This window comes from Phycisphaerae bacterium (genome assembly GCA_041652575.1).
Taxonomy (GTDB): domain Bacteria; phylum Planctomycetota; class Phycisphaerae; order Sedimentisphaerales; family UBA12454; genus UBA12454.
The window spans coordinates 1-48,559 of the sequence record JBAZHC010000021.1 but is presented as its reverse complement, the minus strand read 5'-3'; the positions used below and the strand labels follow the sequence as shown (position 1 = coordinate 48,559).

Annotated in this window: 52 protein-coding genes, 1 tRNA gene and 1 pseudogene; 23 read left to right on the top strand and 31 right to left on the bottom strand. The window is 43.9% G+C overall.

The window, feature by feature from the left end:
- The 8 genes from WC496_12395 to rpmE all read right to left on the bottom strand — a co-directional run.
- A partial coding sequence (locus tag WC496_12395; GenBank protein MFA5293814.1) for an SMC-Scp complex subunit ScpB occupies positions 1–522 on the bottom strand: 522 nt, incomplete at its 3' end.
- On the bottom strand, positions 507–1,610 hold the full coding sequence (locus tag WC496_12390) for a Nif3-like dinuclear metal center hexameric protein (GenBank protein ID MFA5293813.1): 1,104 nt from the start codon (positions 1,608–1,610) through the stop codon (positions 507–509). The genes WC496_12390 and WC496_12395, both read right to left, overlap by 16 nt.
- Positions 1,597–2,454 (bottom strand): aminotransferase class IV, encoded by an 858-nt coding sequence (locus tag WC496_12385; GenBank protein ID MFA5293812.1) that lies wholly within the window; start codon positions 2,452–2,454, stop codon positions 1,597–1,599. The genes WC496_12390 and WC496_12385 overlap by 14 nt, the downstream gene beginning before the upstream one ends.
- A gap of 81 nt (positions 2,455–2,535) precedes the next feature.
- Entirely contained in the window at positions 2,536–3,021 is a 486-nt protein-coding gene (locus WC496_12380; GenBank protein ID MFA5293811.1) for a hypothetical protein, read from the bottom strand.
- Positions 3,022–3,141: 120 nt separating this feature from the next.
- The gene (locus WC496_12375) at positions 3,142–4,554 is read right to left on the bottom strand and encodes an anthranilate synthase component I family protein (GenBank protein MFA5293810.1); all 1,413 of its coding nucleotides are present in this window, start codon (positions 4,552–4,554) and stop codon (positions 3,142–3,144) included.
- Positions 4,554–5,642, bottom strand: coding sequence for a peptide chain release factor 1 (gene prfA, locus WC496_12370; protein MFA5293809.1), 1,089 nt, complete (start codon positions 5,640–5,642; stop codon positions 4,554–4,556). The genes WC496_12375 and prfA overlap by 1 nt, the downstream gene beginning before the upstream one ends.
- 17 nt (positions 5,643–5,659) lie before the next feature.
- Entirely contained in the window at positions 5,660–6,412 is a 753-nt protein-coding gene (locus WC496_12365; GenBank protein MFA5293808.1) for a class I SAM-dependent methyltransferase, read from the bottom strand.
- 136 nt (positions 6,413–6,548) lie between these two features.
- Positions 6,549–6,800 (bottom strand): 50S ribosomal protein L31, encoded by a 252-nt coding sequence (gene rpmE, locus WC496_12360; protein MFA5293807.1) that lies wholly within the window; start codon positions 6,798–6,800, stop codon positions 6,549–6,551.
- A 136-nt stretch (positions 6,801–6,936) separates the two neighbouring features.
- On the opposite strand from rpmE, the gene WC496_12355 reads away from it, so the two are divergent.
- Positions 6,937–9,153 carry an alpha-glucuronidase family glycosyl hydrolase gene (locus WC496_12355; GenBank protein MFA5293806.1) on the top strand — a complete coding sequence of 739 codons (2,217 nt, stop codon included), beginning with the start codon at positions 6,937–6,939 and terminating at the stop codon, positions 9,151–9,153.
- A gap of 6 nt (positions 9,154–9,159) precedes the next feature.
- Here the strand turns inward: WC496_12355 and WC496_12350 are convergent, their stop codons facing one another.
- From WC496_12350 to WC496_12325, 6 genes are all read right to left on the bottom strand, one after another.
- Entirely contained in the window at positions 9,160–9,525 is a 366-nt protein-coding gene (locus WC496_12350; GenBank protein ID MFA5293805.1) for a hypothetical protein, read from the bottom strand.
- On the bottom strand, positions 9,522–10,019 hold the full coding sequence (locus WC496_12345; GenBank protein ID MFA5293804.1) for a prepilin-type N-terminal cleavage/methylation domain-containing protein: 498 nt from the start codon (positions 10,017–10,019) through the stop codon (positions 9,522–9,524). Before WC496_12345 ends, WC496_12350 begins: the two co-directional genes overlap by 4 nt.
- Positions 10,016–10,396, bottom strand: a complete 381-nt coding sequence (locus tag WC496_12340; GenBank protein MFA5293803.1) for a type II secretion system protein — start codon at positions 10,394–10,396, stop codon at positions 10,016–10,018. The genes WC496_12345 and WC496_12340 overlap by 4 nt, the downstream gene beginning before the upstream one ends.
- Positions 10,393–11,640 carry a type II secretion system F family protein gene (locus WC496_12335; protein MFA5293802.1) on the bottom strand — a complete coding sequence of 416 codons (1,248 nt, stop codon included), beginning with the start codon at positions 11,638–11,640 and terminating at the stop codon, positions 10,393–10,395. Before WC496_12335 ends, WC496_12340 begins: the two co-directional genes overlap by 4 nt.
- Before the next feature lie 199 nt (positions 11,641–11,839).
- Entirely contained in the window at positions 11,840–13,033 is a 1,194-nt protein-coding gene (locus tag WC496_12330; protein MFA5293801.1) for a type II secretion system F family protein, read from the bottom strand.
- Positions 13,034–13,139: 106 nt separating this feature from the next.
- The gene (locus tag WC496_12325) at positions 13,140–14,309 is read right to left on the bottom strand and encodes a GspE/PulE family protein (protein MFA5293800.1); all 1,170 of its coding nucleotides are present in this window, start codon (positions 14,307–14,309) and stop codon (positions 13,140–13,142) included.
- Between the two features lie 163 nt (positions 14,310–14,472).
- Here WC496_12325 and WC496_12320 point away from each other — a divergent pair, with 163 nt between their 5' ends.
- Together WC496_12320 and WC496_12315 are read left to right on the top strand one after the other, a co-directional pair.
- Positions 14,473–15,030, top strand: coding sequence for a sigma-70 family RNA polymerase sigma factor (locus WC496_12320; GenBank protein ID MFA5293799.1), 558 nt, complete (start codon positions 14,473–14,475; stop codon positions 15,028–15,030).
- A 4-nt stretch (positions 15,031–15,034) separates the two neighbouring features.
- Positions 15,035–15,523: a hypothetical protein gene (locus WC496_12315; protein ID MFA5293798.1), complete on the top strand. Its 489-nt coding sequence runs from the start codon at positions 15,035–15,037 to the stop codon at positions 15,521–15,523.
- Positions 15,524–15,594: 71 nt separating this feature from the next.
- Here WC496_12315 and WC496_12310 read toward each other — a convergent pair whose 3' ends face one another.
- The 3 genes from WC496_12310 to WC496_12300 form a co-directional block, all read right to left on the bottom strand.
- A complete protein-coding gene (locus WC496_12310; GenBank protein MFA5293797.1) occupies positions 15,595–16,290 on the bottom strand; it encodes a SagB/ThcOx family dehydrogenase in 696 nt (231 codons plus the stop codon).
- 33 nt (positions 16,291–16,323) lie between these two features.
- Positions 16,324–16,794, bottom strand: coding sequence for a hypothetical protein (locus WC496_12305; protein MFA5293796.1), 471 nt, complete (start codon positions 16,792–16,794; stop codon positions 16,324–16,326).
- Positions 16,795–16,990: 196 nt separating this feature from the next.
- On the bottom strand, positions 16,991–17,629 hold the full coding sequence (locus WC496_12300; GenBank protein ID MFA5293795.1) for a hypothetical protein: 639 nt from the start codon (positions 17,627–17,629) through the stop codon (positions 16,991–16,993).
- Between the two features lie 209 nt (positions 17,630–17,838).
- On the opposite strand from WC496_12300, the gene WC496_12295 reads away from it, so the two are divergent.
- The 15 genes from WC496_12295 (at position 17,839) to WC496_12225 (ending at position 27,931) form a co-directional block, all read left to right on the top strand.
- Positions 17,839–18,135, top strand: coding sequence for a DUF5320 domain-containing protein (locus tag WC496_12295; GenBank protein MFA5293794.1), 297 nt, complete (start codon positions 17,839–17,841; stop codon positions 18,133–18,135).
- A 17-nt stretch (positions 18,136–18,152) separates the two neighbouring features.
- A complete protein-coding gene (locus tag WC496_12290; protein ID MFA5293793.1) occupies positions 18,153–18,473 on the top strand; it encodes a NifB/NifX family molybdenum-iron cluster-binding protein in 321 nt (106 codons plus the stop codon).
- Between the two features lie 79 nt (positions 18,474–18,552).
- Entirely contained in the window at positions 18,553–19,413 is an 861-nt protein-coding gene (locus WC496_12285) for an ARMT1-like domain-containing protein (GenBank protein MFA5293792.1), read from the top strand.
- A gap of 38 nt (positions 19,414–19,451) precedes the next feature.
- On the top strand, positions 19,452–19,826 hold the full coding sequence (locus WC496_12280) for a pyridoxamine 5'-phosphate oxidase family protein (protein MFA5293791.1): 375 nt from the start codon (positions 19,452–19,454) through the stop codon (positions 19,824–19,826).
- A gap of 96 nt (positions 19,827–19,922) precedes the next feature.
- Positions 19,923–20,483, top strand: coding sequence for an arginine decarboxylase, pyruvoyl-dependent (locus WC496_12275; protein MFA5293790.1), 561 nt, complete (start codon positions 19,923–19,925; stop codon positions 20,481–20,483).
- 15 nt (positions 20,484–20,498) lie between these two features.
- A complete protein-coding gene (locus tag WC496_12270) occupies positions 20,499–22,196 on the top strand; it encodes a CoA-disulfide reductase (GenBank protein MFA5293789.1) in 1,698 nt (565 codons plus the stop codon).
- A gap of 28 nt (positions 22,197–22,224) precedes the next feature.
- Positions 22,225–22,533: a ferritin family protein gene (locus WC496_12265; protein MFA5293788.1), complete on the top strand. Its 309-nt coding sequence runs from the start codon at positions 22,225–22,227 to the stop codon at positions 22,531–22,533.
- Between the two features lie 148 nt (positions 22,534–22,681).
- Positions 22,682–22,918 carry a hypothetical protein gene (locus WC496_12260; GenBank protein MFA5293787.1) on the top strand — a complete coding sequence of 79 codons (237 nt, stop codon included), beginning with the start codon at positions 22,682–22,684 and terminating at the stop codon, positions 22,916–22,918.
- The gene (def, locus tag WC496_12255; GenBank protein ID MFA5293786.1) at positions 22,915–23,403 is read left to right on the top strand and encodes a peptide deformylase; all 489 of its coding nucleotides are present in this window, start codon (positions 22,915–22,917) and stop codon (positions 23,401–23,403) included. Before WC496_12260 ends, def begins: the two co-directional genes overlap by 4 nt.
- A 14-nt stretch (positions 23,404–23,417) precedes the next feature.
- Positions 23,418–24,443: a putative manganese transporter gene (locus WC496_12250; GenBank protein MFA5293785.1), complete on the top strand. Its 1,026-nt coding sequence runs from the start codon at positions 23,418–23,420 to the stop codon at positions 24,441–24,443.
- A 43-nt stretch (positions 24,444–24,486) separates the two neighbouring features.
- On the top strand, positions 24,487–25,362 hold the full coding sequence (locus tag WC496_12245; GenBank protein ID MFA5293784.1) for an ATP-binding protein: 876 nt from the start codon (positions 24,487–24,489) through the stop codon (positions 25,360–25,362).
- Positions 25,334–26,332, top strand: a complete 999-nt coding sequence (locus tag WC496_12240) for a 4Fe-4S binding protein (GenBank protein MFA5293783.1) — start codon at positions 25,334–25,336, stop codon at positions 26,330–26,332. The genes WC496_12245 and WC496_12240 overlap by 29 nt, the downstream gene beginning before the upstream one ends.
- A 31-nt stretch (positions 26,333–26,363) precedes the next feature.
- Positions 26,364–27,182, top strand: coding sequence for an Mrp/NBP35 family ATP-binding protein (locus WC496_12235; GenBank protein MFA5293782.1), 819 nt, complete (start codon positions 26,364–26,366; stop codon positions 27,180–27,182).
- A 38-nt stretch (positions 27,183–27,220) separates the two neighbouring features.
- Positions 27,221–27,559, top strand: a complete 339-nt coding sequence (locus WC496_12230) for a NifB/NifX family molybdenum-iron cluster-binding protein (GenBank protein ID MFA5293781.1) — start codon at positions 27,221–27,223, stop codon at positions 27,557–27,559.
- A 12-nt stretch (positions 27,560–27,571) separates the two neighbouring features.
- A complete protein-coding gene (locus WC496_12225; protein ID MFA5293780.1) occupies positions 27,572–27,931 on the top strand; it encodes a DUF134 domain-containing protein in 360 nt (119 codons plus the stop codon).
- 34 nt (positions 27,932–27,965) lie between these two features.
- On the opposite strand, the gene WC496_12220 is transcribed toward WC496_12225, so the two are convergent.
- The 7 genes and pseudogenes from WC496_12220 to WC496_12190 form a co-directional block, all read right to left on the bottom strand.
- On the bottom strand, positions 27,966–29,204 hold the full coding sequence (locus tag WC496_12220) for a dicarboxylate/amino acid:cation symporter (protein ID MFA5293779.1): 1,239 nt from the start codon (positions 29,202–29,204) through the stop codon (positions 27,966–27,968).
- A gap of 11 nt (positions 29,205–29,215) precedes the next feature.
- On the bottom strand, positions 29,216–30,205 hold the full coding sequence (locus WC496_12215) for a hypothetical protein (protein MFA5293778.1): 990 nt from the start codon (positions 30,203–30,205) through the stop codon (positions 29,216–29,218).
- A 105-nt stretch (positions 30,206–30,310) separates the two neighbouring features.
- Complete coding sequence (locus WC496_12210) at positions 30,311–32,887, bottom strand: SMP-30/gluconolactonase/LRE family protein (GenBank protein ID MFA5293777.1); 2,577 nt, start codon at positions 32,885–32,887, stop codon at positions 30,311–30,313.
- Between the two features lie 265 nt (positions 32,888–33,152).
- On the bottom strand, positions 33,153–33,593 hold the full coding sequence (gene bcp, locus WC496_12205; GenBank protein ID MFA5293776.1) for a thioredoxin-dependent thiol peroxidase: 441 nt from the start codon (positions 33,591–33,593) through the stop codon (positions 33,153–33,155).
- Positions 33,594–34,145: 552 nt separating this feature from the next.
- Positions 34,146–34,835, bottom strand: a pseudogene (locus WC496_12200) (pectinesterase family protein).
- A 96-nt stretch (positions 34,836–34,931) separates the two neighbouring features.
- Positions 34,932–37,235, bottom strand: a complete 2,304-nt coding sequence (locus tag WC496_12195) for a tetratricopeptide repeat protein (GenBank protein ID MFA5293775.1) — start codon at positions 37,233–37,235, stop codon at positions 34,932–34,934.
- Positions 37,232–37,846, bottom strand: coding sequence for a sigma-70 family RNA polymerase sigma factor (locus WC496_12190; protein ID MFA5293774.1), 615 nt, complete (start codon positions 37,844–37,846; stop codon positions 37,232–37,234). The genes WC496_12195 and WC496_12190 overlap by 4 nt, the downstream gene beginning before the upstream one ends.
- Before the next feature lie 159 nt (positions 37,847–38,005).
- On the opposite strand from WC496_12190, the gene WC496_12185 reads away from it, so the two are divergent.
- The gene (locus tag WC496_12185) at positions 38,006–38,338 is read left to right on the top strand and encodes a GIY-YIG nuclease family protein (GenBank protein MFA5293773.1); all 333 of its coding nucleotides are present in this window, start codon (positions 38,006–38,008) and stop codon (positions 38,336–38,338) included.
- 69 nt (positions 38,339–38,407) lie between these two features.
- The gene (locus tag WC496_12180; GenBank protein MFA5293772.1) at positions 38,408–38,737 is read left to right on the top strand and encodes a hypothetical protein; all 330 of its coding nucleotides are present in this window, start codon (positions 38,408–38,410) and stop codon (positions 38,735–38,737) included.
- A 223-nt stretch (positions 38,738–38,960) separates the two neighbouring features.
- Here WC496_12180 and WC496_12175 read toward each other — a convergent pair whose 3' ends face one another.
- From WC496_12175 to WC496_12155, 5 genes are all read right to left on the bottom strand, one after another.
- Positions 38,961–39,590, bottom strand: coding sequence for an ATP-dependent Clp protease proteolytic subunit (locus WC496_12175; GenBank protein MFA5293771.1), 630 nt, complete (start codon positions 39,588–39,590; stop codon positions 38,961–38,963).
- 105 nt (positions 39,591–39,695) lie between these two features.
- Positions 39,696–40,361 (bottom strand): ATP-dependent Clp protease proteolytic subunit, encoded by a 666-nt coding sequence (locus WC496_12170; GenBank protein ID MFA5293770.1) that lies wholly within the window; start codon positions 40,359–40,361, stop codon positions 39,696–39,698.
- A 342-nt stretch (positions 40,362–40,703) separates the two neighbouring features.
- A complete protein-coding gene (gene tig, locus WC496_12165; protein MFA5293769.1) occupies positions 40,704–42,248 on the bottom strand; it encodes a trigger factor in 1,545 nt (514 codons plus the stop codon).
- 266 nt (positions 42,249–42,514) lie between these two features.
- Positions 42,515–42,586 (bottom strand) — tRNA-Gly (locus WC496_12160).
- 120 nt (positions 42,587–42,706) lie between these two features.
- A complete protein-coding gene (locus WC496_12155) occupies positions 42,707–43,339 on the bottom strand; it encodes an AP2 domain-containing protein (protein MFA5293768.1) in 633 nt (210 codons plus the stop codon).
- Positions 43,340–43,916: 577 nt separating this feature from the next.
- On the opposite strand from WC496_12155, the gene WC496_12150 reads away from it, so the two are divergent.
- A complete protein-coding gene (locus WC496_12150; GenBank protein MFA5293767.1) occupies positions 43,917–44,723 on the top strand; it encodes a DUF2971 domain-containing protein in 807 nt (268 codons plus the stop codon).
- Positions 44,724–44,896: 173 nt separating this feature from the next.
- Here WC496_12150 and WC496_12145 read toward each other — a convergent pair whose 3' ends face one another.
- Positions 44,897–45,208, bottom strand: coding sequence for a nucleotidyltransferase domain-containing protein (locus WC496_12145; GenBank protein ID MFA5293766.1), 312 nt, complete (start codon positions 45,206–45,208; stop codon positions 44,897–44,899).
- The gene (locus WC496_12140) at positions 45,184–45,579 is read right to left on the bottom strand and encodes a HEPN domain-containing protein (protein MFA5293765.1); all 396 of its coding nucleotides are present in this window, start codon (positions 45,577–45,579) and stop codon (positions 45,184–45,186) included. Before WC496_12140 ends, WC496_12145 begins: the two co-directional genes overlap by 25 nt.
- A 112-nt stretch (positions 45,580–45,691) precedes the next feature.
- Here WC496_12140 and WC496_12135 point away from each other — a divergent pair, with 112 nt between their 5' ends.
- Positions 45,692–46,663 carry a DNA methyltransferase gene (locus WC496_12135; GenBank protein MFA5293764.1) on the top strand — a complete coding sequence of 324 codons (972 nt, stop codon included), beginning with the start codon at positions 45,692–45,694 and terminating at the stop codon, positions 46,661–46,663.
- A gap of 20 nt (positions 46,664–46,683) precedes the next feature.
- Positions 46,684–48,345, top strand: a complete 1,662-nt coding sequence (gene lnt, locus WC496_12130) for an apolipoprotein N-acyltransferase (GenBank protein ID MFA5293763.1) — start codon at positions 46,684–46,686, stop codon at positions 48,343–48,345.
- Positions 48,346–48,559 lie beyond the last annotated feature (214 nt).

Below are 48,559 nucleotides of genomic sequence, written 5' to 3'. Positions count from 1 at the left end.
GCCTTTATACATCAGGGAGCGAACCATCTCGCCGCAGGCGACGCCTCGAATCGATTCTATATCGGCGCGTATAATCGGCTGCTTATATGCGATAATGGCAAGCGTCTCAAGTGCCGCAGGACTTAGCTTATTATCCCCCCGCTGGCGAAGCAGGTTTTTGAGCCAGTTATTATATTCAGGCAGCGTCATCATCTGAAAACCGCCGGCAATCTCCTCTATCCTGAACGCCCTGCCGGTTTCGATATATTGCTGATTGAGGGTCTCGATACATTTCTTAACCTGTTTTACGCCGCCGTTGAACTGGGCGATATTAACAAGCCTCTCGGCCGAGAGCGGCTCATCGGAAGCGAAAAGTATCGCCTCTATTACCGATTCGGTGGTTATTTGTGTATTTACATCCTGTGCCGTCGCAGGGGCTTTATTGTCCAGCTCCGGCTGTTGCTCATCCTGCTCATCGGCCGCAGCGGAAATATCTGTTAAATCAGTTTCTTCCTGAAATTCTTCGCTCATATCCTTGTCCATTCAAAGGGGTCCTTATCCTTTTTACTGACGGAGATTTTAACAGGTTTTAAACTTTTTTGTAGCTCTTTTGCAACTTTTTTAAGCATAAATCTTTCCGAAACCGTATGGCTCAGACATACAACTGTAACGCCCGCTTCCTGGGCCGCGATAGCCTGATGATGCTTTATCTCGCCGGTTAAATAAAGGTCGCACTTTTCAGCGATTACATTCATTATCAGTTTGCCGCACGAGCCGGCACAAACCGCCGCTTTTTTGACTATCCGTTTTTTAGGCCCGACCATTCCGGCGACTTTGGCGCTGGTAGCAGACTTTATCCTTTTAAGTATCGCACTTAACTGCACGGGCTTTTCGAGAAGCCCTATCCTGCCAAGCCCGATTTTGTCATTGGTCTCATATAATTTTATAACATCGAACGCGGGCATCTCATACGGATGCGCAGCCTTCATCGCTTTTACAACATCTTCTATTTTTTCAGCAGGAACTATCGACTCGAATTTAATTTCTTTTACATTTGCAAATTTTCCTTTTTTCCCGATTGCAGGCTTTGCGCTATCGAGCGGGAAAAATGTTCCAAGACCCGCCGTGCTGAAACTGCAATGACTGTAATTTCCTATCGCACCGGCCCCGGCATTAAAAACAGCATCAGCAACTTTCTGAAGCGATTCGACAGGAACAAAAACTATAAGCTTGTAATTATTCTTACCGTTTTCGACAAAATCGCCGACAGGCTCAGGATTTTTTATCCCGACAATTTCCGCAAGTCCGTCATTTACTCCGCCGACAACTGCGTCAAGAGCTGTATGTATCGAATAAACGCTGATGCCGCTTTTCACAAGCTCATAAACAACAGAATCCTTTTCAACAGTCTTCAGGCCGTCCCAGATTACAGGATGATAACTGATTATGAAATTACAGTCTGCCTGTTTCGCTTCTTTGACAACGTCTTTTGTTATATCAATCGTCAGCAGAATTTTTTTTACCGCCGCGTTGCTGCCGCCGACAAGCAAACCCGTATTATCCCAGCTTTGCGCCAGCCCCGGTGGAGCAATCTTCTCGATTTTGTCTATGCAATCCTTAACCTTTAACATTCTGCACCTCTTTATTGAAATTTTCGGAGAAAAGTGCCGTTATTTTTTTCGTAATCGCTCCCGGCTTTGAATTTCCGACATTATGCGATTCAATCGCTATCACTGGCAAGACCTGCATTATAACATTCGTAATAAAAACTTCATCGGCGCCGAGTAAATCATCGATGGTAAGTTCTGCTTCCTCCGCTTTTATCGAATTTTCTCCGGCAAGAGTCAGAACCGTCTTTCTCACAATGCCCGGCAATATTCCGCTTTTCAATGAAGGCGTATAAAGAACCGAATTCTTTACGATAAATACATTACTTACACATCCTTCGGCAAGCCTGCCGTCAACTGTAAACCACAGCGCCTCTGCCGCACGCCTCTGGTGAGCTGTGGCCAAAGCGGATATTCTTGAAAAATAACTCGTCGTCTTATGTCCGCTCAAAACATCTGCGGGATTTTGACGGTATGAGTTCAAAACAACCATTATGCCCTTATCGTAATATTCCTTCGGATAAGGGGTGAAATTAGACGCCGTAACAAGCAATGTCGGCTCCGGCTGATCGGCATTTATCGCACCGCTCGTCGCGGTCAGCCGGATTCGAGCATCTTTAAGCTCATTAGCGTTTAATGTCTGGTAAATCGCGTCAGCGATAAATTCCCGGTCGCCGCGCAGATTGATTTTTAATTTCTCCGCGCTTGTAAAAAGTCTGTCCAAATGACCATCGAGAGCAAATACGACTCCGTTCGAAGCCCGCATTGTTTCGAATAAACCTGCTCCATATAAAAACCCGCCGTCAGAACAGCTTATTTTTGCCTCGGAGCTTTCTATTATTTCATTATTTAAAAAGACTTTATTCATATTTTTCCTGCCACAGAGATTTCTTTTTATTATAGCCACAGAGATTTCTTTTTATTATAGCCACAGAGAACACAGAGAAATTTATTTTAAAAAACTATCTATTATTTTATCTATCTCTTTTGCACTTTTAATACTATTAAAATCTATCTCAAACGTAGACTCATTAACAATCTTTTGTTTTGTGGTTGTTATCTTCTTGGTAATTTTTATTTTTGTCGCACCCTTTTTCTTAAAAGCACTTATAGAAGATAGCAATAACCATTTGACAAAGTCGTATACAGATGTTGCGGCCAAAGAAATTAAGAAAGCGATCAATTCTGGTCCGCTTTCGTGTTGTTCCAATATTACTTGCTCATTCTGTATATTCAATATAGCCGAACCTTCATGTTCTATTGGCCCTTGTGGGGAAATTTTGTCATTTATTGTATCCCAAAATTCTCGCAGACAACCTGAACAACAGCAAAAACTGTATCCTGATTCTGTGATTGGGCTAACTTTAAATGAAACAATATCACCATTTTTATGATTACTTTTCACAAACTCTGATATATTAATATGTTTTTTCATATTTTTCCTCTGTGACCCCTGTAAGCTCTGTGGCTAAAATAGGAAAACCCGCCGTGAAACGGCGGGCTAAATATTTTGAAATTCGTGTATATTCGTGTTAATTCGTGGTTCATTTTTTCTCTATCGCATATTAACTGCTTTTATTCCTGCCAATAATGCTTTTGCTTTAATCAGCGTCTCATTCCATTCTGCCTGCGGGTCGGAGTCTGCGACGATTCCGCCGCCGGCCTGGGCGTAGGCGACATTGTCCTTTATGATAATTGTTCTTATCGCGATATTCAAGCACGCATTGCCTTTTAAGTCTATCCAGCCGATAGAGCCGGTATAAAGTCCCCTCGCCATCGGCTCAAGGGCATTTATTATATTCATCGCGCTGATTTTCGGAGCGCCGGTAATCGAACCGCCGGGGAAAATAGCTTTGAGGCAATCGGCAAAATCAATTTCTTCCCGAATTTGTCCCTTTATCGTCGAAACCGCGTGAAAAACCGTCGCAAAAGATTCTATATCCCGTCTTTTGGTAACCCTGATTGTGCCGGGGCTGCAAATCCTGCCTAAGTCGTTCCGCTCAAGATCGATTATCATATCGAGTTCCGCTTTTTCTTTTTCGTTATCGATAAGTTCATTGTAATTTTTCTCATCGACCGCCTTCTCGCCTGTCCTCGGCCTTGTGCCTTTAATCGGACAGGTTATAATTGTGCCATTATTTATATTTATAAATAATTCAGGCGATGCGCTTACTATCTGGTAATCTCCTGCGTCAATATATGCCGAGTACGGGCTGGGATTGAATTTATTCTGCCACAGAAAAAGTTTATAAGGCTCTGATTTGAAATCGGCACTGAATCGCTGCGAGAAATTTATCTGGTAAACATCGCCATCGTAAATATGCCTTTTTGTTTTTACGATTGCGTCAAGATAAAATTCTTTCGTCATATTAGACTTGAACGTGCCATCCATTCGGTTAGCCCCGACCCCTGTGGTCGGGGTTATAACCCCCAGGACAGGCCTGGGGGCTAAACAAGTTTCAAGTTCTGCAATTTTTTCTTCACCGCTTGTTTTATCGTTTGGCAGTTCTATCGCGAAAAGATGGAAACAATTCTTCAGATGGTCGAAGCATATAACCTTGTCATAGAAACATAGTCTGATTAAAGGCAGGTTCAAATCGTCTGCCGGTGAAGATACGTTCTCGATATACCTGTTAAGGTCGTAACTGAAAAACCCAATCCATCCGCCCGTAAAAACATCCTCCGGCCCTGTTATATCGTCATCGAGACGATACTTGTTCACAGTGGTTTTTAACTTTTCAAATGGATTATCCTCTGATGCGGAAAAATCGAAAATCTCTACAGGCTCCGCGGCAAAATAGCTGTAGCGGCTCCTGTCTGAATTCAGATTAACTCCTCCGAGAATTGCGGGGCTATTAAGAGCTGCGAAATGCCGCACCAGCTTTTGTAATTCGATTTGAGTCGATACTTTCTTACAAACCAGCCGGCATCGCTTTGCACAAACAGCCTCAGCCGTGGAAACAATCATTACAAACTTTCAAGTCTGAGTTTTTTATCGTATTCAATCATTCCCTCGATTAGGTCGTCCATTGCGCCGTCCATAATCTTGTCGAGATTATACAGCGACAGATTAATCCGGTGGTCGGTAACTCGGTTTTGCGGATAATTATATGTCCTTATTTTTTCCGAGCGGTCGCCGGAGCCTATCATTGTCTTTCGGGTCTTCTCGCGTTTTGCATTTTCAATACTTCGGTAATGTTCGAAAACTCTGCTCCGCAGCAAACGGTACGCCTTTGCCCTGTTCTTATGCTGGCTCCTGTCCTCTCGCATATTTACAGTAATGCCGGTTGGAATATGTTCGAGTCTTACGGCACTATTTAATTTATTAACGGCCTGACCGCCGGGGCCGCCCGCTCTGCTGACAAATTCATTGATATCGGCCGGATTTAGCTGGATGTCAACTTCTTCCGGCTCGGGCAGAACCGCGACAGTAACCGCTGATGTATGTACTCTGCCCTGCGTTTCGGTTTCAGGCACTCGCTGAACGCGGTGCCCGCCGCCTTCGTAGCCCAGATGCGCCCATACGCCGGGGCCTTTCACATTAAATACGACCTCGCGGAAACCGCCCAGTTCACTTGTGCTGAAATCCATAAGCTCGATTTTCCATTTTTGCTTATCCACATAGTGAGCATACATATTATATAAATCACGCGCGAACAGCGCCGCCTCATCGCCGCCGGTGCCGGCCCGTATTTCCACTATGACCGAGCCTACCGCCGCATCGTCGGACATAACAAGGGAATCTTTTATCTGCTCGAAAATCGCCTCTTTCTTTTCCTTCAGCCTAGCCAAATCTTCCGTGGCAAGCTGTTTGAATTCCTCGTCCGCCCCGGCATCGTTCAAAATCGTCTCTGTCTGTTCGGTTTCGGAGAGCAGTTTCCTGTATTCACGGTATTTCGTTACGAGGGACCTGAGTTTGCCCTGCTCTTTGGAAATAGCGATAACCTTATTCGAATCCATATTCACAGCGGGGTCGTGAAGCTGCTTTTCAAGTTCGGAGTATCGCCCGTCAAGCTCTTCGAGTTTTTTTATTACTGCACTATTTGTTTCGCTCATAAGATTAAAACCTTATTTTATTTTTTGATTGCCCCATAAACAGCATCGCAGTCACATCGCCAGAAACAATCAATATCTTCAAAGCCGCACTGTTCGAGCTTTTGAAAATGCCGCTGCAAAGGCATTCCATTTTCCGTCCCCTGCCATTGGCCGATAGCCTCCTGGCGTTCGATTCGGGCGTCATCGCCTAACTCGGAAAATAACTGCTGCCAAAAACTATCCCAGTCCTCCGCCGATTGCGTTTGTTCCTGCGACCGCATTTGTTCTCTATTAAACTCCCAGCCCTGCTGAATCAGGTTATTAGAACTGCCTGCATGGTCAGCGTTTAAAAAGATGCCGCCATTACGCAAAATTCTATGAATCTGACAATAAACCGTCTCAAGGTCCTTGGGGCTGAGCCAGTGCAGGGCCGTCGCCGAAACTACGGTATCAGCGCCCATGCATTGATTCCAGTCCATTTTGGTCATATCCGACCGCACAATCTGAACTCTATTCTTAAAATTCTTCAACCTGTGTTCAGCCAGAAGCAAAACGGCCGGGTCCAAATCGACCGCAAAAATTTTTGCCGAATCGAATTCTTCGAGCAGCCTGATGGTCAGGCTTCCGGTTCCGCAGCCCAGGTCAACTATGAGTTTGGGCTTTGGACATACTGCTTTTATTAATCCTGCGATTACGTCGAATCTTTCGCTGCGTTTAACAAGATACCTTCGCTGCATTCTGTCGTAGCGTTCAATCCAATTTCGCCAGTCTATATGCTGAGCCTTGTTCATATCCTTCAGTTTCAGGTACGTTTAATTTTTAAACTTATCTTGAACAATTTTATTTCAGCAAGTACAAAAAAATTACGCTGCCGGAACATAATCTGTTTGATTAAGTCCAACAGCGTAAGTTGTCAACAAAAATAAGCTACTTTTCCTTGTTCTGCGGTGCTTTGTCGTCTTTCTGCGCCTTGTCCATATAGCTTTGGCCGTATTTCTTCTGGAAACGTTCGATTCTGCCGGCTGTATCGAGAAACTTCTGCTTGCCGGTATAGAACGGATGGCACATCGAGCAAATGTCGGCGTGGATTTCCTTGGCCGTACTGCGGGTCTCGAACGTATTGCCGCAGCCGCATTTGACCTTTGCAGTTTGATATTTCGGATGTATGTCTTTCTTCATCTTTTTCACCTTAAAATCTAAAGCACGGTATTATATAGCTTTTTTCAAACAATGCAAGCCTAATTCCGCTAAATAAAACTTGTCAAAACTCTATTCCTGTCCTATATTTACGTTAAATGCGAGAAAGAACATAAAAATGAGGTTAAACAAGCTGAATACACAGACAATTAGGATTGCATCCGGATGGATTTGTTTATGCCTGTTTATGGGGCAATTTATCGTTCTTGACGTATCTGCCGCAGGAAATGACAATAACTGCCCGGCCGCATTGAAACCATACGACCGGAACCATAGCAAAGAAAAGAAAGAGACTATGACAAATAAACATAATGATGGATACGACTTGTGGCTGCAATACCGCAAAGTGGACGACCCGAATCTATTATCGCAATACCGTCAGGCAATCGGCGGCGCGGCAATCCTCGGCAAAGGCCCTACATTTGACATTATCGAAAGCGAGCTAAAGCGTGCCCTGCCGACGATGCTCGACCGTGAAATCCCAATTGAATCGAATAAACCCGCAGGCAATGCGGTAGTATTGGGAACTGTCGGCAATCTCAAAACAATAAATATAAATATATCGGAAGCCGACCGCAAAAATCTTGGCGACGAAGGATTCCTGGTTCGCCTTCATCAGTCCGGCGAAAATAAATATATCTTAATCGCTGCCAACAAAGACACTGCCGTTCTGACCGGTATATTCCACTTTCTCAGAATACTTCAGACTCATCAGGACATTTCAAATCTCGATATTCTGAGTTGTCCGCGGATTAAACATCGGCTGCTCAGTCACTGGGACAACGTCGACGGCTCCATAGAACGCGGTTATGCGGGACGGTCGCTCTGGAAATGGGATAGCCTGCCGGCGAAAATCGACCCGCGATATCACGACTATGCACGTGCCTGCGCATCGATTGGCATCAACGGCACTATCCTGAACAACGTCAATGCCCAGGCTAAAAGTCTGACTGCCGAATACATTGCCAAGACAGCGACGCTGGCCGATATATTCCGGCCGTATGGCATTCGTGTATATCTGACACCTTTATTTAGTGCCCCTATACAGCTCGACGGCCTGAAAACAAGCGACCCGCGCGACCCGAAAGTGGCCCAGTGGTGGAAGAAAAAGACGGATGAAATTTACAGTATGATACCGGATTTCGGCGGATTCCAGGTTAAGGCAAGTTCCGAAGGACAGCCCGGCCCGCAGGACTACGGCGCAAGCCACGAGGATGGCGCCGATATGCTCGCCGAGGTCTTAAAACCCCACGGCGGAACGGTACTTTGGCGGGCTTTCGTCTATGACACGACGATTGACGCCGACAGGTTCAAATGCGCCTATAAGGAATTTGTGCCTCTTGACGGCAACTTTAGTCCCAATGTTTTCGTGGAAGTCAAAAACGGTCCTATCGACTTTCAGCCGCGGGAACCGTTCCATCCTCTTTTCGGCGCGATGCCGAAAACGCCGCTGGCTCTCGAACTGCAAATCACACAGGAATATCTCGGCCAGTCCGTTCATCTGGTTTATCTGGCTCCTATGTGGAAGGAGATACTAAACTCGGATACTTACGCCAAAGGAGCAGGCTCAACCGTCGCTAAGGTTATCGATGGTTCGTTGGACGGCCATACATCTTCAGTTATAATAGGCATAACCAATACCGGCTCGGACCGCAACTGGTGCGGCCATCAATTTGCACAGGCAAACTGGTATGCCTTTGGACGCCTCGCGTGGGATTACCAGTTAAGTTCCGAATCAATTTGCGATGAATGGGCCGAGATGACATGGTCCAATGACCCGGCCGTTATTGACGCGATTAAAACTATAATGCTCGGCTCATGGCAGGCCTGTATCGATTATATGACGCCGCTGGGTCTGCATCATATTATGAAGGAAGGTCATCACTACGGACCTGAACCTTCCTTCAGCAAGGCAAAACGGCCGGACTGGAATTCCGTTTATTATCACCGTGCCGATGTCAACGGCATAGGTTTCGACCGCAGCAGCACAGGCAGTGATGCCGTCAGCCAGTATCACAGCCCCCTTCGAGAACAGTTTGATAAAATAGAAACCTGCCCTGAAGACTTTCTGCTTTGGTTCCATCACGTCCCCTGGGACTACCGTATGCAGTCCGGCCGAACGTTATGGGATGAAATGCAGTATCGCTATGATACAGGCGTTGAATATGTAACTAAAATGCGGAATATCTGGAAGACTTTGGAAGGCAAAATCGACCCGCGGCGATACGAAGACGTCAGTAAACGCCTCAAAGAGCAACAGGAAAACGGCGAGCTTTGGCGTGATGTATGTATTAAATATTTCCGGCAGTTCGCCGAGCCGAAAACGCGGAAATAGACCCGTTTATTTTTTGTCCGGCACGACGAAATATTTTTTATTATCGTCCAGCCTCTGACTGCCGAAGCCGCAGGATGTATTTATATCGACATTGGCCTGTTTATTTGTGATCTTTCCCATTGTGACGATTAATTGCGCATTTGTCGCACCCAAACCGGCAGTATCAAGCTCGATGTTTTTTATATTTTCTTTTTCGATATTATATTTTGCGAAAGACAATCCGCTTGAAATCATATTCTGCCTGACCGCCTCAAGGTATGCCCGATTGGTCTGAAACGTAATTTTATTCGATACGCCGGTCAGGACGAACAGCATCGTGCCAATGAAAAAGAGCATCATAATAACAGTCAGCATAACAAAACCTTTTTTCAATTTACCGCCTCCGAATAAGCATCTGCGAAATACAGATAAGAGTTTTCCATTTTCTTTTCTATATGATTATAGCTTTTTAATTCGGTATATTTTTTGATTTCCACCGCGTAACCGGCATTATTTTTTCGCCATACCTGCCATTCGATTTTGCCGTCCGGAATCCGCCAGGTGATTTCCACTTCTTTACCAATTATAATCCTTGATACTTCCTCCTGTTCTACAAGATAACAAATAACTTTTTTCTGCTGCTCGATCAAAAGACATCTCTCGCTCGCCGTATATTTGTCGAATGACTCCGGAAAGCCGGCCGCTGAATTGATATCTTTTTTCATATACGTCAGAATATTAAGCATACTCGTATTACACTCAACCAGTTTCAGGGATTTCGGCACATCATACAGAATAACCTTCGATAACCTGGAAAGCGGCAGGGCTATAGCCGCCATAACCGCTATAACTGTAAGCATTTCAATTAATGAATAACCTTTTCTCATTGCCGGATTTCTCCCTGCGGCGAAAGGTATCTGGCCAGTTCAACGGAAATATCCTTACGCATATCTTTCGCTGTGGCCTTTACTCTGATTAGTTTCAGTCCTTCCCATTGGCCGGAGCCGTCTGTTCGCCGGATTTCTGTTTTCATTTTAGGCCATAATCTTTTGATATTCTCTTCGCCTATCGGTTTTCCTGTAACGGCGATACTGTCGAGCTGTGCCTGTGCCGCCGCGATGCACTTCTGCCTGACTAATTGATATTGGTTGAAGTCTTTAAAAGTCTTCATCGCCAATGCCATACAGGCCAGGATAATCCCCAAAACAGCCAACGTAACTATCATTTCCGTCAGTAGAATACCGTTATGTCTTTTCCTGCTCATACTAAACTCGCACATTGATAAATAATTGCCACTATCGCCGAAAAAATTGAGTAAGTAACAAATCCAACCATCGCTCCCAGGCATATTGTCGTGCACGGCAACAATATAAATCTGGCAAGATTTACCCTGTAGCTGTAATTGGAACGATAGACGCTTTCGAGCATTTCCAGTACCGGCAGCGTATTTTCAGGATTTTTCTGCTGCTCAAACGTCCAGCTTAGCGAATTTGCAAACCCACATTCTCTCGCAGAGTCAGCTATATTCTCACCTGCCTCGACCTTTTCAAGCCATTTCTTCAGCCGTTTCCTAAAATAGTAGTTCACATCGAGGTCAATTGTATTTCTTATCGCCTCATTTACAGCAGCTCCTGAATTAAGCGATATTTTCAAAACCTCAACAAGCTGCAGGGTTGAATAATTATTTTCAAACCAGTGAAGAATGGGCAGATGCCATTTTATAAAATCTCCAATTCGTGAAAACAGCAGCGGCTTTTCAGGCCGGCGTGAGCTAAACCTCGCTTTAATATGAATAATGGCAATAAAAAATATGATTCCAATGACTATTAACCAGCCATACCTGAAACAAATATAATTGGAAATAGCAATAAGAATTCTTGTGGATTTGGGCAACTCGCCGCCCATCATATCCTTAATAACGGTACTGAATTTTGGTATCACCCCTATCATAAGCCCGAGTGTAACTAACGACAGCGCAATTAATACTGTAATAAAATAAGACGCCGGATACACCGGCCTTATCCTTGTGTTGTCTGTCGCCTTTTCCAGCAGGTCTGCTTCTATCGACTGCAACACCTGAGGTACCTGTCCCGTCTTTTCTCCTGCCGCTATCAGGGCGGTAATTCTGGCAGGACATTTTATAAATCCCCGCTTGATTGATTCACTTAGAGGATAACCCTGAACAAGCCATTTGGAAATCTGCCGTAACACCTGAGAATGCTGATATTTAATATCTGCCGCTGCCGATTGCAGTGCCATTGGCAGCGGCAGATTCTGTCTGATACTCGAACCGATTGTGGATATTACGACAGCAATAGTGGCATTCTTCTGCGTCAGGGCCAGACCAAACATATAACCAAATAAAAGCCCCAGAAAGCCAAGGTATGCAACTCCCAGAAAAGAAGCTATCGACATGAATACTATCAATAAGAATACCGCCGAAAGAGTTACAAGGGCTGTCCTTGCCGCTCGCTTGGGCCAGGGAACAACGTCTTGTTCGTGCTTCATAAAGAGTATGGTTATCAGCGTGACCGGAAAGATACATATTGATATTATTGAAGGTGCAAATAATTCTTTACTTATAGACAATATAATAAAAGTGGTTGTAATAACTGGCAAAGTAATAATGGCGAATCGGGGTGTTTTGAACCCCAGAAAAATATATAAAACCAGAACAAATATTGTTATCGCTAATAACATTTTAATCTCACATCAAAGACGTAATAATCTTTATCATAGGCAGAAAAAGCGCCAGCACTGTCATACCTATGAATCCGCCGACAAAAACCAGCATCATAGGCAATAGTGCCGCCTGCAGTCTCACCTGGCTGCATTTGACCTGTTCGACATACATCTGACTGAGACTGTGCAGATTGTCTTCCAACTCGTTTCGCTGTGAACCCAATTGAATCGAGTAAAGAAAAAGTTTCGGTATCATCCTGCAGAACTGCCCTGCCTGCATTATATTAGTCCCGTTTTCTACCTGTTCTGCTAAAAATTCGGTCTCGTGAATAAGTTTTTCGCTCCCCGATGCCTCTGCGCTTAATCTCAGGCAGTTTGGCATATCCACTCCAGCCGAAATCATTATCGCCATCGACTCGGCCATTTTCGCCATAACACTGCTGTGGTGCAGTCTGCCTATTATCGGAAAACTCAGCAACAGCGATTCCTTAAATCTTCTTCCCGCTGATATCGATGACAGCAGTATATTCAGAATTATCATACCACCGGCCAGAACACCGACACCAAGCCAGAAAGGTGCAACATTTTTTGATATCCGAAGAATAAGCCGCGTCAGGGCCGGCAATTCGCCTCCCGTCATATCCGCAAGAACAGTGGCAAATTTCGGAATAATCATTATATAGATAAAATTGATTATTATGACAGCTATTGTCAACACGACAAACGGATAGGACATAGCCTCGAAAACTATTTTTCTGGTCTGGTTCGACATTTCGATATGCCTGTTGAGATTTGTAAGCATCTGGCTTAGTCTGCCGGTCTCAACGCCTGCCTTTAATATCCTGCTATACAAAGGCGGAAAATATTTTTGTCTTTTCTCGAATGCCTTTTCAATACTTTCCCCGCTTTCAAGTTCACCTGCGATATCGTTAACAAGTTTTCGCATCTTTTTTGAGCCGATATCCGCAGAAAGTTCTCTCAGTCCCCGTTCCAGAGGCACGCCCGCTTTCGTAATTGAAGCAAGCTGCTGATTGAACAGCAGAAATTCATCTCTGCCGATAGCCGTTTTGGGTCCTTCATATTTGGCCTTTTCAAGGAAATTGACATTAAGCTTCATCTCCGCCAGCAGCTTGGCCGCTTCCTGCGGTGAAGAGGCCTCGATGGCCCCCTTCATCAATCTGTCCGTCGCGGTCAGCGCGTTATATTCGAATATCGCCATTTTTTATCTCCCAACTATTTTCTGCTGCCAGGGCACTAAGGCATTAAGTTTTTTATTTATATTTTATATTATATCTTTTCGTGTCTTTGTGCCTTTGTGGCTATTTTTATTCAATTATTCCGCAGACTCTGTTCAGCTCATCAACCGTAGTAATACCCTGGCCGACTAATCTTTTGCCGTCGGTCAGCATATTCGTATGTCCCCTGCCTTTCAGTATCGCTTCGAGTTTTTCGATGTCGGTCTTTTCTGCGATTGCTTTTCTAAGTTCGCTGTCAAGTTCGACAATCTCTGAAATCAGCGCCCTGCCTTTGTAACCTGTATTCAGACAGCTTTCACAGCCGATTGCTTCATAAAAAGTTTTTTGATTTTGTTTTTTGCATTTATCGCACAGTTTGCGAACGAGTCTCTGGTTTAAGATTGCCGTTACGCTTGAAGTTATCTGGTAGGATTCGATTCCCATTTCGAGCAGCCGCAGAAACCCTGCCGCCGGCGTCCCGCTGTGCATTGTACTCATCAGGAAATGCCCTGTAAGAGCCGCTTCGATTGCGATTTTCGCGGTTTCTGCGTCTCGTATTTCGCCAATCATCAACACCTGCGGGTCCTGCCTGAGCAGCGACCGCAAAGCTGTCGGGAAGGTCATTTCGCCGTAAGGCGTAATCTGAACCTGGGTAACTCCTTCGACTCGCATTTCCACAGGGTCTTCCAGTGCCACAATGCTTTTACCCGCAAAGTTTTTCAGGATAAATCGTAATAGCGCCGCCAGTGTCGTGCTTTTTCCGCTTCCCGCCGGCCCGGTCAGAAGAAGGAGGCCCTGATTTTTGAAAGCTATTTTTTTAAGTGTTTCCAGCACGGCCTTTGAAAAACCAAGATGTTCTAATTCTGTCAGGTTCTTATACTGGTAAAAAATTCTTACTACCGCTCTTTGTCCGTGTATCGTCGGAAATATGGCGAGTCTCTCGTCGATTACGCCCTCGTTATGTCCGTCTATTTCTATTCTGCCTTCCTGTGGTATATCGTTTCGGTATGTCAGGAGATTGCCCAGTACTTTTAATCTTGCGATGACATTTTCGGAAAGAATTCTGGGTAATGTTTCGACCTGTTTAAGAACTCCGTCAAGCCGGTATTTGACAACTAATTCTTTTTCAGTCGGCTCAAAATGAACATCGCTTGCCCCTGAATCGACTGCCCCTTTTAGAAACCCGTCAACCAGCGACACAACGTCCTGTGCTTTGTTTTCCCGACCTTTCGACTCTTTATTTGTGCTTTTTGGGCTCATATTATTGTCATTACGAGGCCTCCGGAGGCGGCCGAAGCAATCTTTCTACAAAAAAGACGCATTTGAACGATAAACGTTATCAAAAAAATCGAGCTTTTTTGAATTTTTCGAAAATTTTGTTAACATAGCATTATAAACAGCGTCTTACTTCATGAGAATATCGATGTTAAGCAAAGCTCAAAGCTACAGGCTGTTATGGGATTTCGCGATCCCTGAATCGCTGAGTACATCTCAGAAGTGGGTGCTCTCTGCGATGCACTCGTTCGGCGGCCAGCTTGTAACGATGTTATGGCGAATCCTCGGCAACGAGCAGGACGTCTGCGATGCGTATCAGGACACATTTTTACATCTGGCTCACTACGCAAACGGCATCAAGCCCCGCAACGTCAAGGCCTACATTTTCCGTTCAGCTTCCAACACGGCAATCTCGATTTTGAGACGCCGGCTCATTGAAAAAAAGAATCTTCCCGGAATCGCCGCTAATCAGACAACTGAAACATCGGCAAACGATTTGGATTCGAATTATTTACAGCAGCAGCTTAGAGACAACATTACTAAATTGCCCCAGCAGTTGCAGGATGTCGTGACTTTACACGACCTGGCCGAACTTCCTTATGCGCAGGTCGCTAAAATACTCGGACTAACAGAAGGTACCGCCAGGGTATACAGGCACAGGGCGATACAATTATTGGCAGTATGGATGAATAAAAAAGAAGAATAAAAATATGAAAAATAAAAATACAACAAATTGCAGAGACGTCAGGGGTCGGCTGAACAAAATCATCGGCAGCTATTTAAGCTTCGACGCAGCCTGGGTCCAGAATCATATTGTCAAATGTCCTAAATGCCAGAAGCGGTTCGCTTCTGTCGGCAAAGTATATCTTGCGATGTCGCTTCTCAAGTCCTGTCCGCATAATCTCGATTTACTGAAGAATGCGAATATGCAGACCATAGACACTCTCGCTCATTCTGTCCGCGGGACAGCCAAAGCCGACAAACTAAGAATCGCCCGGCCGGAACCGAGACTTCTGGAAAGATTAGCGCCTTTGAAAGGTTCGCTCGCCAATACAGCCGCCTGTATAGCGATTCTCTTCTTCGCAAAAACAGGAATTTTTAATTCAATGGAAAAATTCCAGACCGACGGCAAAAAGGCCATAGAGAATTATTGTCAGAAACAGATAGGCCAGGACCTTTCAGACGAAATCTTCTCCTGAGATTTAATATATAATCTCTGTGTCCTCTGTGAACTCTGTGGCTGTAAAGTAAAATCGTCTCTGTGGCTAATTTATTTTTTCGGATAGCCGACAGTCTGCGCAACGATAATTTTCTGGTCGCTTCGCAGTTTCATAGCCGCCTGGCAGGCAGGCTTGTCAAGATATCCCCGCACAACAGTTGCCAATCCTTCCGATGCGCAATACAGATAAACATTCTGGCTGATATACCCCGTATCGATGGCCGCGTAGAAATCTTTCTGCTCGGCGGGCCCATCGCCCATCTTTGCGTAATCCGCTACAAAAATAAGATTAATCGGTGCCTCTTTTACAAAAGGCTGTTTGCCTGTCACGGCGCGGATATCCTCTGCAAGAATGCAGATTAGTTTATTTGCTTTTGCGTCATACAAATAAAGACCTTCTTCCATAGCAACGTAAACATCTATTTCCTGTTTATTCATTGCGGTAGGCGCCGTCCGTTTTCCGTCCGGCCGGTTGATTCCGTCTGCCGCCCAGAGCATATTCGAAATAACCTGCAAAGGCAGCCACTCGCTGCTGAACGCACGTGAAGTTTTTCTTTCCTTTAGAGCCGTCATTAACGGCTTACCGCCGTCCATCTGCGGCTTGGGAAGCTCGATATTCTTAATTTCCGCCGGCGAATTTGTATCTTTTGCTGCGACCATGTTCGAATCTGCCGCCCAAATTTGAGCCGGATAAATGAGCAGAACAACTGCTGATAAAATGACAACTGAAAACAATTTAGCATTCATCCTGTTTCTCCTTTGATTTTGATATTTTCAGCCTTAATTTAAAATGCCTTCAAAAAACAGGGGAATATTCCCCTTCTCTATAATCGCATCATTATAATCCCCGTAAGATGCAGCCGGAACCGTTGTCGGCAGTGCCGTATTTGTTATTGCGGCATCGCCATAATTATCAGGCTGCCAAATAATACTATCGATTTCTGCCGCGATGGAAAACCGGACAAGTTCTGTATTATTGATATCGTCGGAAGAAACTAACTCGTCAACATCCAATGTCGCCCCGCACTTAACACTATAGCTGGAATATGCACCTATAAACGATACAGATGTCTCCGGCGTAAACAGGTCGTTATAGCAAAATCGGCTTTCGGACAGCTTGTACCAGCCGTCTTCGCTATTCGCTAAGGCTTCAATGCCGATTGTGATTATCGTAGCGGATGAAATATCTGCTATACCGACAATACACAAAACCATAATTATAAAAATTACCCTGAAACTCTTCTTTCTCACGACTTTTTTCTCTTCCTTTTTATGAAATCCACCGGCTATTTCACTCGATTTATAGCCTTTTATAATATCTTTAAATCATACCTAAAATCAAGTTAAAAATGCCCTGCTTTCACTGAATCGCGGAAGAATTGGAATTGTATATAGTTTCATAGTTAACATTTACCGTTGACGAGCAGCACAACCGCTTTATGTAATTTTATTTATTATTTACCACTCTTTGCGCTTTTAAAATTTTTCCTGTCAGGTAGTCTGTAAACTGCGCCTTTAGCGTAAGTTCTTTTTCGTTTTTATTGCCGGTTAAAACCGAATTTACATCGAATTGCAGTTTATAATAGCTTGTCAGCAGTGAGCCTGACCAGTTTTTCTTAAGTTCTTTCGGCTCAATTTCCCATTTACTTAAAAGCGCTTCGTTGGGTTCTGCGTTCAGGTTCCAAAGTTGTATCTCCACCGCGCCGGCCGCTTTTACGCAGTCGCCCATATCGTCGATGGGTTTAAGATAAACAACCAGTGTTTCTTTTTTATTGTCTTTATTTTTTTTGTCGTACAGCCCGCATCGGCTGGTAAGTTCGATTGCCGATATCGTTGACAGCGCTTCGATTCTCGCCTGCTTATCGATTCCTGTCAGGGTCTCAATTTGTTCCTTGAGTTGTTTGATTTCAGCCGACAGCTTCTTCGGCGAGTTGTTGTCTTCAGGAGCTTTTTGACCTAAAATCCCTGGCTTCTCATTGGCTGTCTTTATCTGTTTCTTTTCTTCGCATCCGGCAAAAAGCAGAACACAGAATACAGAAATCAGAATACAGAATAAATAGTTTTGAGTCGTTGTTTTTATTGTCATTTTATATTCCTTACTATCGTGCCCGTCCGTGTTTAAGTCAGTGTCAGTCCGTATCTAAATGTATAAGTCAGTGTAAGTCTGTATTTCTGAATTGTCAACTTTTATGTTGAGCAGGCGTGCGGCTATGTTAGTAAAAAATTTTCCTTGACATATTATGGGCTTATGCTCATAATGTATAAGTAACAAGGTTTTTTTTAAGGAGTATAGAAATGCCAGGTGGAAATGGAACAGGACCAATGGGAGCAGGACCAATGACAGGTCGTGGTTTAGGACGTTGTGCGGGATTCGCAGGCGGCGGATTCGGCAGAGGCCGTGGAATGGGACGCGGCTTTGGCCGCGGAAATCGCTTTTGGGCAAGAGGTTATGGCAATTTTGCCCAGTTTCAGCCCGCAGCGGTTATAACAAAAGAGCAGCAAATACAATCCCTGCAGCAGGATGCTGAAAGTCTCGAAGCAGACCTTAAAGAAGTAAAATCTCAAATAGCGCAACTGCAAACAGAAAAATAGAAAGGTAATTTTATAAAATGAAAATTTTAATTACTGCCACTGCGCCTGTATTGTCGGCCAAAGTTGATGAACGTTTCGGAAGAGCGGCATATTTTATAGTTACCGATACCGATAAAGATGGATTTGAAGCTGTAGAAAATGAAAGCGTAAATGCTGCAACCGGGGCGGGAATAGCCGCTGCACAAAAAGTCGCCGAGTTAAATCCCGATGTCGTACTCACAGGTAATTGCGGTCCAAAGGCTGAACAAATTTTGACCGCGGCGAACATAAAGATTCGCACCGGCATTAGCGGTACTGTCGAAGACGCAATAAAATCAGCCAAAGAAAACTCTTTGTAAAGAATGTGCATTTGGCGATAATAGCGGCGTATATTCAAACCATTCAGGAATGGGATAACATTTGGTTTAAGAAGTGAAAATGCGAACATATTTGGATTGTATTCCGTGTTTTGTCCGCCAATCACTTGACGCTGTCAGGCTGGCAACTGATGACCAGAAAATGCACGAGCAAATTTTACGCCAGGTTCTCGATTTGGTCGGCAATATGGATTTAAGTACAAGCCCTCCTGTAATGGCACAAAAAATACATCGAAAAATCAGGCAAATTATTAAAACAGATGACCCGTACAAACAGAAGAAACAGTATTTTAATGAATTTGCTCTGAATTTCTTCCCAAAGTTTAATGATTTGCTCGCCCATTCAACAAAACCTTTTGAAATGGCAATACGTCTGGCAATTGCGGGAAATATAATAGACCTTGGGGTTAAATCTTCTTTGGAATCGTCGGAAGTTGAAAATATAATTAATAATGCTATATTACATCCTTTTGATCTCTCGAATGTGAATATTTTCAAAAATGCAGTAGATAATGCAAATGATATTTTATACCTTGCTGATAACGCCGGTGAAATAGTATTTGACAGATTCCTCATAGAGCAAATAGGTACTGATAAGATAACGCTCGTGGTAAAAGGTTCACCTGTCATCAATGATGCTACTATCGATGATGCAAAGGCAGCAGGATTAACAGACATAGTCGATGTTATTGACAATGGCGACGATGCTCCGGGAACGATTCTGGAAAATTGTTCGAAAGAGTTTCAGGAGCGTTTTAAAAAGGCTGATTTGATTATAGCCAAAGGACAAGGCAATTACGAAACACTGAGCGGCATAGATAAAAATATTTTTTTCATACTTAAAGCCAAATGTCCGGTTATCGCAAGAGACATTGGCTGTAAAATCGGCCATATGATTTTACAAAAAAACAAAAGCATTTAAAAGAAACAATAAAAATCACTTTTTGAAAGGAAAGCAAAATGGCCAAATTGCCTGATGCGGTTAAAAAAGCGATATCTAAACAGGAGCTGTTTTGTTTGGCAACCAGCACATCTAAGGGAATCCCTAACGTAGTCTATGTTAAATATCTAAAGGTTGTTGATGATCAAACAATTCTAATTGCAGATAATTATTTTAATAAGACACGAGACAACATTTTAAACAATGGGAAAATTGCCTTTGCTGTTCTCGATGATGAAAAAGGTTCTTTTCAAATTAAAGGCACAGCCCAAAGACTCATAGAAGGAACTATGTTTGATGAAGTTCAAAAATGGGTACCTGAAAAACTACCGAAGGCCGCTGCTGTCGTAATGCATGTAGAAGAAATATACAACGGAGCAGAAATTATTCACTGAAGCAAATCAGATAATCTATGAATATCTGCCCGGAAACGATACAACTGTACCAAACAGTCAAAATAGCAATGCCTATAAAATACGAAGGAATCGCTAATGAGTGAAAATTCCAACCTTGTTCCCAGAAAGGTCTTTCTGACCAAGGGAGTCGGCCGTCACAGATACCAGTTAAAATCCTTTGAGAACGCTCTGCGTCAGGCGGGAGTAGCACATCAAAATCTTGTACAGGTATCTTCGATTCTTCCCCCCAAATGCAAAATTATCAGCAGGGAAAAAGGATTGAGAATGCTCATGCCGGGAAGTATTTGTTACTGTGTTATGGCAAGAGCGGATACAAATGAATATGGCAGAATTGTAGCCACTTCGATTGGCGTCGCCCTGCCTAAAGATGACAATAACTGGGGCTATTTGAGTGAAGTACATGGTCACGGCATGAACGAAAAACAAGCCGGTGATATGTCTGAAGATTTAGCTGCCGAGATGCTTGGCACAACGCTTGGGTTTGAAGTTGACCCCAACAAGGCCTGGTCGGAAAAAGAACAGGCTTATAAATCAAGCGGGCTGATAATAAAAACCACAAATGTAACTCAGACTGCAATGGGCAAAAAAAACGAATGGACAACCACACTTGCCATAGCAGTATTTTTGTTTGACTGATAAGGAGAATAATACATGAGTAAAAAAATTGTAATCATAGGCGGTGTAGCAGGTGGAGCATCGGCAGCGGCAAGATTGCGCCGGTTGGATGAGAATGCCGAGATAGTTCTTTTTGAAAGAGGAAAGTATATCTCATTTGCCAATTGCGGTTTGCCTTATTACGTGGGCCAGGTCATAAAAAACCGCGATGATTTACTTGTTCAGACGCCAAAGAAATTTAAGGATAGATTCAACATTGATGTAAGAGTCAACAGTGAAGTGATGGGTATTGACCGCAAACGTAAAGAAGTAAATGTAAAAGATATATCTTCCGAAATTACCCATACTGAAAAATATGACAAGTTAATTCTTTCGCCCGGGGCGGAACCGACAAGACCGCCTATACCCGGAATCAATTCCCCAAGGATATTCACACTGCGAAGTATACCGAATGCAGATGCAATTAGTGATTTCATCTCAGAGCATAATCCTAAACGGGCTGTAGTTATCGGCGGCGGATACATCGGCCTTGAGATGGCCGAGAATCTTCATAAACGCGGTATGCTCGTAGCAGTAGTCGAGATGCTCGACCAGGTAATGCCCACACTGGATAAAGAGATGGCCAATCTTCTGCATGAGCACCTGCACGAGCAGAGTATCGCACTTTGGCTCAGTGACGCAGTTACAGGTTTTCGAGAAAGTGATTCTAAATTGTTCGTTGCTCTAAAATCAGGTATGGAACTTCGCTGCGATATGGCAGTACTTGCTATTGGGGTAAAGCCGGAAGTCAAATTGGCTAAAGAGTCGGATTTAGAGCTTGGCAGCACAGGAGGAATAAAAGTAAATAATAATCTGCAGACGAGCGACCCTGATATTTTTGCCATTGGTGACGCAATTGAGGTTCAGCACTTTGTGTTGAAAAAGCCGGTTTTGATTCCCCTGGCCGGACCGGCAAACAGACAGGGCAGAATTGTAGCGGATAATATATGCGGCAGAGATGTTAAATATAAAGGCACTCAGGGAACAGCGATACTTAAAGTATTTGAACTTACAGTAGCAATGACAGGTGCAACTGAAAAGGATTTGAAAAAAACTGATATGGATTATGAAAAAGTTTACATACATCCTGCCAATCATGTCGGTTATTATCCGGGAGCCAAGCAGATGCATATAAAGGTACTTTTCAGTAAACCGGAAGGAAGGATTCTTGGGGTTCAGATTGTCGGTCAGGACGGTGTGGACAGAAGAATAGATGTATTTGCTACTGCCATTTATTTCGGTAAGACCGTTTTTGACCTGCAGGAACTTGAACTCGCTTATGCCCCGCCATACGGCAGTGGAAAAGACCCTGTAAATATGGCCGGCTTCGCAGCCGCCAATATATTGGAGGGCACTGCAGATATAGAGCATTTTGAAAAATTAGAAAAATCTTCATTCATAGTTGACGTCCGCTCAGATTCGGAATTTTCGGGCGGTAACGTACCAGGGGCAATACATATACCGGTCGACCAAATGCGAAACAGATTGAATGAATTACCAAAAGATAAAACTATTAACTTATATTGCTCCGTAGGCATTCGAAGTTATATCGCGTCAAGACTTTTAAGGCAAAAAGGTCTTGATGCCAAAAGCATATCAGGCGGTTACTCAACTTATGTGGCAAGAATCAGTGAAAAACTTCTTGAAGGCAAAACTGCCCGGCAGTTGAGAGATGAATTTTGTACAGGGCTCTAAAGAAAAAAATATGAAAGGAAAGTAAACTATGCCGGAATTTGGAAATCCTTTTAGCGGAATGGCAAAAGACCGTAAGCTGACAGATGCCGAATTAATTCGGGCGATTCGTTTTATGGTTTCTGCCGAGTACGAGGCAATCCAGTTGTATATGCAGTTGGCAGAATCCACGGACAACAAGTTGGCTAAAGATGTGCTCGTAGATATAGCGAACGAAGAGCGCGTTCACGCCGGCGAATTTTTACGGCTTCTGCACGAACTGGCTCCTGACGAGCAAAAACTATATGACAAAGGCACCGAAGAAGTTCAGGAAATGATAGACAAGCTGAAAAAAAGATAACTGCCCGACCTTTGCTGGTACACAGTTTATTTAAAAACAGGTTTCTGTTTATGGAGTTCATTCGACAAGTATTTCCCAACAAGTTACGTAAAGAAGAATTTATAAAAGAGTCAGCAGATAACTTATACAAATATGCCTGGAGGTGATTATGGATATTACATTTCGACCTGATGAAATTGATGTCGGTTTTCATCCTAATGGTTACCGAATAGATAAAACTGCTTCGCCGATAAATCGTTATACCAAATGGCAGTTTTCTCCCGGAAAAAGATGGTGCAATCCCAGGCCGGTTTGTTTCGATTCTTTGCCGCAAAGCGGCTGGATTAAAATAGATAAATTTGATTGGGATAACATCAATACAGATAAGGAGTTGTCTTTGATATGAAAGCAGTAATTGACGACGGCAAAAATGACATAGGCAAAATAATCAAAAAACCTTTGCGGTTGGAAATATATCCGGACAGCCGGGTGCTGCGTCAAGTGGCATGCCCCGTAGAGGTATTTGACAATGATATACAACTTCTTGCCGGTATGATGTTAGACTTTATGCGACAGAATAACGGCATCGGTCTGGCCGCACCACAAATCGGGCTTTCACGACGAATAATTGTGATTGAACTGGATAACCAGAGTTATTGTATGGTTAACCCAAAAATAAGTCTTGCTTCTGATTGTGATGTTATGGAGGAAGGCTGTCTGAGTTTGCCGGGAAAAACGGTTAAAGTTAAACGGCATAAGATTGCTCAAATACAGGGGCAGGATGTAACTGGAAAAATCCAAAGCATTGTTGCTGTCGGATTATTGGCAAGAGCTTTTCAGCATGAGACAGATCATCTCAATGGTGTTTTAATTTGTGATTACGAAAGTTAAGCTTTAAGAACGTTATGACTAAATTGTTAGAAATAATTCAGACTACCTGCATCATAACAACTTTTGTTTTTGTAATGATGCTGCTGATTGAATATCTTAACGCAGTAGCCGGCAGTCTGTGGCAAAAAATACTGCTTGGCAGCCGGTGGAAGCAGTATCTCGTTGCAACATTGCTGGGAGCATCGCCGGGATGCCTGGGAACTTTTGTTGTATTTACAATGTATTCGCACGGCATGGTAAGCCTGGGGGCAATGATTGCGGCGGCTATTGCAACTTTTGGCGATGAGCAATTTGTGCTTTTGGCTTTGGCTCCCAAAACAGCATTGTTCATGGGGATTGGCATGAGTATCTGCGGCATCTTGACTGGTGTAATCGTAGATTTCTTTTATAAGCCGAAGAATAAATCCATGAATTGCTTAAAAGGTATCGACATTCATCCCGACCAGCAATGCAGCAAATTTTCATTTAATCAGTTTAAACAACAATGGCGAAACTGCTCAATGGCTCGTTTCTTATTAGTATCGATACTGGTTATTATCATAATCTTAATACTAAGCGGAATTTTAGGCGGAGATATGCCTGCATGGCTTCGCTATACATTGATAATGACAATTGCGGCCTCGCTGGTCATAACGGCTACTACAAATGACCATTTTTTGGAAGATCACTTATGGCGTCATATAGCTCTGCGTCATGTGCCAAAGATATTCATGTGGACTCTGGGAGCGCTTATAATTATGTATTTTCTCACTGAGCGGTTAGACCTTGGCCCGATGATACAGAAAGGCAAGTGGATTGTGCTGGTTATAGCGTGCCTTGTTGGGATTATCCCTGAATCAGGGCCGCATCTTTTATTTGTAACGCTTTATGTTCAAGGCACAGTGCCTCTGAGCGTGCTTGTCAGCAGTTCCATTGTACAGGATGGGCATGGCCTGCTCCCGATGCTGGCACATTCACGGAAGGATTTCCTGATTGTAAAAAGTATTGCATTTATTGCAGGCCTGATAGTTGGTGCCGCAATGATGATTTTAGGATTTTAAGAAATGATGTTCTTATAGCCGGAAAGGGGCTTATTTAAAACCTATGATTATTTCAGTCGCAAGCGGAAAAGGCGGTACCGGCAAGACAACAATATCAACCAATCTGGCAATGTCACTATCAAGTGCCGGCCAACAGGTTCAATATATTGACTGTGATGTGGAAGAACCCAACGGACATATTTTCTTAAAACCGGTTATCGAGATTGCAGAGGATGTTACCGTAGGAGTGCCTGAAGTTGATTTAAGCAAATGCATAGGCTGCGGAAAATGCGGTCAGCTTTGTCAATACAGCGCAATCCTTAGCTTAAAAGGCTCTGTTCTTGTTTTTGAAAACCTGTGCCATTCGTGCGGCGGGTGCATGGCAATCTGCCCGGCAGGAGCTATTACTGAAAAGCAGCGTAAAATAGGAATAGCTGAATTCGGCAAGTCAAATGGTGTATATTTCGGCCACGGAAGACTCGATATAGGCGCTATTCAGACACCTGCATTGATTAGACATATTAAAAAAAGAATACAAAAAGATGTGATTAACATCATAGATGTTCCGCCGGGAACATCCTGCCCTGTCATAGCAGCGGTAAAGGACAGTGATTTTGTTTTGCTTGTTACCGAACCGACTCCTTTCGGCCTGAATGATTTGATACTGGCCCTTGATATGCTGCGCCAGTTAAAAATACCATTTGCAGTTACAATAAACAGAAGTGATATCGGAGATGATGCAGTAGTTAAATACTGCCGGCAGGAAAATATTGATGTGCTTCTCCAAATACCAAATGACAGAAAAATTGCCGAAAGCTATTCACGAGGCGTGATGCTCGTAGAAGCAATTCCTGATTATAAACAAAAGTTTTTGAAATTATACGAAGACATAATAAAGCTCGAAGGAAGTTATGAAGGAATTAGTCGTAATAAGCGGTAAAGGCGGCACAGGCAAAACAAGCATAACTGCCGCGTTTGCATCATTGGCTCAAAATGCCGTGATTGCGGATTGTGATGTCGATGCTGCTGACCTGCATCTTGTTTTAGAACCAAAGATAAAACAAAAATTTGATTTTTCCGGCGGCAAAAAAGCGTCTATTCGTACGAATGAATGTATTGGCTGTGGTGCGTGTCTGGCTCATTGTCGGTTTGGAGCGGTACTGCAGGATGATAGCACCGATGAATCGGCCTCATCCGGGCTGAAAGATTGTGAAAACTGCGACCATTGCAGGCGTTCATGCTCGATCCGAAACCATGCCCTTATCAGGGAAATGCAGCAATCGATGGGACTGGCCGGACCGACAATCTTCCGCATAGACCCGCTCGCTTGCCAAGGTTGTAAGGTCTGCGTTGAGTTCTGCCCGGTAAAAGCCATTGATTTTAAGGAAGTAATTAACGGCCAATGGTTTATTTCTGATACACGTTTCGGCCCGATGGTACACGCAAAATTGGGAATTGCCGAAGAAAACAGCGGCAAACTCGTAACTTTGATTCGCAGGGAAGCAAAAAAAATAGCTCAGGAACAAAATAAAGATTTATTAATTAGCGACGGCTCTCCCGGTATCGGATGTCCGGTTATCGCATCAATTACGGGAGCGGATTTGGTTCTTGTTGTAACTGAGCCGACATTGTCCGGCAAACACGATTTGGAGCGAGTCGCACAGCTTACAGCAAACTTTGGAATTAAAACTCTGGTTTGTATTAACAAAGCAGACATCAATCCAGAGATGACAGAAAGAATAGAAAAAGATGCAAATGAAAAAGGGTTGAAAGTTATCGGCAAAATACCTTATGATGAAGCTTTTACAAAAGCGCAGATAATGAAAACTACGCTAATAGAATACACCGGCGGCGATATAGCGGAAAAAATAAAAACAATGTGGCGAGAAATTATTTGCAAACTCGGCTAAAGATATTTATCAACATTTTGGAATTATAACTATGACACAGAAAAATCAGATGGAACCGGAACAGGAACAAATTAATAATCGAATGAGCCGGATTAAACATAAAATACTTGTTTTGTCAGGCAAAGGCGGCGTTGGTAAAAGTACCGTTGCGGCAAATCTTGCCGTTTCTTTATCTCTTGCCGGCAAAAGTGTCGGATTACTGGATATAGATATTCATGGACCGAGCATACCGAAAATTCTTAAACTTGAAGATAAAAGATTGGCGGTAATCGGCAATTCACTGATGCCAGTGCCGCTTTCAGAGAATCTTTGTGTTATGTCTATCGGATTTATGCTTGCGAATAAAGATGATCCTGTCATCTGGCGCGGGCCTATGAAATACCAGATAATAAAGCAGTTTCTTAAGGATGTTGAATGGGGGCAATTGGATTATCTGATTATCGATTCTCCGCCCGGCACCGGGGATGAGCCGTTATCCGTAATACAGCTTCTTGAAAAACCCGATGGCGCTGTGATTGTTACCACGCCGCAGCAGGTTGCTTTATCAGATGTGAGAAAGGGAATCTCCTTTTGCAGAACTTTGAATTTGCCTGTTATCGGTGTCATTGAAAATATGAGTGGTTTTGTATGCCCAAAATGCGGAGAGAAAACAGACATCTTCAAATCAGGCGGCGGCGAGACAATGGCAGCTGAAATGAAAGTTCCTTTTTTGGGCAGGATACCAATCGACCCGCAAATAGTAAATGCCTGTGACTCCGGAGAACCATACATCCGGCAATACAGCCAGAGTCAGGCAACCGCATCTTTTAGTGAAGCAATCAAAACCATATTAGAAATTGACAGGAAATAATCTGATAAAAAACTCTTTTAAGAAAGGAAGTTATTAAAATGAAAATAGCAATGCCTCTTATCGCAAACAAAGTATCGCAGCATTTCGGACACAGTGAAAATTTTCTAATCGCTAATGTTGACAAGGATGCAAAAACAGTTCTCGGCAAACAATTGGTTGTTCCGCCTCCGCACGAACCCGGCGTTCTGCCTAAATGGCTCAAAGAACTTGGTGTAAATTGCCTGATTACCTGTGGAATCGGACAAAGAGCAGTTGAACTTTTTAATCAGAGTGGTGTAAACGTAATAGCAGGAATAGAACCGCAGGACGCCGATACCGTTATCGATCTATTCCTGAATGACAAGCTCGAATCCGGTAAAAACGCCTGCGACCATTAATAAAGGACAAATATGCCAAGACCGATAAATCAAAGAATTGTTGCGCAAATGCCTTCGGTAGTTTATTTCAAGCCCAGAGGCGTGCCAATGTCCTGCCTTGAGCAGACTGTTTTAACCGTGGATGAGCTCGAAGCAATAAGGCTGGCTTATCTCGAAGGGCTTTACCAAGCTGACGCCGCCGCGAAAATGTCAGTTTCAAGACAAACTTTCGGCAGGATAATCGACTCGGCAAACAAAAAAATAGCAGATGCTCTGGTGAACGGTAAAGCCATCAAAATCGAAGGAGGCCATATCGATATACTTCAAAGACAAAATGGAACATCCTGCCGGTGGCAAAATAAAGGAGCAGTTCCCCGACCGCGGAATCCTTAATTAATACAAATCCGCGTTTCTGAATTGCCGACTTTTATGTTGGGGTTTTATTAAGCCCACCGGCCTTTTTGCCTGTCAGCAGGCGGTTTACCATCATCGCCGCCGCGGTATCGCCGCACGAGTTAATCATCGTCGCCGGCGAATCAACGACAGTGCCGATCATTGAGATTATAGGCAGCGCCTCCGGCCCGAATCCGTAGAGCGACACAATCAGCGTCTCGCCGAGAAAACCTCCGCCCGGTATGCCGCTCATTACGACCCCGCAAAGAATCGCGACCCCGACGGCACCGGCCAAAGTTTCCACTGACGAAAAATCCCGGCCGTAAAGTGAAAACAGCACCGCAATTTTCACAATTGCTGCCAAACACGTTCCGTCCATATGAATCGTCGCACCCAGCGGCAGTACGATTTCGCGCACATCTTCCGGCACACCAATACGCTCGGCCGCTTCAAGATTTACCGGCAGCGCAGCAAGACTGCTTCCGGTTCCGAACGCCGTCAGCGCAGGCCCCCATATATACGCCCAGAAATCCCTGACGCCTTTACCGCCCCCGCCGATAAAAGCATAGATGGAAAATCCGAATACGAAATACAAAATTGCCAATGGATAATACAGCCCGACCACCCGTGCGTATGAACCAAGGATTTGTGAACCGAATGTTCCCACAAGATATGCAAAATATGCGCCAAGACCAATCGGAGCATAGAGCATTATCAATTTTATAAGCTGTCCCATCACTTCAGAACCGCTTACGAGGAATTCCCGAAACCTTTTGCCCTTCTCGCCCGCCGCCTGCGATGCAAGGCCGGTCAGCACTGAAAAAACTATGAGAGCGAGAATGTTTCTACGATTCAGCAGGCCGGAGAAATCGCTTACAGAAATGGTATTGACTACTTTTTCCGCAAAGCCGCTGCTTTCCTGCATCGCCGGCTGGGTAAACTGCACTGTCAACCCCTTTGCCGGATTAAAAACTTTCACCGCAAAAACCATCAGGCACGATGAGATTATGCCGGTGATTATAAACACCGCCAGCATCAAACCTGCTATTCGGCCGAGGCGTTTGAGATTAGTGTTAGCAGCGATTGCCGAAGAAAGCGAAAAGAATATTAACGGCACAACAGCCGTGAAAAGCAGATTTAAAAACACATCTCCAAATGGTTTTAATATCTCGGCTTTCGGCCCGAGAAAATAGCCCAGCCCGGCGCCTCCCGCCACTGCCGCCAGCAGTATCAATGTAAATCGCCATCTCTTTATAAATTTCTTTGCGTCCATGCTTCAATCACTTATTTCGCCTCAGGAGGTGTATTACCATCATCCTGCCCGGAATCATTGGCATCGGCCGTACTGTTCGGGTCTTTGGCTCTCGGATTCTTAAAGAATATTTTTGACCTCGCGGCCATTCTGCTGCCTATTTCCGCGTATATCGGGTTGTTATGGTCGGCGTTCGGAACCATTCTAAGATGCCACTTCAATGGCAGTTGGCGTTTTAGAAATTCGTTTTTGACCGTTTGATAAAAAATCCTCGCTTTCCATACCCTGTCGTATTGATGAAACTGACCTTCTTTCGGCATCGTTTTGGACATCAGGTCTTTGACGCCCATAAGCAGTATCATTTCTTTATCGAATGATTTCCTAAGGGACTCTTCCGTAACACAGGTGCCTCTAAGCCCGTCGCTGAATACTTTATCGAAAACAGGTTCCGTATAATCGCCAGCTCCGTTGGCGATTGCCAGCGAGAATCTCGCCTCCGGCATAAACAGTACCATTCTTTGTACGAACTGCGCACCTGCCGAATGTCCGAATATGCAGTAAGCTTCCGCCTTTAATTCTTTTTCCTGTTTAACGAAATCGAATAAGCCTTCGATAACATTAAATGTCCATTCTGCTTTTTTTGTATATCTCTTATGGTCGTAATCGTAGACATTGCCTGCGTTATATCTCCCCCAGCCGCCGAATTCAGCCTCGGAAAATTCCGGGCACAAAACAATAAAGTTGTACATATTGGCGTATCTTTGCCATTCATCGCGATATCCCCTGCCGCTTCGGCCGGCCCCATGCATAACAAAAACAACTTGGGACAGCGGCGTCAGTTCGCTGGGACAGTGGTAATATACCGGAATTTTTTTAACCTGACCTGCCAGGTTATAATCGAAAACAAAATTTCCTGCCCCATTGCCGATAGTCTGTTTCGCAAAGCAGCAACAGGATAGGCAGGAGATAATTAAAAGCAGACAAAGACCTGTTTTAAAAACTTTCATCTCAGCCGAAATCATAAAAAACACTCCTGACGGAAATCGTCGTTGTTTTTATTCTCCGGCTATAATATCAAAACTCTCGAAGAAATTAAATGTTTATTTCCTGAGGTCGTTTTTTATATTTTACCAGTTGTCCTGCTCGCCTCCGCGGACGCACATAGCCAAACTGTAAACTTTGTTCTTACAGGTCATATACAGCGTTCTGCCTTTGGTTCCGCCGAAGGCTATATTGAATGGTGCGTTAGGCAGCGAGATAAACTTTAGCTGCTGGCCCGCAGGCGAAACAATCCACACGCCGCCAAGGCCGGTAAAATACAAATTGCCATGCACATCAATGGTCATACCATCAGGAACGTTACTCGTATCAGGCGGGTTTGTCGGGTCGAAAAATACAGAACCGCTGCCGAGAGTTCCGTCGGGATTGATATCGAAAACCCACCATTGCTGATAACTGGCAGTCGTGCTGCCTGCCGAGACATAGAGTTTGGTTTCATCCAGAGATGTAATAATGCCGTTCGGCTGATTCAACGTGTTGTTTACACGTGTTACGGTCCCGTCAGGTTTAAGCAGCCAAACGCCCTGAGTGGACGCAGCGCTTCCATCCCAGATAGGCGTGGTAAAATAAATATTTCCATTGGCCAACTGGCACAAATCGTTTGGCGGTTTGGTAAAACCGTCCGATGTGTCTGCAAGTATCTGCGTATCGCCCGGCCCGCTCGGCATAATCTGTCGGCTCGATATTTGTTTCGGATTTTCATCGCAGGCAAGCAGTCGGCCGTCCAGCGACATAATTGTTCCGTTTGTCGCCGGCGATGGAGTCAGCCAAACCGTTACATCACCGGGAGAATTGAGACGAAGAATTTGATACGTTCCCGTTCTGCGTGTGAAAAATAGTTTATCGCTGGCAGGGTCCCATGTCGGCCCCTCGAAGTTTATGCCTGTTGCGGAGTAAACTTCCTGCAGAATCGCTCCCGGCATAACAAGTTCCGAACTGAAATCGTCGAGCCAGTTTTCGCACAGGACATACAGGTCCTTTTCGTCGATTACGCCGTCGCTTGGTATCGATATATCGCAATCGCTGTCCCACCCTGTTCCGCCTGTCGTGCTGCGCCATGCATCGGCAAGAATTGCGAAATCTTTAAAATCTATCTGCCCGCTGCCGTCGATGTCCGGCCAGCCCGGCGCCGCTGTTACAAGTTCGATTCCATTTCCTGTACCGATGTTTCTGCTGTATTGTTTATCGGCTGCGTTGTTCCAGTGTTCGTGAACGCCTAAACTTTCAGTGAGCCCGCCATTATGGTTCGGGTCATAATTCGTTCCGGAACACGGGTCGGGAATAAGTGCCGCCTCGTGCAGATAATCGTCCGCCCCGGACATTTGCGGATATCCATCTATATTGGTCGGCGCTGCGTTCCATTCATTGTCCATAAAGTCGAAGCACACCGAATCGATTGCGACCTTGTCCTGTGATAAAAAGATACTGCTTGGCCAGTCGCCGTTGAACGGCGCCATATCCCATCGAATCGGATGAGAGTCCCAGCTTCGGCCCGAATAAAGGCCGTCCACTAAGGTCAGCATTGTTTTGCCGCCGAGTTTCGGATGCCCCAGCAGGTCGACAACCGCCCTGTAATGTTCCATTCCCGGCGATTCGGTCGCTCCGAGTCTCGACCAGTGCATATTGTAATACCCGCTGTCAGGCGGTTTTCTCATCATGGAGCCGAAATGATTTTTACCGCCGACCGTGATGCCGGAACTGTTGTGGCTTTTTAGAATCGGAAAGTTTATGAAATAAGTCGCCTGCGAAAAATGCGTCGGAATATAATCCTGATTTGTAACGCCTGAAAAATGCGAAGCGACAGGGTCGCTCCAGTATAATGGCGCGCTGTAATCGGGTACTACCTGTGTTCTGCCGGCCTGTGTAGCAGTTCTTTTTTCCAAATAGACAACGCCGGGGCAGCTCGAATGAACCATATTATACCAGTAGTCAGGCATACACTGTGTAGGGTCGCCTATGCTTATATCGCCGGGAGCAACGCCTGCGATATCGGTAAGCTGTTTCAGAAGGGCCGTCGCAAGCTGGGGCGCGTTATCTATCTGGTCGTAAAGGCTGCTGGTTTTCACCCCGCTGTCAACGACATCGTTCATCAATACGAAATTAATTTTTATCCCAATTTTTTCGCCCGGCGTATAACCGACATCGCCCCTGCCCTTTTGCTGGTTAAAGTATCTGAATATTGCGTCCCACGCATCCTGGTCGGTACTTTCGCCTGTTAATGCCCGAAGCGCCTTCGATAGCATCGCACTGACAACCTGCGGGTCCGTGCTGCTGTTGTCGTGCCAATATGGCTGGCTGGTATTGTTATCTCCCCAGGGCCAGTTTGCGGCATTGCCGTCGTGAATCCACGCGACTCGGCCGGGATGAATGCCCTGGGCAACGCCCATCGGTACATTAGAAACGATTGGCTCGTGAGCGTAAACCGGCTCCTGTTTGGTGCTGCTCATCGCCGTCCATATAAAAGCGACGCTGACAGCGGCACAAATTGCCGCCGCGATATAGCACCCCTTCGCAAGTAAACGTTTCGCCTTATGATACGCAGCGGCTGAACCTGCCAGACCCAGCAGCCAGATTATAAAACTCGACGCCAGCGGAAACGCCGCACGCTGACACGGATACGAAGCCCGCGAAGGTTTTGGTATCACTCGTATTAGAAACCATATTAAAGCTAATAATCCGGTGATTGGATACAACCATTTTAGCCAGCCGAACTTGCTTTTGGAATTAATGGGTTTGCCTGTTTGGGGACGGACCGACACAATGTGCTTTTTGTGTGAAAACAGCATTCTTCTTGCCTCCAAAAATTAAATGAAGGCTCTCCGTACTGAAAAAAAAACGCAACAATATAATATACCAGTATTTCCGGACAATGTCAAGCCTGTTTTCTGTTCGGAACCTGATATATAGTTGCTATTTTCCCAGTGCCTCCATCGCTTTTGGCACCGTATCAGTGGGACTGACACCGTACCAGGCTCCGATGATTTTGCCCTGCTCGTCTATCAGGAACGATGAACGGGTTATGCCGAAGATTGACTTTCCCCAGACTCCGTACGCCTGGGCCGTTTTATGGTCCGCGTCGCTTAAAAGTCGAAAGCCCAAATTGTGATGTTCGTCGAATTTTTTCTGAGCGTCAGGCGTATCGGGACTAATCCCCAGCGCAATGATGCCGGCCTTCTTTAACGGCTCAGCCGAATCACGCACACTGCACGCCTGCACGGTGCATCCGGGCGTCTCCGCTTTGGGATAAAAATAAACCAGCACTTTCTTGCCAGCAAAATCGGATAGTTTAACTGTTTTAGAATCCTGCCCCAACAACTCGAACGCCGGCGCCGTATCTCCTGCTTTTAATATTAACCTGTTTATCACCTTGAGCAAATCTGCAACATAGCGACTCTGTGCCGAGGCGGCCGATGCCATTATCATGCCTCCATTGGAATCGAGTGTTTCAGGCGCCGAAGATGACAGAGCTTTAAATGCAAGTGTATCGGTGCCGGAACCGGATAAGTAGGCAGCCGTCTTGCCGTCCGCAAGTTTTAGAACAGGTTTGCCTTTGACGGTGACTGATTCGGAAAATCTTATACTCACAATTTCGCCTAAGCGTAAAACTTCTGTAATGAATGGAGCGGCAGTGCTTTCAGGGTCCCACTGATTCCAGAATGTCCATGCTGCTGTAACCGCTGCGGCTGTTTTTGCCGGAGATTTTTCGATGTTATCTTTAAGCCATGAATAATCCGGCCCTTTGCATCCTGCAAAGTATATGCGGTCCATTGGCCACTTGAATGTGTAGTCTTTTGGCGCAAGAAAGATTTGACCATTAGGGTCGAGCGTATCCGGAAACCGGCAATCGATGAAATACCACGCGGTATCGCGGAAAAATGAGCCCAGCCCGAACTTCTCCTTCCCGATAAGTTTGCAGCGATGCAGCACGAATTTCTCCCGCTCATCGTCCATGCCCTCGTTGAACAAAGCATTACTGACGCTTGACAGCACTTCGATAACCGAGTCCGACATATAACAGGTCCCTCGCGGTCCGACGAAATGATATGTACCTGATACATAGATATTACGGTGATAATACATTCCGCGCGACCAAAGCGACAATGTATCGCCGCCAAGTCCGATGACATCGGCATTTTGGATGATTATCCGTGTGCCTGTTCCGGTACTCGAGACCGCAAAAGGCTTTTTGCCGAGGTTGGCCGGATTATCAATCGTGAGGTTTTCGATGATGATATCGTTGGAGTCGAAAAGATTCAGGGTGGCTATGCCCTTTCCGTCCTTGTGCTGCTCCGGAGCGAGCCGCGGGTCATTTATCTCCCACTGGATACGGGTCTTTTTACGATTCTCTCCGACAAGTGTCAAAAAGGAATTTTCAATGCGGATATGTTCTATATATGTCCCGTTTTTAATAAAGATGACTTTGCGTTCTCTGTTGCCTTTCAGGATAGAGTCGATAGCGGCCTGGATACTGTTAAAATCTCCCGATCCGTCCCTGGCAACAATAATGTCAGGCTTGACCGTTTTCGCTAATGTGATCGAGCAAATTATTGGTAAAAGTATGTATAATGCGAGAGTGTACGGTATGCATTTCATTCCTGATTCCTTTCAAGTTGACCGTATAATATCAAATCTCCCGAAAAATTAAACGTTTTATTTTTGTTTGGGTCGGTTAGCCCTGTACCGGTAAAACTACTCTCGCCAAGGTTTGTGTGCCTTGTATGCTTCAAGACGCTGTTCGTATTCTTTTTTGGTTTTATCGTCAACCAGTTTAATGGCTTTTTCCTGATATTCGATAGCTTTGTCAAAATCGCCAGATTTAGCAAAAAGAGATGCTAAACCTGCATGCACAATAGCATTGTTCGGCTTTATTCGGATGGCCTCTTCGAAAACTTGTATTGCTTCGTTGCGACGACCTAAGTCCTTATAAGTGGTACCGAGACTGTAGTACGCATCGACATCATTGGGGTTTATTCTTATCATTTGCTGGAATGCCTCTACTGCTTCATCGTGGCGACCTAAATCCTTATAAATGGTACCAAGATTGCAGTATGCATCAGTGTTATTAGGGTTTATACTTACAGTTTGTTTAAACGCTTCTATTGCTTCTTCAAAGCGGCCTAAATCCTTATAAGTAGTACCGAGATTACAGTATGCATCAGCATCATTGGGAGTTATTTTTATCATTTGTTTAAACGCCTCTATTGCCTCATTGCGACGACCTAAATCTCTATAAATGGTACCGAGATTGCAGTATGCATCGGTGTTATTGGGATTTATTCTCACAGTTTGTTTAAATGATTCTATTGCTTCGTCGTGGCGACCTAAATCCCTATAAGTGATACCGAGATTGTAGTATGCATTGGTGTTATTGGGGTTTATTCTTATAGTTTGTTTAAATACCTTTATTGCTTCATCGTGGCGACCTAAATTCCTATAAGTGATACCGAGATTGCAGTATGCATCAGTGTTATTGGGGTCTACTTCGATAGCCTGTTCATAAATTTTTATTGCTTTTTGGTGTTGTCCTATATAGCGGAAACAATCTCCCGCTAAGTTATAAGCACCTGTAAACTTAGGATTTACTTTTATTGCTTTCTCAAGATATATTAAAGCTTCTGTGAATTCTCCTTGTGAAGTTTTACTTAATCCGAGTTGATATAACTCCTTCGTAATGGCTTCGTTCTTTTGTTGGAAGTGACTGGAAAACAAAAAATAGGCCAAAACAATTACCAAAATCGAAATACCGACAACTGCAATTTTCAAAGGATTTCTACATACAGTTTTATAGGCTCTGTAAACAATGCTCGGCCTTTTTGCCATTATTGGTTTAAATTCCAGCAGATTTGTGATGTCGTCAGCAAAATCAGCTGTAGTCAGGTATCTGTCTTCGGGGGACTTTTCAAGAGCATGAAGTAAAACCGTATTAAAATCATTTGAAAGTCTTGGGCAGTATTTTTTTGGCGGAATTGCTTCATGCGTCATAACTTGTGTTAACGTTTCATTAACTGTATCGCCGCCAAATGGTGGATGTAAAGTCAAGCATTCATAATAAGTAGCCGCCAGCGAAAAAACATCGCTTCGGCAATCGACTGTATCAGGTTTGCGAATCTGTTCAGGTGAGACATAACTGGGTGTTCCGAAAAATTCACCACTAATTGTTATTGACTGTTGTGTTTCAGCCCTTGCCAGACCAAAATCAACAAGTTTGGCCGTCCCGTAGGAATCGATAAGAATATTTGACGGCTTGACGTCACGATGTAAGATTCCTTTTTTATGGGCGTAGTCCAAAGCGGAAGCTATACTGATAATGATTTTGCTTATATTAATAATATAGTCAGTATCTATCTCTGAGGTTGTACCTTTGGTATCCTGGTTTTTATCGCTATAAGGGGCCGTATGCGTTTCAAGACATTTGTTCATAACAGCACTTGCCTTGTCGCCGGTCTTTGCATTGCGAATACTGCTTAGAATTTTGTCTAAAGATATGCCATCTATATACTGCATCGCAAAGTATGAATATGACCCCTCTTGTCCAACTTCATATATCGGCACGATATTTGGATGAGTGATTTTTGCTAAAACCTTGCTTTCGCGTTTGAATCTGTCTAAGTTTTTAGCTTGAGTACCGCCAACCGAACTGATGACCTTAATCGCTACTTCTCTATCAAGCGAAACCTGCCTGGCAAGAAAAACCGCTCCCATTCCGCCTTGACCGACCATTTTCAGTATTTCAAAATCGCCAAGTTTTTGGCCTATCAGATTACATTGAGGAAATGTTTTGCTGAAATCATCTTCATCTGCTCTCATAAGACCATCGAAAAGATTATCGATTTGCCGTAAATTCTGTATTCTTTTTCTAATTTGGCTTTCGAACTGCGGATATTGCTTAACAAATTCATCTAAGTTCGGCTCTTTGCCCTGTAACTGGGCGTCAATAAACTGCTGGACGGCCTGTTCGATAATATTTTCCGGGTTATTTTCAGATTTCGTCATTCAGTACTTTCAAAATTTTCGCTCAGCGTACTCATTGCGCGAGTAAGCAGCATCCTGACTGCATCAGGACTCTTACCTAATTTTTCTCCGACTTGTTTATGAGACAGTCCTTCGATCTTCGTTAAAATTATCACTTCTCTATATTCCGGCTTCAGTTCGCTTATTGCTTTTTCAAGCTTATTCAAACCTTCACCATTAGACATAATCAGGCTCGGCGTTGTGTTATCAATCGGCTCAAAAGTTCCGACAAAAGTATCCTGTGTAGCCGACGTATTACTAAGCGGGATTTCCTTGCGAACATCACGCTTATTGGCGTGTAATTTTTCTATATTATCACGAATACGATTTTCAACTATCTTTGATACCCATCGCAAAAAATCCCCTTCATTTTGATATGTGAAATTGTCCAAACTTCTTAAAGCCGAAATAAAGGCATCTTGAACAATGTCCATCGATTCCTGTTTGGAGCGTAATTCCTGCCCCATTCGCATCCGTACTATGCGCAGGACACGCTCGTTATAAACCTCAAATAGTTTATTCAAGGCGGATTGGTCGCCGTCCTTGGCAAGGGTAACTAACCGCTGAGTCTGAAAATTGACAGTGTTCCTCATTTCCGACACCTTAGAAAAACGCAATTTTGAGCATAATAACCGCTTTTTAAAAAAAATTCAATAAAATCGTTCGGTCAGGCTTTTTCTCCCGCTGATATGTACAGAGCGGAAAGATTTAAAAAAGTTAATAAAACATAAAGATTTGAAAGGAAACAAAAAATGAGTGAAGCACAAACAATTCTGTGGCCGGGTTTATCCGGAAAGGAATACAAATACGGGATTTATCCAATTGGAACGTCTTTCAAGAAAGAACCTGGCAACTATATCTTTGCGAAACAGAACACGCAAGGATACTGGACTCCCTGCTACATTGGACAGACAGAAAATCTGGATGAACGTCTTGGCAACCACGAGAAGGAAGCCTGTGCTAAACGTAATGGCGCAACACATATCCACGTACATCTTACATCGGGTGGTGAATCTATCAGAAAGGCAGAAGAAAAGGATCTGATTCAGAAGTGGAAACCTCCTTGCAACGAACAGTTGAAATAGGACGTCGAAATATATAGCGGAAAGATTCAAAAAAGTTAATAAAAACCAAATATTTTAAAGGAGAAAAAAATGAAAAAGACAATAACAATTCTGGTAGTTCTGGTGATTATTTGTGTAACAAGCTTTTCAGCCAATGCTGATGTGCACGTGCGGGGTTATTTCAGAAATAATGGCACTTATGTTCAGCCGCATTATCGTTCAAACCCTGATGGTAATCGTTCCAATAATTGGAGTACATATCCTAATGTAAATCCTCATACCGGCCAAATAGGCACTCGGCATTTGAGCAATATTGGCGGTTTAGACATCCCCGCAGAACAAAAGCCAAGCACAATGCCCTATTTGCCTTCTGGCATACCTGGTCAGGATTCTTCTTGGGATAAACCAAATCGATTATAATGAACAGTAAATATTGCTGGATATAAATACAAAGGGCTGGCGAATTAATTCACCAGCCTTTATTTTCAGGAAATCTAAATTTATTTCTTCTTTTAAATTCAACATTCAGAGTTCGATGTTGTCCTAAGGACTCCTAATGGAGAACGTTAAGAATAGGTCTCGCCTTTGAGGCGAACTCCTCAATTAAAAACTAAGAATTAAAAATTAAAAATTTCTTTGTGTCTTATTCTTCTTTATCGGCCCGTTCTACCGGCTGCGGCGCCTTTTGAAGAATCTCATCAGCAAGTCCGTACTCGATTGTTTCTGCCGCTTCGAGCCACAGGTTTCTGTCGCAGTCGGCCGTGAGTTTTTCCACTGACTTTCCTGTATGATGTGACAATATCTCATAAATTCTGCTGCGCATTCGCAGAATTTCTTTGGCCTGGATATGAAGGTCCGTTGCAGGCCCTACCATCTCGCCGCTTATCAGAGGCTGGTGCAGCAGGACTCGGCTGTTATTGAGCATAAATCTTTTTCCTTTTGCCCCTGCCGTAAACAGTATCGCTCCCATACTTGCCGCTTGTCCTATGCAGTATGTCGCTACCTCGCATCTCAGGAATTGCATTGTGTCATATACGGCAAGTCCAGCGGTGATTGACCCGCCGGGCGAATTGATATAGAAATGAATATCGCTTTTGGAATCTTCGTTGCTCAAAAACAGCATTTGTGCGACTATAAGGTTTGCCGAATCGTCATCGACCTGCCCGCCGAGGAAAATTATTCTGTCTTTCAGCAGTCTCGAGTAGATGTCGTATGCTCGTTCGCCGCGTCCGGTCTTTTCTATTACTATCGGTACTAAATTTTGATTAAGCATTATTTCTTTCCTTTTTTTAGCCACAAAGGCACCCGGTCACCAAGACAATTTAAAATTGACAACTAAATTAAAAAATTTGTGTCTTTGTGTCTTAGTGGCTCTCTTTTATTTTTTCTTTTTATCTTTTGGTTCTTCTGCTTCGTGCAGTACTTCATCGATTAGGCCGTATGCTTTCGCCTCGTCTGCTGTCATATATCTGTCTCGTTCGGTTTCGGCGGCGATTTTCTCCATTGGCTGTCCCGTCATTTCCGACAGTACTTCGTTTATCATTTTTTTGGATTTGATTATCTCTTCCGCCTGAATCTGTATATCCGCCGCCTGTCCCGTCACTCCGCCCCACGGCTGATGGAGCATGATTTTCGCGTGAGGCAATGCGTGACGGCGGCCCTTGGCGCCGGCGGCGAGGACTATTGCGCCGCCAGATTCGGCCCGGCCGATACAATATGTCGCAACCGGCGAACCAATGAAACGCATCGTATCAAAAATCGCCATCGTGTCGTCAACACTGCCGCCAGGCGAATTTATGTAAAGACTTATCTCTGTCCCGCGTTTTTGATTGTCGAGGTATAACATCTTCATAATCACAGTCGCAGCCAAGCCATAAGATATCTCGCCAATCATAAATATAATCCGATTCTCCAACAACATATCATCAAGCGTCATCTCACGAGTACGCTGATAACTCTGCTGCATCTGAAGCTTTGGTTCGACTCCGCTCACCATAAACGGATTCATTGTTTTTATCAGACCTTTTTGAGTCTCAAACATCATATTATTTCCTTAAAGACAATTGCGTTAACCCTTTATCGGCTATTTTCCGGTTTAACTTTCCTTTACAAGGGTCGATTTTTTCCGTCTTCGCCCAAAACCCACCTGCGGCGGGCAAGCTTCGACGCAACAAGCCAGTCCCTTTTCAAGCATTGATTTTCGGGATATTCGCCCTGCTGTCAAGAAGGAAACCGCCTAAGGCGGAGAGTATTAGAACAGCAGCACAGTAGATAAAAGAAAACCCGCCGGATTCCGCCATCGTTAAAACTATGACGGACAAGAAACCGGCGGGCTTTTGGAATTTAAATTACCCCTCATTCACATTCGGGGCTCTGATTTACTGATTTACTTTTTCTTTGTCGGTGGTTTGCGAACCGGTCTTTCAGCCTTTTTATGCTCTACTTTCTTTTCGGGCTTTTCGGTTTTCTTTTCCGCTTTTTTCGGCTCGTGCTTTTCAGCCTTTTCAGTTTTCTCAGGCTCTTTTTTCTCAGCGGCTTTTTTAACTGGCTTGATTTCCGCTTTTTTGTGTTTTGCGGCTAATTTTTCCGGTGCGACTTCGGTAACCTTTGCCGATTCGAGAATCTTGTCGAGGCATTTGATTTCCCTGATTTCCAGCGCCGCTTCGGCAAGCGAGCCGTCGCGCGACATCTGCTCACGCAGCTTTTCCGGCCGAACCTGTCTGTACATCGCGGCCTGTGCGATATAGCCGTTGATTTCCTCTTCGGTCGCTTCGATGCCGAGCTTCTTGGCTACGGTATCCATTACAAAGAATGCCCTGAGCTGTTCCTGTGCCTGCTCCTGGCTTGAGGCTTTTAATTCTTCCATCTGCGTTTGAACATCTTCGGCCTTTAAGCCCTGAAGCAGCAATCTCGTATATTGTCTCTGCAGGATGCTTCTTGACTGGTCGGCGACGATATCCATCGGCAGGTCGAAACTTACCTTTTCGTTCAGATAGTTGCGGATTTCCTGACGCATCGCATCGCGAGCCTGTCTTTCGAGATTCTGTTCGTTTCTCCTGGTCAGAGTATTTCTAAGCTCTTCTTCATTGGCTATGCCTATTCTCTTGAAGAAATCCTCATTCAGTTCGATGGGGATAAGCTGTTTTACATCGCTGATTTTAATTTCGACTTCTACTTTTTTGCCGCGGTACTTTTCATCGAAGAATGTCGCGGGCACTTCCGTAGTTGTGGTTTTTACATCGCCTGACTTTGCGCCGACGAGAAGTTTATCCAAATCTTCGACAACCACTTTGCCGACAAAGCCGCGCGGATGGACGTGAATTTCGGAATTTGCGATTTTTTCTGTTTCGCCGCCTTCGGGCTTTAAAACGACGTCAGCGATAATCTGGTCGTCAACGGCGATTTTGCCGTCTTTCGGCTTCCATGTTCCCAGTCTCTTCTGAAGTTCGAGTATTTCGCTGTCAATCGAATCTTTCGTAACTTCGAGTTTTGGTTTTTCAACCGGTATGCCTTCAAGGACCGGCAGGTCGATTGCGGGCCTTACTTCGATTTCAAATTCGAATTTCATCGGGCCGGTGGCGGGCAGTTCTACTTTTTCATGTTCGATATTCGGCTCGCCGAGCGATTCGAGATTATTATCCTTTATCGCGGCTTCACTGGCCTCGGCAAGGAGTTTAAGCTTTACCTGCTCTGTTACGTCTTTGCCGAACCGTTTTTCGAGCAGCCTTCGCGGCGCCCTTCCTTTTCTAAAGCCCGGCACAAGAGCGTCACGCCTGAACTGGTCGTACTGCTCATCGAGAACTTTGGTGATTTTCTCGGCTGGTATCTCAACGCTGATTTTCTTTTTGCACGGACCTGCATCAGCGATACTGACTGCGTTCTTAATTTCGTCTTTTGTTTCGGTCTCGGTTGGTTTCGTTTCTTTTGCCATTTTTGGATTCCTAAAAAATTGCCATAGAGTAATTCGAAATATTTTAGCCACAGAGTTCACAGAGGATACAGAGATATTATATTTTATTTACAGTGTTAATCCGTGTTAATCCGTGTCTTAACTTTTTAAATACCGCGTTAATCAGTGTCATAAAACAAAAAAGCTTCAGGTCGTATATATGTCCTGAAGCCCTTAATCGGCCTTATGACATACCAGCGACCAGCGCCTGGCTAAATTTAGCCGGTAGCTCACTGATAATTTGTAAAAGCGGGTGATGAGGCTCGAACTCACGACATTCACGTTGGCAACGTGACGCTCTACCACTGAGCTACACCCGCGATTTTGAGGTAATTATACGCCTTTTAATCCCCTATGCAAGCACATTTTTCAGGCCTCCTGAATAGCCACAAAGGCACTAAGACCCTAAATTTTCTAATTATATTGCCCTTTTTGGTATATTAGTGGTCAGTTTCTTCAAAATTCAGCACCGCAAACTCTCCATGATATTTTTTTACCGCTTTATCGTATGTTTTTGCAGCTTCTGCTTCGTTATCAAAAGAGCCGAGATGTTTTCGGCGACCGTTTATATTTATCCCGACACTCCATTTCTTATTACTTTTATGCCAGCATACCCCTTTGAATTTTGAACTTGTGCCCTTCGCCTTCCTGCTGTTTCTGCGGTTTTCAGAAGGAGTTGCAATTCTTAAATTTGATTTGCAGTTATTCAACCCATCGTGGTCAATATGGTCAACAACCATTCCTTTCGGTGCCTGCATTATTTCTCTGTGCATACGCATAATCTTTGCTTTTTCATTATTCAATCGAAGCCGCACTGCATAAAACGTACTTCTGCTCGTTAAGCACTGCCAATTATAGCAATTTAGTTTTTCATAGTCCTCCGCGTCAACAATTGCATACTTGGTCTCGGCGGGCTTTGTCCCGATGGATTTGCCGCTGGTAAGTTTAATCCTGCGAAATGCGAAACCATATTTTTTTATCCTGTGGCGCAGCAAAATCCACACGCCGATGCGCATAATAAACGTCGGCAGAAAATATGGTATTGGCGGAATGTGCAGATAAAGTTTAGGCATAAAAATTTAGGATTGAAGTTTACCCGCCTAAGGCGGGAATGAAAATTTTATGGTTGAAAACTCTAAACCCTAAATCCTAAGCACTAAACAAATTCAAAATCTCAATTACTAAATGCTCAAAACAGTTTTGAACATTCGTGTTTTGGTAATTCGATATTGTTTCTGATTTAGATATTAGGATTTTGGATTTCCATAGTTAGATATTGAATTTTGTTAGTTTTACGCTTAACTTTATGCGTATTATACCATATTTTTAACAAAAAGCAAGCAAAAAACCGAATTTTTTTAGAAAAATATGGTTTTTTGGGGTTAGCCCCCAGACCCGTGCTGGGGGGGGGGGGGGGGGGTTGTCATTCCCGCGCAGGCTGGAATCCATTAAAAAAACGCAGTTTTTGGGGTTAGCCCTGCCAACATTTTAATTCCCGAATCTTCGGTATTTTGTTTCCTCGAAAAACAAAATCAGAGGGAACTTTGGCAGGGTTCTTATTTCCGGCTTGATAAACCACAATGTTTAAGGCTATGATTTATCTAACAATAAACAATAAAAAGATAAATGATACTAAAAAGAAAAGAGACCATGGAACCTTCACCGAAAATACTTTACAAATACAGACCACTTTCCGGAAACAACTTCAAATTTACCCATAATATATTTATAAATAACGAACTATATTTTTCCCATCCAGACCAATTCAATGACCCGTTTGATTGTAAAATTCCTCCCAACTTAAAGAACGTCACCAAAGAGCAAATGTTAAAATACATTGAAAATATCAATTCTGAAAAGTTTGCAAAGGTTGGAATCGATTTAGTGAAAGCTAAACAATTTATTAATAACAAGCCCATATCAGAGCTTAGGGTCTATTTTAGTGACAAGTTTAAAAGCTATCTAAATATGGGGGTATTGTCTCTCTCCGAACTGGAACCATGTAATAAAAAAAATGTCGGGTTGGCTATTTTGATGTGGTCGCATTATACAGATTCCCATCAAGGAATTTGCATAGGTTTCGATTACAATAAATTACTTTTTGGTTTTAATAACAACCCCTGTATTCCTGATAACGTCAAATACCCTCCGGCTAATGAATACAACTGGAATCCTTTTACTAATAATGAAAAAGAAATAACTGACAAAATATTTTTCACTAAAGCATCATGCTGGGAATATGAGCAGGAATGGAGAGTTGTACTGCCTGAAAAACCAAGGACTTTGCAAAAGTTTAATCCTGATGCATTGGTTTCGGTACATCTTGGCTGTAAAATTGGAAAAGACAAAGAAACTGTCATAAATTGGTGCTTACAGAGAAATCTGAAACCAAAGATATACGAAACAAAAATCAATGAATTATCTTATTTGTTGAAAGAATATGAAATTGTATATTAAATAACAATTGGCAACCAAGTCCTGCTTGTATATACGCCGCTGGCGCTAAAATGGGGGGCGATTGCCACGAAGGCACAAAGACACAAAGAAAATGATATAGTTAAAAAATTCGTGCCTTGGTGTCTTAGTGGCTAAAAATTATGAAAATCAAATAATCGCCGGCGACTACATTTTTATGCGATGGCTTTATAAACAATTTTGCCGTGTTTGACAACGCTTTCGAGAAATCCGCTTTTATCCATTGAACGGCAAAGCAAAACCGGTTCAATCTGAATATTCACATCACGGACAAGACCAAATAAATCCGCACTTACCTGCAGATAATCCCCTTTGAACTTATCGACCACCACCGCGATATCAATATCGCTGGACTTTGTGGCTGTGCCTTTTGCATGGGAACCATAAAGGATAACCATATCAACCGGCATATAATCCCTGACTTTTTGGGCGTAAAGCCGGGCTATTTTAATAATTTTTTTGTCCACGTGTAAAATCCTTTTGTGCTTTTATACAATTCTGTACATTTTTTACTATTCAAAGATTTTAACAAAAGCTGTTTATCCTCAGGATAACGAGCCTGAATATTAAGAGGCATAAGTTGATTAAAAAGAATGAAATGGCTTTCATCGGCTTTTGTTACGAACTCACTTTTTTCCGAAAGAACAATTAAATTATGAATATAAGGCGGTTCCTTTTTTTGACTGTGCCAGTAATACGCCTTAAGCGTCTTTTCAACTACCTGATGACACAAGAAACCAACATATAAATATCTCTTCTTGTCCAGCATAGCTTTTGCGCTGACCAAGTCGTAATGTGCGGTATCCATCCAATATTCAATTTTTTTCTGCGCATTCATATCAACACCTTTTTACTTTCTATATTCTCTACAATTTCCATCTTTTTGTCAAAACTATTTTCAGACTAAATATCCTGCTTGCAATACTCGCAAAGTGCGCTAAAATAAGGGGATGGAAGAACTTATCAATAAAATCATAGCTGGCGACTGTATCGAGATACTAAACACAGTCAAAGAACCGTTCGCAGACCTTGTTTTCGCCGACCCCCCTTTCAACATCGGATACAAATACGACAAATACAACGATAAGAAAGAAAAACAGCATTATATCGACTGGACAAAACAATGGATGTCAGCCTGCAATAACGTCCTTAAGCCGACCGGCTCGTTTTACATCGCCATCGGCGACGATTACGCGGCACAGGTAAAAATAATAGCCGAAGACGAACTGAAACTGTTCTGCCGAAACTGGATTATCTGGCATTACACCTTCGGCCAGCAGACGAAAAACAAATTCGCACGCTCACACACTCATATTTTTTATTTCGTTAAAGACAAAAAACAATTTACGTTCAACGATTACGCAATCAGATGCCCTTCCGACAGGCAATTGATTTACAACGATAAGCGCGCCAATTCCGTCGGCAAAACGCCTGACGATGTATGGGACAGCTTCTCAAGGGTCTGCGGAACTTTCAAGGAAAGACAGCTCTGGCACCCCTGTCAGATGCCGGAACTTTTGCTTGCGAGAATCATCGCGGCAAGTTCAAACGCGGGCGACTGCGTACTCGACCCGTTCATCGGCTCAGGCACCACCGCCGTCGTTGCCGCTCAATACGGCAGAAACTATTGCGGAATAGATATTTCGCAAAGCTATGCAAAAAAAACCACAGAGAGAATAGAACAGACTTTAAAACAAAAGAAAACAAAGGAAAATCTGTATTTCAATCCGATGGAACTGACTGAAATAAAAAGATTATTTGTCGAGACCGGATTGGGTATCGCCCAGCTCGTCGAAAATAATAAACTGCTCGAAATTTTTACAAAACAATTCGCCCTGCGTATGAATAACGGCAAAAAATACGACGCCGGCCAGATTGCGACAGTTTTAAAGGATTTTGTCAGCAGCGAAAAAAGGAAATAAAATTAAAGCCGGAGGTTTTATTGTCCAAAAAGAATATACCTTTCATCGTTTGCTTTGTGATATCAGTCATTCTGCTGACGGTAATTCAGTCGCCGTTTAATCTTTCATTTCTCGCGTGGATTGCACTCGTGCCGTTCGTAATCGGCTCCCTCGTGGACGAAAAAAACTCCGTTGTTCTTTTGGTCGCGTATCTCGCCGGTCTTTTATACTGGCTCGGAAATCTTTACTGGCTGGTGCCTATAACGATTCCCGGCTGGATTGTGGTTTGCCTTTACCTGGGCCTTTATTGGCCGCTCGTCGTTATCGCCCTGCGGTATTGTGTGCGGAAAAACATCCCGATATGGTTTTCGCTGCCGATACTTATCGTCGGCGAAGAGGCGCTTCGCGGCTGGCTTTTCAGTTGGCGGTTTTTGGCGCACAGCCAGTACAGAAATATCCCCCTCATTCAGATTGCCGATATCTTCGGCACCGCGGGAATAAGTTTTATTATCGCAATGGCAAACGGCGCTATCAGCGAAACCGTTTTAAGTTTCAAAAACAAATCTTATAAAAGTTCCGCGTTTCTCGGCAATGTGATTTTGCTTTCAATTCTCGCCGCGGCTCTTTTCTACGGCCAATACAGAATCGACCAGGCCGGCAAATTTATCCTGCCCGGCCCGAAAGTCGGCGTAATACAATCGAACGTGCCCGTCGTCGCGGGCGAAGATACCGATTCATCGCAGAAAACTTTCCTGAACCTGCTTGCCAACAGCAGGGCCTGTTTACTGGAAGCAAGACCATCGCTTATCATCTGGCCGGAGACAATGGTCGAAACCACGATGAGCGACAGCCTGCTCGAACTTGTGGCCGAAGACGATATCGCGCAGGTGTGCCATAGCGCCCTTCTGCGGCACGCCAACGAAGGCGTTTATCTTCTCATCGGCGCCTTTGGCGGAGACGCTTATGTGGCGGGCGAGAGAATAAAATTTAAAACAAAATATAACTCGGCGTTTTTATACGAGCCGAACCAGACCGGCCCGCGCCAGTATTACAACAAAACGCATCTGGTTCCGTTCGGCGAATATATGCCTTTGAAAAAGGAGCTGCCTTTTCTTTTCAAAATCCTGATGCTGCTTTCGCCTTACGATTACGACTATACGCTGGACGAGGGAAACGAATACATGACCTTTAAAATGCCGGGGCAAAATAAAAATTACGAGTTCGGCGTAATGATTTGCTTCGAGGATACGATACCACAGGTCGCAAGGAAACTTGCGCTCGATAAAAACGGAAACAAAAGGCTCGATTGGCTCGTAAACATAAGCAACGACGGCTGGTTCGTCAGGAAAAACGGCGACAAAATCACGGCCAGCGTTGAACTGAGCCAGCGCATGGCGATTTGTGTATTCCGCGCGGTTGAAAATCGTTTGTCTGTAATTCGCTGCGCAAATACCGGCATTAGCTGCCTGATAGATTCGACTGGAAATATTAAAAATAATTTTTCTGCCGGAACGCTTAATAAGCAGGCCGTTCAAAGAACCGGCCAACACGGCTGGTTCGCCGATGAGATTTTTATTGATAAAAGGGTTACAGCCTTTAGTAAATATGGGCAATTATTGGCGATAAGTTGCGCAATATGTTTGATAATTTGTCTAATCGCAAGTCTTTTGTCTCTCCGCCATAATGGTAAATGTGTGCAATAAAAAAGAGGTTATTTTTGCCGATTTTTATTTGACAAAAGAATCAGTATCCGGTATATATATATATATTGTCCTGTTATATTTTGCCATTTTTAATGGTAAATTTGGTATAATGAATTATTGAGTCTGGCTGATGATTAGGCAGGATGCGGAAGTCCAGACGGAGAAGAAAAAATTAGGGAGAAATTTTTTAAGGAGCGAGAAAATGAAGAAGTTA

Excerpts from the sequence above, each read along its gene's own strand:
- WC496_12390 (MFA5293813.1), bottom strand. The coding sequence starts at position 1,610 with ATGTTAAAGGTTAAGGATTGCATAGACAAAATCGAGAAGATTGCTCCA.
- WC496_12385 (MFA5293812.1), bottom strand. The coding sequence starts at position 2,454 with ATGAATAAAGTCTTTTTAAATAATGAAATAATAGAAAGCTCCGAGGCA.
- WC496_12380 (MFA5293811.1), bottom strand. The coding sequence starts at position 3,021 with ATGAAAAAACATATTAATATATCAGAGTTTGTGAAAAGTAATCATAAA.
- WC496_12375 (MFA5293810.1), bottom strand. The coding sequence starts at position 4,554 with ATGATTGTTTCCACGGCTGAGGCTGTTTGTGCAAAGCGATGCCGGCTG.
- prfA (MFA5293809.1), bottom strand. The coding sequence starts at position 5,642 with ATGAGCGAAACAAATAGTGCAGTAATAAAAAAACTCGAAGAGCTTGAC.
- WC496_12365 (MFA5293808.1), bottom strand. The coding sequence starts at position 6,412 with ATGAACAAGGCTCAGCATATAGACTGGCGAAATTGGATTGAACGCTAC.
- rpmE (MFA5293807.1), bottom strand. The coding sequence starts at position 6,800 with ATGAAGAAAGACATACATCCGAAATATCAAACTGCAAAGGTCAAATGC.
- WC496_12355 (MFA5293806.1), top strand. The coding sequence starts at position 6,937 with ATGAGGTTAAACAAGCTGAATACACAGACAATTAGGATTGCATCCGGA.
- WC496_12345 (MFA5293804.1), bottom strand. The coding sequence starts at position 10,019 with ATGAGAAAAGGTTATTCATTAATTGAAATGCTTACAGTTATAGCGGTT.
- WC496_12340 (MFA5293803.1), bottom strand. The coding sequence starts at position 10,396 with ATGAGCAGGAAAAGACATAACGGTATTCTACTGACGGAAATGATAGTT.
- WC496_12335 (MFA5293802.1), bottom strand. The coding sequence starts at position 11,640 with ATGAAGCACGAACAAGACGTTGTTCCCTGGCCCAAGCGAGCGGCAAGG.
- WC496_12330 (MFA5293801.1), bottom strand. The coding sequence starts at position 13,033 with ATGGCGATATTCGAATATAACGCGCTGACCGCGACGGACAGATTGATG.
- WC496_12325 (MFA5293800.1), bottom strand. The coding sequence starts at position 14,309 with ATGAGCCCAAAAAGCACAAATAAAGAGTCGAAAGGTCGGGAAAACAAA.
- WC496_12320 (MFA5293799.1), top strand. The coding sequence starts at position 14,473 with ATGTTAAGCAAAGCTCAAAGCTACAGGCTGTTATGGGATTTCGCGATC.
- WC496_12315 (MFA5293798.1), top strand. The coding sequence starts at position 15,035 with ATGAAAAATAAAAATACAACAAATTGCAGAGACGTCAGGGGTCGGCTG.
- WC496_12310 (MFA5293797.1), bottom strand. The coding sequence starts at position 16,290 with ATGAATGCTAAATTGTTTTCAGTTGTCATTTTATCAGCAGTTGTTCTG.
- WC496_12300 (MFA5293795.1), bottom strand. The coding sequence starts at position 17,629 with ATGACAATAAAAACAACGACTCAAAACTATTTATTCTGTATTCTGATT.
- WC496_12295 (MFA5293794.1), top strand. The coding sequence starts at position 17,839 with ATGCCAGGTGGAAATGGAACAGGACCAATGGGAGCAGGACCAATGACA.
- WC496_12290 (MFA5293793.1), top strand. The coding sequence starts at position 18,153 with ATGAAAATTTTAATTACTGCCACTGCGCCTGTATTGTCGGCCAAAGTT.
- WC496_12285 (MFA5293792.1), top strand. The coding sequence starts at position 18,553 with ATGCGAACATATTTGGATTGTATTCCGTGTTTTGTCCGCCAATCACTT.
- WC496_12280 (MFA5293791.1), top strand. The coding sequence starts at position 19,452 with ATGGCCAAATTGCCTGATGCGGTTAAAAAAGCGATATCTAAACAGGAG.
- WC496_12275 (MFA5293790.1), top strand. The coding sequence starts at position 19,923 with ATGAGTGAAAATTCCAACCTTGTTCCCAGAAAGGTCTTTCTGACCAAG.
- WC496_12270 (MFA5293789.1), top strand. The coding sequence starts at position 20,499 with ATGAGTAAAAAAATTGTAATCATAGGCGGTGTAGCAGGTGGAGCATCG.
- WC496_12265 (MFA5293788.1), top strand. The coding sequence starts at position 22,225 with ATGCCGGAATTTGGAAATCCTTTTAGCGGAATGGCAAAAGACCGTAAG.
- WC496_12260 (MFA5293787.1), top strand. The coding sequence starts at position 22,682 with ATGGATATTACATTTCGACCTGATGAAATTGATGTCGGTTTTCATCCT.
- def (MFA5293786.1), top strand. The coding sequence starts at position 22,915 with ATGAAAGCAGTAATTGACGACGGCAAAAATGACATAGGCAAAATAATC.
- WC496_12250 (MFA5293785.1), top strand. The coding sequence starts at position 23,418 with ATGACTAAATTGTTAGAAATAATTCAGACTACCTGCATCATAACAACT.
- WC496_12245 (MFA5293784.1), top strand. The coding sequence starts at position 24,487 with ATGATTATTTCAGTCGCAAGCGGAAAAGGCGGTACCGGCAAGACAACA.
- WC496_12240 (MFA5293783.1), top strand. The coding sequence starts at position 25,334 with ATGAAGGAATTAGTCGTAATAAGCGGTAAAGGCGGCACAGGCAAAACA.
- WC496_12235 (MFA5293782.1), top strand. The coding sequence starts at position 26,364 with ATGACACAGAAAAATCAGATGGAACCGGAACAGGAACAAATTAATAAT.
- WC496_12230 (MFA5293781.1), top strand. The coding sequence starts at position 27,221 with ATGAAAATAGCAATGCCTCTTATCGCAAACAAAGTATCGCAGCATTTC.
- WC496_12225 (MFA5293780.1), top strand. The coding sequence starts at position 27,572 with ATGCCAAGACCGATAAATCAAAGAATTGTTGCGCAAATGCCTTCGGTA.
- WC496_12220 (MFA5293779.1), bottom strand. The coding sequence starts at position 29,204 with ATGGACGCAAAGAAATTTATAAAGAGATGGCGATTTACATTGATACTG.
- WC496_12215 (MFA5293778.1), bottom strand. The coding sequence starts at position 30,205 with ATGATTTCGGCTGAGATGAAAGTTTTTAAAACAGGTCTTTGTCTGCTT.
- WC496_12195 (MFA5293775.1), bottom strand. The coding sequence starts at position 37,235 with ATGACGAAATCTGAAAATAACCCGGAAAATATTATCGAACAGGCCGTC.
- WC496_12190 (MFA5293774.1), bottom strand. The coding sequence starts at position 37,846 with ATGAGGAACACTGTCAATTTTCAGACTCAGCGGTTAGTTACCCTTGCC.
- WC496_12185 (MFA5293773.1), top strand. The coding sequence starts at position 38,006 with ATGAGTGAAGCACAAACAATTCTGTGGCCGGGTTTATCCGGAAAGGAA.
- WC496_12180 (MFA5293772.1), top strand. The coding sequence starts at position 38,408 with ATGAAAAAGACAATAACAATTCTGGTAGTTCTGGTGATTATTTGTGTA.
- WC496_12175 (MFA5293771.1), bottom strand. The coding sequence starts at position 39,590 with ATGCTTAATCAAAATTTAGTACCGATAGTAATAGAAAAGACCGGACGC.
- WC496_12170 (MFA5293770.1), bottom strand. The coding sequence starts at position 40,361 with ATGATGTTTGAGACTCAAAAAGGTCTGATAAAAACAATGAATCCGTTT.
- tig (MFA5293769.1), bottom strand. The coding sequence starts at position 42,248 with ATGGCAAAAGAAACGAAACCAACCGAGACCGAAACAAAAGACGAAATT.
- WC496_12155 (MFA5293768.1), bottom strand. The coding sequence starts at position 43,339 with ATGCCTAAACTTTATCTGCACATTCCGCCAATACCATATTTTCTGCCG.
- WC496_12150 (MFA5293767.1), top strand. The coding sequence starts at position 43,917 with ATGGAACCTTCACCGAAAATACTTTACAAATACAGACCACTTTCCGGA.
- WC496_12140 (MFA5293765.1), bottom strand. The coding sequence starts at position 45,579 with ATGAATGCGCAGAAAAAAATTGAATATTGGATGGATACCGCACATTAC.
- WC496_12135 (MFA5293764.1), top strand. The coding sequence starts at position 45,692 with ATGGAAGAACTTATCAATAAAATCATAGCTGGCGACTGTATCGAGATA.